Origin of the sequence: Corynebacterium sp. HMSC05E07, assembly GCF_001807225.1 — a bacterium.
Lineage (GTDB): Bacteria > Actinomycetota > Actinomycetes > Mycobacteriales > Mycobacteriaceae > Corynebacterium > Corynebacterium singulare.
This window is the reverse complement of the sequence record NZ_KV788202.1, coordinates 1-57487: the sequence shown is the minus strand read 5'-3', so window position 1 is coordinate 57487 and position 57487 is coordinate 1. Positions and strand designations below refer to the sequence as shown.

The 57487-nt window shown below is 58.3% G+C and carries 51 protein-coding genes (1 of these 51 cut by a window edge); 23 read left to right on the top strand and 28 right to left on the bottom strand.

Annotation, left to right across the window (positions count from 1 at the left end; all coding sequences use genetic code 11):
• A protein-coding gene (locus HMPREF3149_RS00465) for a hypothetical protein (RefSeq protein WP_070535648.1) crosses the window boundary here: on the bottom strand, window positions 1–317 show its start. Its footprint begins 472 nt before the window's first position; only the first 317 of its 789 coding nucleotides appear in the window; its start codon is at window positions 315–317; the stop codon falls past the left edge of the window.
• A 110-nt stretch (window positions 318–427) separates the two neighbouring features.
• On the opposite strand from HMPREF3149_RS00465, the gene hflX reads away from it, so the two are divergent.
• Together hflX and HMPREF3149_RS00455 are read left to right on the top strand one after the other, a co-directional pair.
• On the top strand, window positions 428–1906 hold the full coding sequence (gene hflX / locus HMPREF3149_RS00460; protein ID WP_070535645.1) for a GTPase HflX: 1479 nt from the start codon (window positions 428–430) through the stop codon (window positions 1904–1906).
• Between the two features lie 44 nt (window positions 1907–1950).
• Entirely contained in the window at window positions 1951–3231 is a 1281-nt protein-coding gene (locus tag HMPREF3149_RS00455; protein ID WP_070535642.1) for a uracil-xanthine permease family protein, read from the top strand.
• Between the two features lie 327 nt (window positions 3232–3558).
• Here HMPREF3149_RS00455 and HMPREF3149_RS00450 read toward each other — a convergent pair whose 3' ends face one another.
• From HMPREF3149_RS00450 to pfkB, 3 genes are all read right to left on the bottom strand, one after another.
• Window positions 3559–3828 carry an HPr family phosphocarrier protein gene (locus HMPREF3149_RS00450; protein ID WP_070535639.1) on the bottom strand — a complete coding sequence of 90 codons (270 nt, stop codon included), beginning with the start codon at window positions 3826–3828 and terminating at the stop codon, window positions 3559–3561.
• A gap of 73 nt (window positions 3829–3901) precedes the next feature.
• Window positions 3902–6022 carry a PTS fructose transporter subunit IIABC gene (locus HMPREF3149_RS00445; RefSeq protein WP_070535636.1) on the bottom strand — a complete coding sequence of 707 codons (2121 nt, stop codon included), beginning with the start codon at window positions 6020–6022 and terminating at the stop codon, window positions 3902–3904.
• Window positions 6023–6044: 22 nt separating this feature from the next.
• Window positions 6045–7016 carry a 1-phosphofructokinase gene (gene pfkB / locus HMPREF3149_RS00440; protein WP_070535633.1) on the bottom strand — a complete coding sequence of 324 codons (972 nt, stop codon included), beginning with the start codon at window positions 7014–7016 and terminating at the stop codon, window positions 6045–6047.
• A gap of 233 nt (window positions 7017–7249) precedes the next feature.
• On the opposite strand from pfkB, the gene ptsP reads away from it, so the two are divergent.
• On the top strand, window positions 7250–8935 hold the full coding sequence (ptsP, locus tag HMPREF3149_RS00435; RefSeq protein WP_070535630.1) for a phosphoenolpyruvate--protein phosphotransferase: 1686 nt from the start codon (window positions 7250–7252) through the stop codon (window positions 8933–8935).
• 103 nt (window positions 8936–9038) lie between these two features.
• Here the strand turns inward: ptsP and HMPREF3149_RS00430 are convergent, their stop codons facing one another.
• Both HMPREF3149_RS00430 and lexA read right to left on the bottom strand, forming a co-directional pair.
• Window positions 9039–9821, bottom strand: a complete 783-nt coding sequence (locus tag HMPREF3149_RS00430) for a DeoR/GlpR family DNA-binding transcription regulator (protein WP_042531214.1) — start codon at window positions 9819–9821, stop codon at window positions 9039–9041.
• Between the two features lie 377 nt (window positions 9822–10198).
• A complete protein-coding gene (lexA, locus tag HMPREF3149_RS00425; RefSeq protein WP_042531212.1) occupies window positions 10199–10921 on the bottom strand; it encodes a transcriptional repressor LexA in 723 nt (240 codons plus the stop codon).
• An 835-nt stretch (window positions 10922–11756) separates the two neighbouring features.
• Between lexA and nrdR the strand changes: the two genes are divergently transcribed.
• Complete coding sequence (gene nrdR / locus HMPREF3149_RS00420; protein ID WP_042531210.1) at window positions 11757–12215, top strand: transcriptional regulator NrdR; 459 nt, start codon at window positions 11757–11759, stop codon at window positions 12213–12215.
• On the opposite strand, the gene hrpA is transcribed toward nrdR, so the two are convergent.
• Entirely contained in the window at window positions 12212–16087 is a 3876-nt protein-coding gene (gene hrpA / locus HMPREF3149_RS00415) for an ATP-dependent RNA helicase HrpA (RefSeq protein ID WP_070535627.1), read from the bottom strand. The two genes, nrdR and hrpA, sit on opposite strands and share 4 nt — an antisense overlap.
• A gap of 94 nt (window positions 16088–16181) precedes the next feature.
• On the opposite strand from hrpA, the gene HMPREF3149_RS00410 reads away from it, so the two are divergent.
• Window positions 16182–17276, top strand: coding sequence for a hypothetical protein (locus HMPREF3149_RS00410; RefSeq protein WP_070535624.1), 1095 nt, complete (start codon window positions 16182–16184; stop codon window positions 17274–17276).
• An 88-nt stretch (window positions 17277–17364) separates the two neighbouring features.
• On the opposite strand, the gene HMPREF3149_RS00405 is transcribed toward HMPREF3149_RS00410, so the two are convergent.
• On the bottom strand, window positions 17365–18324 hold the full coding sequence (locus tag HMPREF3149_RS00405) for a hydrogen peroxide-inducible genes activator (protein ID WP_070535621.1): 960 nt from the start codon (window positions 18322–18324) through the stop codon (window positions 17365–17367).
• Between the two features lie 159 nt (window positions 18325–18483).
• Here HMPREF3149_RS00405 and HMPREF3149_RS00400 point away from each other — a divergent pair, with 159 nt between their 5' ends.
• A complete protein-coding gene (locus tag HMPREF3149_RS00400; RefSeq protein ID WP_042531202.1) occupies window positions 18484–19077 on the top strand; it encodes a peroxiredoxin in 594 nt (197 codons plus the stop codon).
• Between the two features lie 46 nt (window positions 19078–19123).
• On the top strand, window positions 19124–19654 hold the full coding sequence (locus tag HMPREF3149_RS00395; protein ID WP_070535618.1) for an alkylhydroperoxidase, AhpD family: 531 nt from the start codon (window positions 19124–19126) through the stop codon (window positions 19652–19654).
• A 93-nt stretch (window positions 19655–19747) separates the two neighbouring features.
• On the opposite strand, the gene HMPREF3149_RS00390 is transcribed toward HMPREF3149_RS00395, so the two are convergent.
• From HMPREF3149_RS00390 to HMPREF3149_RS00370, 5 genes are all read right to left on the bottom strand, one after another.
• On the bottom strand, window positions 19748–20458 hold the full coding sequence (locus HMPREF3149_RS00390) for a VIT1/CCC1 transporter family protein (protein WP_042531197.1): 711 nt from the start codon (window positions 20456–20458) through the stop codon (window positions 19748–19750).
• Window positions 20459–20605: 147 nt separating this feature from the next.
• Complete coding sequence (locus tag HMPREF3149_RS00385; protein WP_070536072.1) at window positions 20606–20983, bottom strand: hypothetical protein; 378 nt, start codon at window positions 20981–20983, stop codon at window positions 20606–20608.
• 20 nt (window positions 20984–21003) lie between these two features.
• Window positions 21004–22029: a PTS sugar transporter subunit IIC gene (locus HMPREF3149_RS00380; protein ID WP_371440933.1), complete on the bottom strand. Its 1026-nt coding sequence runs from the start codon at window positions 22027–22029 to the stop codon at window positions 21004–21006.
• Between the two features lie 182 nt (window positions 22030–22211).
• Window positions 22212–24773, bottom strand: a complete 2562-nt coding sequence (locus HMPREF3149_RS00375; protein ID WP_070535612.1) for a DEAD/DEAH box helicase — start codon at window positions 24771–24773, stop codon at window positions 22212–22214.
• Window positions 24774–24854: 81 nt separating this feature from the next.
• On the bottom strand, window positions 24855–25880 hold the full coding sequence (locus HMPREF3149_RS00370; RefSeq protein WP_042531190.1) for a PAC2 family protein: 1026 nt from the start codon (window positions 25878–25880) through the stop codon (window positions 24855–24857).
• Window positions 25881–26259: 379 nt separating this feature from the next.
• Here HMPREF3149_RS00370 and HMPREF3149_RS00365 point away from each other — a divergent pair, with 379 nt between their 5' ends.
• Window positions 26260–27435 carry a DUF4192 domain-containing protein gene (locus tag HMPREF3149_RS00365; protein ID WP_070535609.1) on the top strand — a complete coding sequence of 392 codons (1176 nt, stop codon included), beginning with the start codon at window positions 26260–26262 and terminating at the stop codon, window positions 27433–27435.
• Here the strand turns inward: HMPREF3149_RS00365 and galE are convergent.
• The 6 genes from galE to HMPREF3149_RS00335 all read right to left on the bottom strand — a co-directional run bounded on the left by galE (window position 27392) and on the right by HMPREF3149_RS00335 (window position 33172).
• Window positions 27392–28375 carry a UDP-glucose 4-epimerase GalE gene (gene galE, locus HMPREF3149_RS00360; protein ID WP_070535606.1) on the bottom strand — a complete coding sequence of 328 codons (984 nt, stop codon included), beginning with the start codon at window positions 28373–28375 and terminating at the stop codon, window positions 27392–27394. The two genes, HMPREF3149_RS00365 and galE, sit on opposite strands and share 44 nt — an antisense overlap.
• Before the next feature lie 2 nt (window positions 28376–28377).
• On the bottom strand, window positions 28378–29058 hold the full coding sequence (locus tag HMPREF3149_RS00355; protein WP_070535603.1) for a metal-dependent transcriptional regulator: 681 nt from the start codon (window positions 29056–29058) through the stop codon (window positions 28378–28380).
• Window positions 29059–29468: 410 nt separating this feature from the next.
• Window positions 29469–30473 (bottom strand): sigma-70 family RNA polymerase sigma factor, encoded by a 1005-nt coding sequence (locus HMPREF3149_RS00350; protein ID WP_042531184.1) that lies wholly within the window; start codon window positions 30471–30473, stop codon window positions 29469–29471.
• Window positions 30474–30593: 120 nt separating this feature from the next.
• Window positions 30594–31067, bottom strand: coding sequence for a D-aminoacyl-tRNA deacylase (gene dtd, locus HMPREF3149_RS00345; protein WP_070535601.1), 474 nt, complete (start codon window positions 31065–31067; stop codon window positions 30594–30596).
• A gap of 44 nt (window positions 31068–31111) precedes the next feature.
• On the bottom strand, window positions 31112–32653 hold the full coding sequence (locus HMPREF3149_RS00340; protein ID WP_210385389.1) for a DUF7782 domain-containing protein: 1542 nt from the start codon (window positions 32651–32653) through the stop codon (window positions 31112–31114).
• A 66-nt stretch (window positions 32654–32719) separates the two neighbouring features.
• A complete protein-coding gene (locus tag HMPREF3149_RS00335; protein WP_186302083.1) occupies window positions 32720–33172 on the bottom strand; it encodes a DUF3099 domain-containing protein in 453 nt (150 codons plus the stop codon).
• Between the two features lie 48 nt (window positions 33173–33220).
• Between HMPREF3149_RS00335 and HMPREF3149_RS00330 the strand changes: the two genes are divergently transcribed.
• From HMPREF3149_RS00330 to dhaM, 5 genes are all read left to right on the top strand, one after another.
• The gene (locus HMPREF3149_RS00330; RefSeq protein ID WP_042531177.1) at window positions 33221–33472 is read left to right on the top strand and encodes a DUF3039 domain-containing protein; all 252 of its coding nucleotides are present in this window, start codon (window positions 33221–33223) and stop codon (window positions 33470–33472) included.
• Between the two features lie 151 nt (window positions 33473–33623).
• Entirely contained in the window at window positions 33624–35429 is a 1806-nt protein-coding gene (locus HMPREF3149_RS00325; protein ID WP_070535595.1) for a DEAD/DEAH box helicase, read from the top strand.
• 141 nt (window positions 35430–35570) lie between these two features.
• Window positions 35571–36572 carry a dihydroxyacetone kinase subunit DhaK gene (dhaK, locus tag HMPREF3149_RS00320; protein ID WP_070535592.1) on the top strand — a complete coding sequence of 334 codons (1002 nt, stop codon included), beginning with the start codon at window positions 35571–35573 and terminating at the stop codon, window positions 36570–36572.
• A gap of 2 nt (window positions 36573–36574) precedes the next feature.
• Complete coding sequence (dhaL, locus tag HMPREF3149_RS00315; protein ID WP_070535590.1) at window positions 36575–37231, top strand: dihydroxyacetone kinase subunit DhaL; 657 nt, start codon at window positions 36575–36577, stop codon at window positions 37229–37231.
• Between the two features lie 2 nt (window positions 37232–37233).
• Window positions 37234–37944, top strand: coding sequence for a dihydroxyacetone kinase phosphoryl donor subunit DhaM (gene dhaM / locus HMPREF3149_RS00310; protein ID WP_070535588.1), 711 nt, complete (start codon window positions 37234–37236; stop codon window positions 37942–37944).
• Between the two features lie 552 nt (window positions 37945–38496).
• On the opposite strand, the gene HMPREF3149_RS00300 is transcribed toward dhaM, so the two are convergent.
• Together HMPREF3149_RS00300 and ppgK are read right to left on the bottom strand one after the other, a co-directional pair.
• On the bottom strand, window positions 38497–39987 hold the full coding sequence (locus HMPREF3149_RS00300) for an RNA polymerase sigma factor (RefSeq protein ID WP_070535581.1): 1491 nt from the start codon (window positions 39985–39987) through the stop codon (window positions 38497–38499).
• Window positions 39988–40188: 201 nt separating this feature from the next.
• Window positions 40189–40974: a polyphosphate--glucose phosphotransferase gene (gene ppgK / locus HMPREF3149_RS00295; protein ID WP_042531165.1), complete on the bottom strand. Its 786-nt coding sequence runs from the start codon at window positions 40972–40974 to the stop codon at window positions 40189–40191.
• 325 nt (window positions 40975–41299) lie between these two features.
• On the opposite strand from ppgK, the gene HMPREF3149_RS00290 reads away from it, so the two are divergent.
• Window positions 41300–41590, top strand: coding sequence for a DUF4193 domain-containing protein (locus HMPREF3149_RS00290; RefSeq protein ID WP_042531163.1), 291 nt, complete (start codon window positions 41300–41302; stop codon window positions 41588–41590).
• Between the two features lie 84 nt (window positions 41591–41674).
• Here the strand turns inward: HMPREF3149_RS00290 and HMPREF3149_RS00285 are convergent, their stop codons facing one another.
• A complete protein-coding gene (locus HMPREF3149_RS00285) occupies window positions 41675–42205 on the bottom strand; it encodes a DUF3093 domain-containing protein (protein WP_070535578.1) in 531 nt (176 codons plus the stop codon).
• Between the two features lie 147 nt (window positions 42206–42352).
• Between HMPREF3149_RS00285 and dut the strand changes: the two genes are divergently transcribed.
• From dut to dxs, 5 genes are all read left to right on the top strand, one after another.
• Window positions 42353–42829, top strand: coding sequence for a dUTP diphosphatase (gene dut / locus HMPREF3149_RS00280; protein WP_070535575.1), 477 nt, complete (start codon window positions 42353–42355; stop codon window positions 42827–42829).
• Between the two features lie 66 nt (window positions 42830–42895).
• The gene (locus HMPREF3149_RS00275) at window positions 42896–43834 is read left to right on the top strand and encodes a DUF3710 domain-containing protein (protein ID WP_042531157.1); all 939 of its coding nucleotides are present in this window, start codon (window positions 42896–42898) and stop codon (window positions 43832–43834) included.
• Between the two features lie 198 nt (window positions 43835–44032).
• Complete coding sequence (locus HMPREF3149_RS00270) at window positions 44033–44671, top strand: DUF3159 domain-containing protein (RefSeq protein WP_070536070.1); 639 nt, start codon at window positions 44033–44035, stop codon at window positions 44669–44671.
• Window positions 44664–45947: a class I SAM-dependent RNA methyltransferase gene (locus HMPREF3149_RS00265; protein ID WP_070535573.1), complete on the top strand. Its 1284-nt coding sequence runs from the start codon at window positions 44664–44666 to the stop codon at window positions 45945–45947. Before HMPREF3149_RS00270 ends, HMPREF3149_RS00265 begins: the two co-directional genes overlap by 8 nt.
• 100 nt (window positions 45948–46047) lie before the next feature.
• The gene (gene dxs, locus HMPREF3149_RS00260) at window positions 46048–48000 is read left to right on the top strand and encodes a 1-deoxy-D-xylulose-5-phosphate synthase (RefSeq protein WP_070535570.1); all 1953 of its coding nucleotides are present in this window, start codon (window positions 46048–46050) and stop codon (window positions 47998–48000) included.
• Between the two features lie 15 nt (window positions 48001–48015).
• On the opposite strand, the gene HMPREF3149_RS00255 is transcribed toward dxs, so the two are convergent.
• On the bottom strand, window positions 48016–49248 hold the full coding sequence (locus HMPREF3149_RS00255; RefSeq protein WP_070535567.1) for an HRDC domain-containing protein: 1233 nt from the start codon (window positions 49246–49248) through the stop codon (window positions 48016–48018).
• Between the two features lie 39 nt (window positions 49249–49287).
• On the bottom strand, window positions 49288–49902 hold the full coding sequence (locus HMPREF3149_RS00250) for a DUF3000 domain-containing protein (RefSeq protein ID WP_042533289.1): 615 nt from the start codon (window positions 49900–49902) through the stop codon (window positions 49288–49290).
• Between the two features lie 177 nt (window positions 49903–50079).
• Between HMPREF3149_RS00250 and hemQ the strand changes: the two genes are divergently transcribed.
• Window positions 50080–50781: a hydrogen peroxide-dependent heme synthase gene (gene hemQ / locus HMPREF3149_RS00245; RefSeq protein ID WP_070535564.1), complete on the top strand. Its 702-nt coding sequence runs from the start codon at window positions 50080–50082 to the stop codon at window positions 50779–50781.
• A gap of 37 nt (window positions 50782–50818) precedes the next feature.
• Here the strand turns inward: hemQ and msrB are convergent, their stop codons facing one another.
• Genes msrB through HMPREF3149_RS00230 form a run of 3 tightly spaced genes read right to left on the bottom strand, consistent with a single transcriptional unit; the run spans window position 50819 to window position 53087 of the window.
• Window positions 50819–51232 carry a peptide-methionine (R)-S-oxide reductase MsrB gene (gene msrB, locus HMPREF3149_RS00240; RefSeq protein ID WP_042531146.1) on the bottom strand — a complete coding sequence of 138 codons (414 nt, stop codon included), beginning with the start codon at window positions 51230–51232 and terminating at the stop codon, window positions 50819–50821.
• The gene (locus tag HMPREF3149_RS00235; RefSeq protein ID WP_083280726.1) at window positions 51229–52425 is read right to left on the bottom strand and encodes a glycosyltransferase family 87 protein; all 1197 of its coding nucleotides are present in this window, start codon (window positions 52423–52425) and stop codon (window positions 51229–51231) included. The genes msrB and HMPREF3149_RS00235 overlap by 4 nt, the downstream gene beginning before the upstream one ends.
• An 11-nt stretch (window positions 52426–52436) precedes the next feature.
• A complete protein-coding gene (locus tag HMPREF3149_RS00230; RefSeq protein WP_070535561.1) occupies window positions 52437–53087 on the bottom strand; it encodes a dihydrofolate reductase family protein in 651 nt (216 codons plus the stop codon).
• 248 nt (window positions 53088–53335) lie between these two features.
• On the opposite strand from HMPREF3149_RS00230, the gene HMPREF3149_RS00225 reads away from it, so the two are divergent.
• The 3 genes from HMPREF3149_RS00225 (at window position 53336) to HMPREF3149_RS13250 (ending at window position 56272) form a co-directional block, all read left to right on the top strand.
• Complete coding sequence (locus tag HMPREF3149_RS00225; protein ID WP_070535558.1) at window positions 53336–54565, top strand: tyrosine-type recombinase/integrase; 1230 nt, start codon at window positions 53336–53338, stop codon at window positions 54563–54565.
• Between the two features lie 90 nt (window positions 54566–54655).
• Entirely contained in the window at window positions 54656–55246 is a 591-nt protein-coding gene (locus HMPREF3149_RS00220) for a hypothetical protein (RefSeq protein WP_141741423.1), read from the top strand.
• A 240-nt stretch (window positions 55247–55486) separates the two neighbouring features.
• Window positions 55487–56272, top strand: a complete 786-nt coding sequence (locus HMPREF3149_RS13250; protein WP_141741422.1) for a hypothetical protein — start codon at window positions 55487–55489, stop codon at window positions 56270–56272.
• A gap of 692 nt (window positions 56273–56964) precedes the next feature.
• Here the strand turns inward: HMPREF3149_RS13250 and HMPREF3149_RS00215 are convergent.
• Window positions 56965–57487, bottom strand: a 523-nt coding sequence (locus HMPREF3149_RS00215) for a type I restriction-modification system subunit M N-terminal domain-containing protein (protein WP_246819904.1), incomplete at its 5' end; no start/stop codon positions are given.

Here is a 57487-nt window from a genome sequence, read left to right as displayed (position 1 = left end):
GCCTGCGCCACAACAGTGCCAAAGGGATCGATAATGTCGAGATAAGCTAGGACGTCATTGATCATGGATACGTGGGCGAAACCCTGGGTCACGGACTCAAAACCAATGAAGGTGGCAAAAGGCTCGACCGCCAAGATGTTGATCTGTGCGCCGGAGGCATCCGCAAACTGGATGAGCTGTCCACCCCGTACCTCACCGGTCACCGCCAATTGGTTGGTGGAAATCGCTGCCTCAACGGCGTCCTGCCAGCGTTCATAGTTGAGGCCGATGGCCCGCATTTCTGGATGGGTCTTGTGGTTGACGGTCATGGCCACCATTGTATCCCCAGTCAATGGGAGTCAAAAATGGCCCCAGGCACCTCCTGTCACCGGATCGAGAGGACCGCAATTCCCGCATTACGGCCCCGACGTGGAAGAATAGGGAACATATGACGAAACAGACCCATGATGAACTCCTCGCGCAGGCCTTCGGAGAGCCTGCTCCTTCTTCGCAGGACCCGACGACGGGTGATTTGGATCTTGCCGAGCGCAACGCCTTCCGCCGTGTGACGCGGGATACCACCATCCGTGCCGAGGACACCACTGACGGATACGAGGTGGAGTACCGAAAACTCCGATTGGAGCGAGTGATCCTCGTCGGCGTGTGGACCGAGGGAACCGTGGCCGAAGTAGAGGCCACGATGGCGGAGCTTGCCGCGCTGACGGAAACTGCTGGCGCCGAAGTCGTGGAGGCGTTGTACCAGAAGAGAGAGAAGCCAGACCCCGGTACCTACATTGGTTCAGGCAAGGCCGCGGAGCTCAAGGACATCGTCGCCGCCACAGGCGCGGATACCGTGGTGTGCGATGGTGAGCTCACCCCCGGCCAGCTCTCTGCCCTTGAACGTGCGCTCAACACCAAGGTCATTGACCGCACCATGCTCATTCTGGACATCTTTGCGCAGCACGCAAAGTCCAAGGAGGGTAAAGCCCAGGTTTCACTGGCACAGTTGGAGTACCTCTACACGCACACGCGTGGTTGGGGCGGCAACCTCTCGCGTCAGGCAGGTGGTCGTGCGGGTTCCAACGGCGGAGTCGGCCTGCGTGGTCCTGGTGAGACAAAGATTGAGACGGATCGTCGCCGCATCCGTACCCAGATGGCATTGTTGCGCAAGGAACTGAAGGCGATGAAGACCGCACGCGAGGTTAAGCGCTCGAAGCGTCAGCGCTCCACCGTGCCGCAGATTGCGATCGCCGGCTACACCAATGCCGGAAAATCCTCGCTCATCAACGCGATGACGGGCGCGGGTGTGCTCGTTGAGGATGCCTTGTTCGCCACGCTTGATCCGACCACTCGCCGCGCCGAGCTTGCCGACGGCCGCCAGGTCATCTTCACCGACACCGTCGGCTTCGTGCGTCACTTGCCCACTCAGCTGGTGGAAGCCTTCAAGTCCACCCTTGAGGAGGTGCTCGCGGCTGACCTTATGCTGCACGTGGTCGACGGTTCTGATCCGTTCCCGCTCAAGCAGATTGAAGCGGTGAACAACGTCATCTACGACATCGTGAAGGAGACGGGCGAGGAAGCCCCACCGGAAATCATCGTCATCAACAAGATCGATCAGGCCGATCCCCTCGTGCTGGCGGAGCTGCGCCATGTCCTCGACCGCGACAATGTTGTCTACGTCTCGGCGAAAACGGGCGAGGGAGTGGATGAGCTCACCGCACGCGTGGAGCTTTTCCTCAATTCCCGCGATGAGCACGTGCAGCTGCTCATTCCGTTTACCCGCGGGGACGTGGTGGCACGTCTCCACGCGGAAGGTACCGTGCGCAGCGAGGAGTACTCGGGGGAGGGCACGCTTGTCGACGTTCGCTTGCCCGCCTCCGTCGCCGCCGAACTAGATGAGTTCCGAGTGGAGGATTCACAGGCCTAGTCTCGCTTAGGTTTCCGTGCTCTGGTGGGCCATAATGAGAGCTCGTGAGTAACTTTGGCTGGGACGTCCACGGAGACGGAAAAACTATTAAGCCGGGTGCAGTTGTTGCACCCGAGGAACGATTGAGTTGGGGCCGCACCATCGGCATCGGCATGCAGCACGTGGTGGCCATGTTTGGCGCTACGCTGCTTGTGCCTACCCTGACCGGATTCCCGGTTAACACGACACTGCTCTTCTCTGGTCTGGGAACGATTCTGTTCCTCGTGATGACGCGCAACCGCCTGCCCTCCTATCTGGGCTCGTCCTTTGCATTCATCGCTCCACTAGCTGCCTCTCAGCAGTATGGCATTGGTGCACAGGCCGGCTCGGTTCTGGTGACGGGTCTGGTGCTGGTCGCTATCGGATTCGGAGTGAAGGCGGCGGGCCGTAAGGTTCTGGACGCGGTCATGCCGCCTGCAGTAACCGGCGCCATCGTGGCGCTTATCGGATTGAACCTGGCGCCGAACGCTGCCTCCAACTTCTCCAGCCAGCCGCTCGTGGCGACCGTAACCTTGGCGGTCATTATCCTGGCGACGGTAGCTGGGCGCGGCATGGTCTCGCGTCTGTCCATCCTCATTGGTGTCGTCGTGGGCTGGGCTTTTGCTGCGATAACGGGCAACCTCGGTGAGGGCGCTGTGGAGTCGATTCGCCAGGCAGCCTGGATTGGCTTCCCACAGTTCCATGCCCCAGAGTTCCACCTGTCTGCGATTCTGGCGGCGCTTCCGGTGCTGGTCGTCCTCATTGCGGAAAACGTCGGCCACGTGAAGGCAGTCTCCGAGATGACCAAGCGTGACCTCGATGACCTCGCCGGTGATGCTCTCATTGCTGACGGACTAGCGACCTCCCTGGCCGGTGGCTTTGGTGGCTCCGGTACCACGACGTATGCCGAAAACATCGGTGTGATGGCCGCGACCCGAGTCTATTCCACGGCTGCCTACTGGGTTGCCGCCATCACTGCTATTGCGCTGGCCTTCATCCCAAAGTTCGGTGCTCTCATCTTTACCATTCCTACGGGCGTGCTGGGTGGTGCGTGCCTGGTACTCTACGGCCTCATCGGCATGCTGGGCGTGCGCATCTGGATGGACAACAAGGTGAACTTCAACAACCCGGTCAACCTAACGGCCGCTGCCGTGGCTCTCATCGCCGGCATTGGCAACCTGACGCTGGACATCTTTGGCGTGACGCTCGAGGGAATCGCCTGGGGCTCGGTGGGCATCATCGTGCTCTACCCAGTTATGAAGAAGCTATACGAGTCCGTGGGTGAGGGCCACGGCGCCAAGTATTAGCCCCGTGCCGCGCGCCACTCTCGTGCGCATGGCGGCTACTGACGTGCCCATGGCTGCCAAGATCTGGGGATAAGGGCTCGGAGTGGAAGCGCTATGTGGAGCCGCTTGTGGGCAGAAGACCAGGTGAATTCGGAACGGAAACCGTATAAGCTGCGTGCGCTCAGGACCCTGGGATGTTTCGATGTCTCCCGCCGCCTTCTGCGCTGACGCGGCAGGTCATCGCATTATGACGTTGCGTAGGGAAGAGGAGAGGAGAAACGACAAAGCTCCCGCTTTCCTCAAGGTGGAGGGAAACGGGAGCGTATGTCGTAAAAAGCTGGCCGGTACTTAGGAGGCGTCCAGATCCTGCTCGATGAGGCCAGCAATCTTCTCAACAGCAGCCTCGTTCTCCGACGTGACGACGACCTCGTCGCCCTGCTCGGCGCCCAGCGCCATGATCATGAGCGAGGACGCGGCATCGGTCTCATCTTCGTCCTCATCGCCGACGAGGTTCAGGAAGATGTCCTCATCGAACTCCGCAGCAGCATCAGCGATGATGGAGGCAGGACGTGCGTGCAGTCCAACGGAGGAACCAACCTTGACGGTCTTAGAAGCCATAGTGATAGTCCTTTCGACTTAAAGAATTTTCGTAATGACAAGTGTACGCGGGTTCCGAACTGGACGTCCGGAATTACGCGGCAGCCGCAGCTGATTCAGCCTTGGCAGCAGCCTCTTCAGCTGTCTTATTGGGCCAGAACTGTTTCATAGCGATTACTGCGAGAGCTGAAATAACGACGCCGGCCAGAATCGCGACGAAGTATGCCCACGCCGGTTCGATGGCAAAGACCACGAAGATACCGCCGTGCGGGGCACGTGAGCCCACTCCCAGTGCCATAGACAATGCACCAGTGACAGCGCCGCCGACCATCATCGACGGGATGACGCGGAACGGATCGGCAGCGGCGAATGGGATGGCTCCCTCGGACACGAAGGACAGACCCAATAGCCATGCGGACTTGCCGTTCTCCTGCTCAGCCGGGGTAAAGAGGTTCTTGCGTACAAAAGTAGCCAAGGAAAGAGCAATCGGTGGCACCATGCCGGAAGCCATGACGGCAGCCATGATCTGCATGGAAGCCTCATCACCCGTGGACAAACCGGCAGTGGCGAAGAGATAGGCGGCCTTGTTGACCGGGCCGCCGAGGTCGAAGCACATCATAAGGCCAAGAATGATGCCCAAGAGCACGGCCGAGGAACCGGACATGGAGGACAACCAGTTCTGCAGGCCTTCCATGAGGTTGGCGAGTGGGACGCCCAGCACTAGGTACATGAGAAGGCCAGTGATGAGCGAAGCCAGAAGTGGGATGATGACCACGGGCATGAGGGAGCCAATCCAGCGCGGCACCTTCCAGTTTCCAATCCACATGGCAACGAAGCCCGCAATGAGACCGGTGACGAGGCCGCCGATGAAGCCTGCACCCACAGTGACAGCAATGGCACCGCCGGCGAAGCCCGGCGCGATGCCAGGGCGGCCTGCCAGTGCGAAGGAAATAAAGCCGGAGAGAGCTGCGACAATGAAGCCCATCGCCGCTTGGCCAATGGCGAAGAGTACCGCGCCGAGGTAGAGGCCAAGGCCTGAGTGCTTGAAGGTCATCGTTGCGCCGTCGACCACTACGTCATGGCCTGGCAGGTCCGTCAGTGAGTATTCGGTGGTAATAGCCTGCCAGCCGTTGGCTACGTCGTAGCCGCCAAGCAAGAATCCCAGCGCCAACAGAAGGCCGCCAGCTGCGACAAACGGCACCATGTAGGACACACCCGTCATGATGGCCTGCTGGATACGCTTGCCCCAGCTCAGACCTTCGCCTTCTTCTGCTGAGTCGGAGTGCTCGGTGCGTGCGGTACCCGCGACTTTTCGGGCATGCGGGTTGGTAGAGGCGGTGATGGCCTCATCAATCATGACGCCTGGTTCGTTGATGGCGCGCTTGACGCCAGATTCAATGACTGGCTTGCCTGCGAACCGCTCGCGGTCGCGGACACCAACGTCGGTGGCGAAGATGACGGCGTCGGCAGCCGCGATGGTGTCGGCGGAGACAGCAGTGTTATTGGAGGAGCCCTGAGTTTCGACGGTTAGCTCGACGTCATCGCGTTCCTCTGCGGTCTGTGTCAGGGCATCGGCAGCCATGTATGTGTGTGCGATGCCGGTTGGGCAGGCGGTGACGGCGACGATGCGTGTCTTTGTTGCATCTGAGGCACTCTGCGCGGGGCGAGATTCCGAGGCGGGAACAGCGGCGCCGGCAGAAGCTGCTCCTGCTGCAACCGCAGTAGTTGGAGCGGTGTCGGTGGTCTTTTTCTTAGGCTTTTCGGCGTTGACGACGTCCAGGACCAGTGTCACAATCTCGTCCGTGGTCTTTGCGGTGCGCAGCGACTCAAGAAAGTCCTTCTTAACGAGTGCTCGGGCGAGTTTGGACAGAATTTTAAGGTGTGCCTTGCCACCGCCTTCGGGAGCCGCGATGAGAAAGACCAGTTGTGCGTCGCCATCGGGCCCCGAGAAGTCCACGCCGTGGGAGAGTCGGGCGAAAGCTAAGGTGGGTTCGCTGACTGCCGCTGAACGGCAGTGCGGGATAGCTACGCCGCCGGGGACACCAGTACCAGCTTTTTCCTCACGGGCGATGGCGGGTGCTGCGAGTTCGTCGACAGAGCTTGCTCGTCCGGTCTTGTGGACCAGCGTGGCGAGGTTGGTGATGACGGATTCGATGCTGTCACCGAAGTCAGCGTCGAGAGCGACGAGGTCGGTGGTGATGAGATCGGATGCCATGTGGGTGCACTCCTAACAGGTGCTAGTGGGCGGGGACTGCACTGACTGCAGTGCCTTCGATATCAAGTTCTTCGGGGGTGGGGAGTTGTGTTCCGGGAAGGCCGGCGGCTGCGGAGCCGTAGGCCACAGCGCTACGCAAGGCGTCTGCGCTCGAGGCGCCGCGACGGCGAGCCAGGATGTATCCGGACAGGGAAGAATCACCTGCGCCTACGGTGGACTTCACGGTCACTGGCGGGGGAGTAGCGGCCCAGGCTTCATCTTCGGTGACCAAAACCGCGCCGGCGCTGCCTAGCGTGACTAGGACCTCGGAGATGCCGCGCTTGACGACGTCCCTCGCGGCCTTCACAACGTCTTCAAAGTCACCGTTCTCAGCGGATACCTCTAGGGCTTGGCCGTCGACACCAGCGAGCTGCCCCAGCTCAAGACCGTTGGGCTTGATGAGATCGGGGGCGGCAGTATCGAGGTTTTCACCGAGCGCGACCATAGGGGCGTCGGACGTATCGACGGCGATGTGGAGCTGGGGGTTGGCCTCGCGGGCGACGGTAATGAGGTGTGTGTACCAATCAGCAGAAACGCCTTTGGGCAAGGACCCAGCCATGACGAGCCACTCAGCACGAGGCGCGTACTCGGCGAGCGCTGCGGCGATAGCTTTCTGATCTCCTTCGCTGAGCGTGGGTCCGGGGCCGTTGAGTTTGGTCGTTCGGCCATCAGGCTCCGTCAACGTGGTGTTGGTTCGCACAGCACCGTCAATCTCCACCGCGTGGACGGGGATGGAGTCTGCCGCAGTGAGTGCGAGGAAGTGATCACCTGGAGCGGCCGGCAGGAGAGCTAGGCTGTCGGCGCCTGCTTTCGTCACCGCATGGGTGACGTTGACGCCTTTTCCACCGGCTACGTGGGTAACCGACGCGGCTCGGTGGACTGAGCCGGGCTGTACCGCTTCCTTGAGCGTAATGGTGGCGTCGATGCTGGGGTTCGGGGTCAAAGTAAGGATCATTCTGGAGAGTCGTCCCCTTTCGCGGCGTGCGCATATTGAGAGCCACCAGTCATCGTGGTGTACCTGCCACGTTGAGGTAGTCTCGGCCATTGGACAGTGAATGTTGTTTCATTTCTGATTGTTGCCCGATTGTGTCTGGTTGTCAATAGGATCACTCTGGTTTTCATTGAATTTTTGGGCAACATGTGGTGTTCTGGGTTAAGGAAAAATCGTCTCCGTTAAGGATTTGTGTCATGGAAAACGCATCCCCATCCACCATTAAAGGAACCGGAGTTGTTGCCGGTGTTGCTTATGCCGAAGCGGTGTGGGTTCGTCCCCGCCCGGAGCTACCTACTGCCGGAGAAACCATCGCGGAGGAAAACCGCGATGCAGAATACGACCGTTTCCTCGAAGCCGTCGATATCGTCGCCAGCCGCTTAGAACAGCGCGCTGCTGGTGCTGATGGCCAGGCTGCGGAGGTGTTGACAGCCACCGCTGGAATGGTGAAGGACCGTGGCTGGCATAAGGCCGTCCGTAAGGGTATTCGCGGTGGTAAAAATGCTGAGTACGCGACTGTTGGTGCAACGGACAAATTCGTCACCATGTTTGAGGCCGCTGGCGGAGTTATGGCAGAACGCACCACGGACCTGAAGGACGTGCGAGACCGAGTTATTGCGCAGCTTCGTGGGGAGCAGGAACCGGGTCTTCCCATGGTCGACGGTGAAGCGGTTCTGCTCGCTGATGACCTAGCCCCCGCAGATACCGCCACCCTTGACACCTCCCACATCAAGGCACTGGTGACTGAGCTCGGTGGCCCGACTAGCCACACTGCGATTATCGCCCGCCAACTGGACATCCCATGCATCGTGGCGGTTGGAGCGGAATTGCGCACGATTGACGCCGGTACGCAGGTCTTCGTTGATGGTTCCGTGGGCACGGTGTCCCTCGGTGCAGACCGTGAGAGCTCGCTCAAGGCCGTTGAGGAGTACCGTGAGAAGGCAGCCCGTGTTGCCGAGTGGCGTGGCCCAGCACAGACCAAGGACGGTCACCGCGTGCAGCTGCTGGCCAACGTGGCCGATGGCAACGCTGCGCGTATTGCTTCGGATTCCCAAGCGGAAGGCATTGGACTTTACCGTACGGAGTTGTCCTTCCTTTCTGCGAGCGAGGAACCTACCGTCGATGAACAGGCACGTATCTACGGCAAGGTGTTTAACTCGTTCCCCAGCGCCAAGGTGGTCGTTCGCACGCTCGATGCTGGATCGGATAAGCCGATTTCTTACGCCACCCTGGACTCCGAAGAGAACCCTGCGTTGGGCGTGCGAGGTTTGCGAGTCGCGCGCGACAATGAGGCACTGTTGACCCGCCAGCTCGATGCCATCGCGCAGGCGGCCGCTCAACGTGATGAGGATTCCACCACGTGGGTCATGGCCCCGATGTTGGCCACTGCGGTTGAGGCAAAATGGTTTGCGGGATTGTGCCGTGAGCGTGGCCTGACCGCCGGCGCCATGATTGAGGTTCCCGCTGCCGCACTGATGGCAGACACCATCATGCCGCACCTCGATTTCGTTTCTATTGGCACCAACGATCTCACTCAGTACACGATGGCTGCTGACCGCCTGTCCCCGCAGCTGGCCTACCTGACGGATCCATGGCAGCCTGCAGTTCTGCGCCTCATTCAGCACACCTGTGTGGTTGGCCGCGATAACAACGTTCCGGTCGGCGTGTGTGGTGAGGCAGCTGCTGATCCAATGCTGGCGTGCGTACTAACCGGCCTTGGGGTGACCTCGTTGTCCGCAGCTTCGACTGCAGTTGCTGGAGTGGGCGCACAACTGGCTGAACTTACTTTTGAGCAGTGTGAAAAGATGGCGGAAGCTGCTGTCAATGCAGAGAGCCCATCTGAGGCCCGTTCTGCAGTTATTGCGCTGCTTGAGGAGTTTTAAAGACCCCTTCATGCCTTAACGAAAACCACCCCTGACACCTCAATCCTATGAGGGGTCAGGGGTGATTGTTCTTTTAAGTAGAGCCAGAGACCTCAGCCGGGAACTAATGTTCGGGGGCGATGATGACGTCGATGCCATGCTCCTTGAGCGCCTCGACAAATGTCTCTGGAGCTGCAGAGTCGGTGATGACAACATCAATGTCGTCGAGAGAAGCGAAGCTGACTAGGTAATCGTTACCCAACTTCGACGAATCGCACAGAACGACTACGCGATGGGCATTGGTAACAAAAGCGGACTTGATGGCAGCTTCTTGCGAATCTGCAGTAGATAGACCGTGGTCAACGGTCAAGGCGTTGGTGCCGATGAAGGCGACGTCGGCGCGCATCAGCGCCATTGTTCGCAGTGCCGTATCGCCCACAACCGCTTGGGTAATAGCGCGAACGGTGCCACCCAACAACTGGACATCGGATACACCATTGTTGGCCAAAGACAGGGCGATTGGCAGACTATTCGACACGATGTTGAACTGGCCTGCTGAATAGCGCTGGCCGATTAGGTCGGCGAGGGCATTAGTCGTTGTACCAGCGTCGAGGAAGATACTTCCTCCGTCTGGAAGCTGATCCAGGGCGGCACGGGCAATAGCCATCTTCGCTCCAGTTGCAGAACGCTGACGCGTATCTAGGGTGAACTCGGCGGTTTGGAAAGATTGGGAGGCGACAGCGCCGCCATGAACTCTGTGGACAACTCCCTCACGGTCGAGGACGGCAAGATCACGGCGAATAGTTTCGGCAGTGACGTCGAAGCGTTCGGACAATTCAGTGACGTTAACCCGGCCTTCCACGGCGGTTAGCGAGGCAATCTGACGGCGACGTTCTTCTGCGTACATAGTTCCTCCCTTTGAGGGGCTCCATGGGGGACGGTCGCTGCGCCGGACTGTGGCTCGGAGAAAGTCTCGAAGCGGCGAACGAACGAAGCAACGAATGTTGTGGCAATGTCTCCATTCTCGCATTAAGTGCGGGCAAAGCGGAACTAAACAAATCAAAACACATAGAATGCCATAAGATTCATCTCCAAGTCCTGCGTTGGCCTGCACATTTGGGATTCTGTGATTTAGCACGCTGATTGGGTGCAGATCGGGCACATACACACACAAGGGGGTGGAAAAAGAAAAACTCCCCGCTCGATTCGCCCGCACCGTGTGGAGTGTGGAGGGGAGACTGAGCAGGGAAAGAGGCGCTAGATGCGACGTGGGGCGGGGACTGTCTAAAGCTTGCGGAAGACTGAGACGACCTTACCCATGATCTCGGCCTCGTCACCCTTGATCGGGGAGTAAGCCTCATTGTGCGGAAGCAGCCACACGCCGGAGGAATCGCGGTGGAACTCCTTGACCGTGGCTTCCTCTCCATCAAGGAGTGCTGCAACAAACTCGCCCTCCTCAGCGACTGATTGCGAACGAATGATGACCCAGTCGCCATTAAGGATGCCCGCGTCCTGCATGGAATCCCCGACTACTTGCAGCATGTAGAGCTCACCATTGCCAACGATGTCATCGGGCATAGGGAAGTAGGTGTCAATATTCTCTTCGGCGGTGATGGGGGAGCCCGCTGCGATGCGACCGACAACCGGAATATAAGTCGGTGCGGATGCTTCTTCCGGAATGTCACCCGTGACGGCTTCAACAGTTTCCTTGGCTGAGCTGGCTTTCCGGCCTGGTTTCTTAGAATCATCGGCACTAGGGAAGTGGCGAACGTCTACGGCGCGCGGCTTGTTAGGGTCACGGCGCAAAAAGCCCTTTTCCTCGAGCTGTTTTAGCTGGTATGCCACTGAAGAAGTGGACTGAAGTCCAGTGGCGTCACCAATTTCACGAATGCTTGGCGGGTATCCACGCAGCATTACGGCATCGTGGATGACCTCGAGAATGCGTCGTTGGCGTGGGGATAGAGATTCGAGAGTAGGCTGGTCGTTCTTTTTGGGTTTACGGGCCATGTCAACTCCTAGGAAGGCTTGGAGGGTGGTCGGGGAAATGCGATCTATTGGGTGATGTATCTGGGGCAGATTGTGTTGTCGCCTGGTTCCTTTGTATCACGTAAAGAAAAAATGTTCGAGAGTCGGCGCGCAGATGTGGACAAATTTTCGAGGAGGTGTTATAAATCGAACATACGCATCAATTCGAACTATTTAGCGATGGAAGTGTTCGATGGTGTCGGAGTGCTTTTCTACACTTCAGCTATCACCATCACCTAGTGACCAATCAACGAAAGGCAACAACATGGCTATCACCCTCAATACCTCCCGTAACCACAGCTTCTCGGATCGCGGCGAAAGCTTTTCGCGTCCTTCAGTAGTGCCACCGGCGTCGGTGTGGGAGCCCTCTGCGCTTGGTAATGACTCCGCGCGCCGAATCTCACCAACGGAACATGTTCGAACTTTATCACCGATAGATAGAACACAGAGGCGTGATGTACGACGGGTTGAAAGCGCCGCAGTTGCGCGATGCAGGGGTGAGAATCGTCTTCACGGTGGATCGAACGTAGGTAACTATGTCCTTGGCGCAGTATTCGGCGCTGCGGTGTTTATCGGCACGGTATGGGGCGGGTTGAGCATCGACGGACAAGCTCCGTCTGCACCCTCCGCTACTCAAGACGTGGCCGCGGCCTCCCAGTAGAATTCCGGTAACCTCTACTCCCGATACCGGGCGGGGCGATACAGTGAGTAAACTACGGGGCGATACTCCGCGTCCGAGTTTCTTGCAGTGCTAAACCCACCTTGGGGTGAGTAAGAAGGGCGCAGCTCAAGTCACCGTGAGGAAGGATACCGCGCCGTGTATTGCCCGTTCTGTCACAACGAACAATCACGAGTTATTGACTCCCGTGTGGTGGACAGCGGTACGTCGATACGTCGGCGCCGCGAATGCTCAGCCTGTAAAGGCCGATTTACCACTGTTGAAAAAGCGGTCCTCCTGGTAGTCAAACGCAATGGTCTTGCTGAGCCATTTAGTCGCGACAAGCTCATTCGCGGCGTGCAACGAGCATGCCAAGGCCGTGACGTGAGTGATGATGCACTGAAGAAGCTGGCGCAAGAGGTAGAGGAAACTGTGCGCAGCCATGGATCCTCCCAGGTGAATGCCAACGACATCGGCCTAGCCATTCTCGAGCCGTTGCGTGACCTCGATGAGGTGGCCTATCTACGATTTGCGTCCGTATACAAGTCTTTCGAAAGCGCGGATGACTTCGAATCTGAGATTCGCCTTATGCGTCGACGCGATCGAGACTACTTCTAGCGCACTTTGTCGGCGGCCTTCTGCACTCGGCGAAGGGAAACTGCGTGGGCGGTTCCCAGGCGTTGGGCAAAGAGTGAGACCCGCAGTTCCTCGATCATCCAGTAAATGTCCTTGACCTCACGCGTCTTTTCGCGGCCAGGGGGTAGAGCCCGCAAACGGTTAGCCAGATAAGCCTTGGCCTCGTCCACGTCTGCCTGACGGTCGGCATCACGGTCTGGATCGAGGTTCATGTCCTCGAGGCGAATCCGCGCGGCCTGTATATAGCGCGGAAGATGACGCAGGTGCTGGATACCATGGACCGTGAGCGCGTTCGGAGGCAAGAGGAACTCAAGCTGAGAACGAATATCGTCGATGGCTGGGCCCTCCCACTGCTTCAGCTCCGCGGAGAGGTTCGAATACTCAGCCAAACCGGGGGCAATCGCCACGACAGCTTGTCGGACTCGGCCAGGTACTTCTGGTTTCACCGCATTGAGTAACGCGGTGAATTCAGCGGGGCTGCGGACCGGGCCTCCTTTCTCCATCATGATGTCTCGAACCGCTGCGACTCGAGCGTCGTTGATGAGTCCCTTAGCTCCGCCATGCGGGTAAGCATCGACAGCCACTCGCTGCTGCAACGGCAGGCCCTTGACCATCTGCTGGGTATTGACGGAAATCTCCCGCAACAAAAGTGTGAGCGTGGTGGTGATCATGGAGGCATCGGCAGCTGCCTTCGTGGGGTGCACCTTGAGGGCCACACCCTCCTTGGTGGCCACAAGAGCAGGGTAGGCCGTGACTTCGTGGCCATCCACTACGGTGGTGACCTCTTCGTCGATGCTGCCAAGGGTATCGTCAGACCATTCCTTGACTACTTTGGATTCTGATTTGCGGCCGACTCGGGACACAGAGGAAGAGATGTGCCCGGCTTGACGCTGGACTAGAGCCTTGAGGTCGCGGTCGGAATCGATCACCTTGCCGCGCTTATCCACCGCTGCGAAGTTCATCCGCAAGTGTGGATCAAGTTGATCGGGGCGGAAATCAGTGGCGTTAATGCCTTGGCCACCCATCTCCTGCAGCACGGAAGCCAGCTGTTCGGTGAGGCGTCCCTCGTAGGGAAGAAGCTTAGGGAGCGCACGTTCCGCAAACTCAGGGGCCGGCACTACTGTGCGGCGCAGTGCCTTAGGAAGGGACCGAATAAGTTCCGTGACCAGCTCAAGCCGCAGGCCCGGCACTAGCCAGTCGAAACCTTCAGTGTCGAGGCCCGCGAGCAGCGGCACGGGAACCATGAGCGTGACGCCATCGAGCGGGTCGCCAGGTTCGAACTTGTAGGAGAGGTCGTAGTCGATGCTGCCCTTCAGCCAGCGGTCGGGGAAAGCCTCCTCGGTGACGTCATGGTCATCCTCAAGGAGCTTCTCTGGATCGAAATCGAGGGCATGCTTGTTCTTTTGCTTCTTCCACCATGAATCGAAGTGCCGAGCCGTGGTGACCGTCTCTGGAATGCGTTGGTCATAGAAGTCGAACAAGGTATCGTCGTCGACGACAAGTCCGCGGCGACGAGCCTTCTCCTCGAATTCGGAGGCCTCAGCAAGCTTGCGCTTGTTGTCGTGGAAGAAGTGGTGGTGGGTCGTCCAGTCGCCGTCGACAAGCGCATTGCGGATGAACATATCGCGGGCCGCTGCTTGGTCGACGCGGTGGTAAGGCACAGTACGGTCAGCCACTACGGTGACCCCGTAGAGGGTCGAGCGCTGGGTGACCACAGCGGAACCGCGTTTTCGTGACCATGTCGGGTCGGAATAGTTGTGCTTTAGAAGGTCCTTCGCCAACTTTTCCACCCACGCTGGATCGATAGCTGCGACGTCGCGTGCCCAAAGCCTGGAGGTCTCCACAAGTTCGGCAGCCATAAGAAACTCCGGTGGCTTCTTTGCCAGGGCAGAACCGGGGAAAACAAGGAACCGCGTGTTGCGGGCGCCGATGAATTCCTTCGAGTTTCCATCACGGGCGCCGATATTGGAGAGCAGTCCGGACAGCAGGGACATGTGGATGTCATCCGGGCGGCGTTCGGTACCTTCCTGGGCTTTCCATCCGAGTTGCTTGGCCACATCGCGCAGTTGGCGTACAAGATCGAACCACTCACGGATGCGCATATAGTGCAGGAAATCCGCCTTCATGCGCTTGCGGAAGGCGTTGCCGCTCATTTCTTCGCGGGTTTCCTGCACAAAGTCCCACAAGTTGAGCATGGACAGGAAGTCGGAGGTCCTGTCCTTGAACCTGGCATGCGACTGATCAGCCTGGGTTTGCTTGTCCATGGGACGTTCACGCACATCCTGAATCGTCATCGCAGCGACAATGATCATGACGTCCGTCAGACATCCAGAGCTGTTGGCCTCTACGAGCATGCGGGCCATACGTGGATCGACAGGAATTCGCGCGAGGTCGCGGCCTACGCGGGTGAGAACCGGAAGGCCGTCCTTTTCTTTGCCTTGGAGTGCGCCCAGTTCGTGGAGAAGAAGAAGGCCATCGCGAACGGCCTTGGGCTCGGGCGGCTGGACAAAGGGGAACTCGGAAATATCGCCGAGGCGCAGCGAGATCATCTGCAGGATGACGCTGGCAAGGTTGGTGCGCAGAATTTCCGGATCCGTGAATTCTGGGCGAGAAAGGAAATCCTGCTCGCTGTAGAGGCGAATAGCAATACCATCAGCGACACGGCCACAGCGGCCCGAACGCTGGTTGGCGCTGGCCTGAGAAATAGGTTCGATGGGCAGGCGCTGAACCTTGGTTCGGGTGGAATAGCGCGAGATACGTGCCGTACCGGTGTCAACAACATAGCGGATACCGGGCACGGTCAGTGATGTCTCGGCGATGTTGGTGGACAAAACGATACGTCGACCGCGGTGCGAGCTGAAGACGCGGTGCTGCTCCTGGTTGGAGAGCCGGCCGAAGAGGGGAGTGACCTCCACGCCGCGCCATCGTCGGCCCTCGATAGCTTCCATCGCATCACGAATATCGCGCTCGCCAGGAAAGAAACAGAGGATATCTCCTTCGCCTTCGGCCATGAGCTCCTCAATGGCTTCGCACAAGGCGTCCAAGGGGTCGAGGTCAATGGTCTTACCACCGGACTCCACCTCAAGGGGGCGGTAGCGGATTTCTACCGGGTAGGTGCGGCCAGAGACTTCGATGATGGGAGCAGGTTCTCCTTCCGCGTTGGAAAAATGCTCTGCGAAGCGTTCTGGGTCAATAGTTGCGGAGGTAATAATCACCTTGAGATCCGGGCGCTTGGGCAGCAGACGTTTGAGATATCCCAGCAGGAAGTCGATATTGAGGGAGCGCTCGTGAGCTTCATCGATGATGATGGTGTCGTACGCGTTAAGGAAGCGGTCTCGTTGCATCTCCGCAAGCAAAATGCCGTCCGTCATGAGCTTCACCGCAGTGGTGGCAGAGACTCGGTCATCAAAGCGGATGGCATAGCCTACCGATTCCCCGATCGACTGATTGAGCTCATCCGCAATGCGCTCGGCCACAGTGCGGGCAGCCAGACGGCGCGGCTGCGTGTGGCCAATGAGTCCACGGCGTCCGCGACCAAGCTCCAGACAGATCTTTGGGATCTGAGTGGTCTTACCGGAGCCGGTCTCACCGGCAATGATCACCACTTGGTTGTTCTCAATGGCATCAGCAATGTCGTCTCGCCGTGCGGTGACAGGAAGCTGCTCCGGGTAGTTAATGTCGGGGACCCCAGCGTCGATGGCCCTAATGCGCTCTTGGGCTGCAGCAATATCGGCTCTGATGGCCTCGAGGGCTTGGGGTGCGCGGGCTTTGCGGAGGCGGCGTCGGAAAGCGCGCTCATCACTCAAAGAGACATTGGTGAGAGCGCTATAGAGTTCATCGCGAGTTGCAGTCATAATCGCCCTAAAAGCTTACTCTTTCACCGATTAACGTGACGTTGTTGGTATTCTCGTGTTGACCGTGTGACCAAAGATGCAAAGGACACAAGTAATGACTAATCCCTTTGACCCTAATTCAGAGAACAATTCCTCCTCGAACGGCTTCGGTGGTGGTGTCAATAATAATGGTGACTTGCCACGTTATGAGCCGACCAACCACCCAGAAGACCAGGCAGGTTTCGGCCAGCCTGGTGGCTATGGCTCTAACGAGGGCTTCGGCGGAAGCGCCTACGGAGGCAGCTCATCTGGCAGCGACTCCTTTGGCGTTGGCCAGGACTACGGCGGCTACGGTGCCTATAACGCTGGCCAGGAAGGCTACGCAGGAGCAGGATACGGAGACGACAGCAGTTATAGTGGTCCTGGCCCGCAGGCTGGCCCAGCTTATACCGGTCCGGTGAGCGCTGTTGAAGCCATCAAGTGGGGATTCAACGCCACCCTGAAGAACCCGTTGCTGTGGATTCTAGGCGCTGTCGTCGTTGGTCTTATTCAGCTTGTTAGCCAGGCAGGGGTCAACGCAGCGCAGAATGCCGAAGGTGATGGAGTCAGCGTTGTCTTCGACCTCCTCTCCTTCGTGACGAGCATTCTTTCTCTCGTCATTGGACTTGTGGTCTACCGCTTGGCCTACCGTGAGATTGACACGCCAAAGCCGACGTGGGGGACCCTTTTCCAAGGGGTCCGTTGGATCCAGCCGTTTGTTGTAAGCCTTGTATTGGGCTTGTTGGCCGCTATAGTCATTGTCGCATTGGTAGTCATAGCTATCGTGGTGGGCTTTGGTGGTCTGTCAGCGTCCGAGTTGGACAGTCTGGAACAGCCTTCTGATGGCCAGGTGATGACCTTGGTGGGCTCCATACTCGGCCTGCTGCTAGTGTCTTTTCTTGTCGCGCTGTTCATCCAGCCTTTCTTCGTCCTCATGCCGTGGCTTGCCGCGGACACCTCCTCCATCGGTGAGGCATTCTCGAAGGGGCTGAAGCTGGGTAAGGACAACTACGGTCATATCCTGCTGTTCATTGTTCTTTCTGCTCTGCTATTTGCGGCCTCGCTCATAACGCTGGGCCTTGCGCTGGTGGTCATTGCCCCGGCTATGCAGTTGGCTACTGCGCATCTGTGCCGTCAGTGCCAGGGTCGATATGCTCCGGCGGTGCAGTAAGGCATAACACTCGCGCGTAACGAGTGATCTCGCCCCTTTCCTCTGTCCATCCACACAGGACGGACAGAGGAAAGGGGCACCTCTCGTTTTAGGGAACTGGGAAGAGCTCGCGGGAACGCGTCAGCGCAGCATGGTAGGCGGCAGTGACTAGAGCTCCGAAGGTTCGGAATTCCTCTGCGCGGGCTGCGGATGAGCGGAATGTGAGGCCCACTTGGCGCTCCGCGGTAACGGTGGGGGCAAACCGTGCCACGGCGAGTTGTGGGTGTGTGCACTCGGTAGCCAACGCTGATTCGGGGACCAGCGTGGTGCCGAGGCTGCCCATGACGAGTTGAAGAATGGTGGTGAGAGAGGACGCGCGAGTCACAGCATTGGTGGCCTCGGAGGGATTGATCTTGGCACGTCGGCACAGATCAAGGACTTGGTCGCGCAGACAGTGGCCGTCATCGAGAAGCAGAAGATCAAGGGCGTCAAGCTGCTCGAGCGTGAGGTCCTCGCGTCCCGCGAGGGGGTGGTCGGTGGGCGTGACGGCCGTGAAACTTTCGGTGTACAGAGGGACTTCCACCATTCCGGAGGCTTCGGTGGGAAGGGCTGTGATTGCCAGATCGATGGTGCCCTCGCGCAGCTTAGTGAGTAGGTGCTGAGTCTGCTCCTCGACGAATCGGGGCTCGAGATTGGGATAGACCTCCGTGATGGACTGGAGCAGTGCGGGAAGTATGTAGGGGGCGATCGTGGGGATTATGCCAATGGTCAGAGGCCCAGACAACGTACCGTTGGTGCCTCTGGCGCGAGCGAGGAAGGCATCCGCGGCCTCGAGGGCAGCCTTGGCGAAAGGAAGAAGTTCTTCGCCTGCGGACGTGACGATCACCTTGCGGGTAGAGCGCTCGATGAGCTGGATGCCCAGGCCTTGTTCGAGGGCCACGAGGGCTTGGGAAAGGGAGGGTTGGGAGATATCGAGCTTGGCGGCTGCGGTTCCGAAATGCTTGTTCTCCGCGATGGTAACGAAGGTGCGTAGCTGCGCCAGCGTCGGCCGATACTCCTTATTGTTCATGCCTATAACTCTAACACTTATAAATAAGTCAAACTATTGACTTGCGAAGGTGCTGTTGGCATACTTAGCAACTGAGTGGCTACATGCCAGCGTAATGGCGCACTGACATATAGCTACAGAGATTTGCATCACAATTTCTGCAAGGAGTTGACTCTTTCTATGCCTATCCTGACCGTCGGCGAACAGTTCCCAGAGTTCGAGCTAACTGCGCTGAAGGGTGGTGACCTCCACGACGTCAACGCGAACCAGCCGGAGGATTACTTCGAGCAGGTTTCACTGGATAAGTACCGCGGCATGTGGAAGGTTGTATTCTTCTACCCGAAGGATTTCACCTTCGTGTGTCCGACCGAGATTGCGGCCTTTGGCAAGCTGGATGAAGAGTTCCAGGATCGCGATACCCAGATTCTTGGCGGCTCTACCGATAACGAGTACGCCCACTTCAACTGGCGCGCTACCCACCCAGAGCTCAAGGAAGTTCCGTTCCCGATGTTCTCTGACATCCGCCACGACCTGATCCGTGCCCTCGGCGTGGAGAACGCTGACGGCGTCGCCGATCGCGCCACCTTCATCATCGACCCAGATGGTGTCATCCAGTTCGTCTCCGTCACTCCGGATGCCGTTGGCCGCAACGTTGATGAGGTTCTGCGCGTGCTCGATGCGCTGCAGTCGGAGGAGGTCTGCGCCTGCAACTGGGAGGCTAACGACCCGACGAAGAACATCAACAAACTGGACGTCGTTAAGTCTGCCCTTTAATTAAGGGCGGTGACTGACAAGGAAAGTCCGCGAAAGGAGACCGCCAGTGTCTATCGATAACCTAAAGTCCGCACTTCCGGCCTATGCCAAGGACCAGAAGCTCAACCTCGGCACGCTGTCCCGTACTACCGAGCTGAACGAGGAGCAGCTGTGGGGCAGCCTGGTTGCCGCCGCTGCAGCTACTCGCAATGACCTCGTGCTCAAGGAGATTCTCGAGGACGCCCGCGAGCACCTCAGCGAGGAAGCGCTTGACGCGGCTCTCGGCGCTGCCACGGTAATGGCCATGAACAATGTGGCTTATCGCGCCAAGAGCTGGTTGGGTGGTGACTTCGCCCAAGTTAAGTTCGGCCTGCGCATGAACATCATCTCCAAGCCGGGCGTGGACAAGGCCACGTTTGAGCTGTGGAGCACGGTTGTTTCTGCGATCAACGGCTGTGAACACTGCCTGTCTGCCCACGCCAACACTCTTCTGGAGGAAGGCGTGACCAAGGAGCAGATTTGGGAAGGCATTAAGGTCGCCGGCGTTGTCGAGGCTGTCGCCCAAGCACTCCAGGCAGAGTCCGTCCGAACTGCGTAACTGCTTGGCCTCATGCTCACACCGTACCGCCCCACGACTGCATCAGCGGCGTGGGGGCGGTGGTGTGTGCGGAGTAGCGCGCGCCGTTGGTGCTTATCCTATGACTCCACCGAAGGCAACGCCGATACCGTAGGTGATCGCCAGGCCCAAGGCGCCGCCGAAAACGAGACGCAGCATGGAATGGGTTGCATCAGTGTTTGCCAGACGTGCAGAAACGTAGCCTGTCACAGCCAACGCGACGAGCGTGATGATAGCAACGACGGCTGCTGCCATCTCCATTGGCGCGAAGAAAACCGAGATGAGCGGCAGGGCAGCACCCGCCAAGAAGGACACGGCTGACCAGAACGCTGCATGCCACGGGTTGGTGAGGTCCTCGCCATCAATGCCCATCTCTAAGCGCAAGTGAGCCTCGAGGAGTCTGTCTTTGGCAGCGATTTCCTGTGCGGCAGTTTCAGCCGTCGTTGTGTTCATCCCATAACTAGAGAGCATCGAGACCAGCTCTTCGTGCTCCGGTTCTGGGAGCTCGGCAAGCTCGCGGGTCTCTTTGGCAATCATCATTCTTTCGGAATCACGTTGTGCGGAAACGGATACGTATTCACCTAATGCCATTGATGCTGCGCCTGACACTGTGGCAGCGAGTCCAGCTGTGAGAATTGCGCTTGCCGACGCCCCCGAGCCCACCACGCCTAACACAAGCGCGGCGACGGAGACGATTCCGTCGTTAGCGCCAAGCACACCGGCACGTAGCGAATTCAGCCGCGCGTTGTGGGAAGCACCGTGAGGCTCATCGTCATGAAGAGTCATGGCCCGCTCCTTATACTAACCAGGTTCTCAATTGTCTAGAGAACTTCTAGTACTTAAGTATCATCGCTGGTCACGCGCTTGTAAAGCGTGTGTAGGCTAACTTGAGCGGGCGCAGTGCAGCCTTAGATTGGATGGGTTTAGGCAGCCTTAGATAACCGTTCCGGTCCACTCGCCGCAGGACGTGCCGTCCACGTAGAGCGCCATGGTGAAAACTTCGTCATGCAATTCAAAATGGGAGGAAGGGATGGTGACGGCAAGAGCTTCTGGAGTGTAGGCGTAGGCATAATTCACAGTGCGGTGAATGTCACGAGTGTCCTCGCCAAAGGACGCGATCTCCATGGCGCTCAGTTCGTCTTTGTCGAAACGGATGGTGAGTTCGAGGTCGCGGGTATGGAGAGTGTAGGTGACATCTCGGTAGTGCGGCAGCCCACCAAGGAGCCAGTGAACCGTGACGGCATCCTCATGGACGTCGAAATGCACGCCGGCGAGGCGGATAGTGGTGGCTGAAGATTCTGGTCGGGTCATAGCGGCACCCACTGTACGCCTTACTCAAAATTGAGTGCATAGTATTCCGATTTCGTCAGGTGAAGAACCTTGTCGAAGAGCCAGGAAAAGAGCAGGCCAAGGGCCAAAGGGAGGACAACGTAGACGAAAAGGATGATGAGGACGTTGCTTGTGGTCCAGCCCCAGCCTTCATAGTTCAATGCGGCCAGCGGCCCCATGAGTCCAGAGATGCCAAAACCAGCAGAGATTGGAGTACCTGAGATGCCGAAGGCTCCTCCTACGCCGCCAACAATGGCTGCAGTGCAGATGACGGGCAGAAAAGTGACGGGTTTCGAGAGCATGTTGGCCATCTGCACCTTCGGGGAACCGAGGACGTGCAGGATGGAGGTAGCAAAACCATTGGCACGCCAGCCAGCAGCAAGGAGAGTGAAGCTGGCGGCAACTACGCCCAGGTTGGCGGTGCCGGATGCTACTCCCTCCATGAATATGGCGGTGGCGATGCCCACGGTAGACACTGGAGACACGATCATCACGGCAAAGAGCACGGCGAGGACCACTCCCATGACGATGGGCTGGAGCGTGGTGGCGCCATTAACCAGGCCGCCCAGCCATGCAGTGAAGATTTTGACGATGGGGTAGGTGACGACCCAGCCGATGGTGCCGACGACGAGCGTGACGATGGTGGAGAGCAACAAGATGGAGTAGCTCTTTAGACGTCCACCAATGAGCAGTAGCAGGCCCACAGCCATGGCTGCAGTTAGGCCAGAGTTGATGACGAGCCCGGTTCCTTTGAGAAAGAAACCGCCATCAGGATTGACAGTGGCAACCCCCGATCCGCAGAAGGAGGCAATGCCAACTGCAGCGGTTTGGATGGGAGTCATCTTGAACTCAATGGCCACGAGGATGCCAATCATCACCGGAAGCAGGCTTGCAGCAAGCCCGGTAAGGGTGAGCACGGTGGCCGCGCCATCCCAGTATGGAAGCAGAGCTTTGGCAAGTTCACCAAGGAGCGCTTGTGGGACGAGGGAAACAACCACGGCAATGGAAATGCCGTTGAGAACCTTCATGGTGAAGGAACCAGGGGTGAGGTGCTCCACGGAGGACGTCTCGCTAGCGTCGGGAGAATCAGCGGGCTTCTGCTCTAGCTTCTCTGGGGGTTGCGTGCTCATCCCTCAAGCATAGGAATAATATTCGGAGAATGGAAAATATTAGTCGGAGGAATGAGCATTAATATTCCTGACAGCCTTCGTCAGTGCTCCACGCGAAGCTCAGAGAGTCGCACCTCACCAGCCTCATCGGAGGCATCTAAGTCCACGATTCCCACTATCTGGTAGGCATTGTCGTCCTCAGGATCCTTGAGAATCTGACGCACGGTCCACGAACGCGAGGAGGCCTGAGTGCCCTCCTTACCTTTGTCGAGCACGAAATACTCTGGCCCGCGCGCTGCCGGGCCGACATCGATATCGTCATAATCGTCGAAGTAGTCATCGAGGGTCTGACCAAAGTCGGGAACTTCGTCGAGGTAGTCCAAAAGCTCGGCCAAGCGGTCCTCCTTTTCCAAAGCGAAAAGCTGGGCAAGGCGGAAGAAGTAATTTCGCACCATGATGCCGAAGGCACGTTGGTTAGCGGTAAGAGCGGTGGGGTCCTCCACACCGAACGCCAACTCGCGGTCGAGATCCTTCTGGGAGATCGGAGAGTCTTCACCAGCCATTTCTGCCCACTCGTCAACAAGCGAGGAATCCACTTGGTGAATAAGCTCCCCAAGCCACACGATGATGTCCTCGAGTTCCTCGGTGAGGTACTCCTCCGGGATGGATTGTTTAAGCGTGCGCCAAGCATCGGTGAGATAACGCAGGATAACGCCCTCAGAGCGGGCCAGACCGTAGGTTGCCACGAGGTCGGAAAAGGTCATTGCGCTCTCCAACATGTCCCGCACAACCGACTTGGGACGCAGCTCAAACTCCTTAGCCCATGGGTTGGTCTGGCAGAACGTCTCATAGGATTGTTCGAGCAAGTCCTCAAGAGGTTTCGGCCATGTGATGTCTTCCACGATGGCCATGCGCTCGGTGTAGTCCACGCCCTCAGCTTTAAGAGCTGCAATCTCTTCGCCTCGGCGCTGTTTTTGTTGAGCTATGAGGACTTGGCGGGGATCATCGAGAACCGATTCAAAAACGGAGATGACATCCAGAGCATACGTTTCAGATTCCGGATCAAGCAGCGTCAAAGCCGCCAATGCAAAGGGGCCGAGCGGCTGGTTGAGCGCAAAATCGCGCGGCATCTCTCGGACCACGTGATAGGGGCGGCCGTAAATATCGAGTCCCTTGGTGGACTTTTGCACCACTCCCGAATTGAGGAGGCCACGGAAGAGACTCAACGCGGTCAAAATGTCCTCGTTCTGTCGCGTCCGAGTGTTGTGACTTGTGCGCAGCAAATGCTTCAAGTGCTCGTAACCGTTGCCATGGCGAGCCAGCACATTGAGCAACATCGAGTTAGACACCCGGAACTGGGAAGTGAGTTGCTCCGGTTCGGCGTCGATAAGCCGTGCGTAGGTCTTCTCCGACCACGAAACCTCACCTTCGCGCGCGGACTTCTTCTTAAGCTTCTTGAGGCGCGCCGGGTCATCCCCGAGACGGCGGCGTGCCTTAGCGTTCTCAATCTCATGTTCCGGGGCCTCGACCACGACCGTGCCCTCGGTGTCGTAGCCTGCGCGACCCGCACGGCCAGCAATTTGGTGGAATTCTCGCGACTTGAGGATGCGCTGCCGGGTGCCATCGTATTTGGCTAGGCCCGTCATGAGTACCGTGCGAATCGGGACATTAATACCGACTCCCAACGTGTCGGTACCGCAAATAATCTTCAGCAGCCCCTTCTGCGCCAGACGCTCGACCAGGCGCCGGTATTTGGGCAGCATGCCCGCGTGATGGACGCCGATACCCTTGCGCAGCAGCTTGGACAGATCCTTGCCAAAAGTCGTGGTGAAACGGAAGGAGCCGAGCTCGGCTGCGATTGCTTCCTTTTCTTCCGGAGTGATGATTTTTGACAGAGAGGTTAACGCCTGGGCACGCTCAGAGGCTTCGCGCTGCGAGAAATGCACAACATAGACGGGCGCCTTGCCGGATTCGAGGAGCTCCTCGATGGTCTCGTGCACCGCAGAAAAGACATACGAAAAGTCAAGGGGAACCGGGCGTGTTGTCCCGGCCACGAGTGTGGTGGTGCGGCCGGTGCGTTCAGTGAGGTCTTTTTCCAGCCAGGCGGTGTCACCGAGTGTGGCGGACATGAGTAGGAACTGTGCCTTGGGTAACTCGAGCAGCGGAACTTGCCAGGCCCAGCCGCGGTCAGGCTCGGAGTAGTAGTGGAACTCATCCATGACGACTTGATCGATCGCAGCTTCCGCGCCATCACGCAGCGCGATGTTTGCCACAATTTCAGCGGTGGCTGCGATGATGGGGGCAGAGCCATTGACGGTGGCATCGCCGGTCATCATGCCGACGTTCTCGGGACCAAAAATCTCACACAACGCGAAAAACTTTTCGCTCACGAGGGCCTTAATTGGCGCCGTGTAGAAACTGCGCTGCCCGCGGGCCAGTGCAATGAAGTGAGCTGCATTAGCCACCATGGACTTACCGGAACCAGTAGGGGTAGCCAAAATGACGTTATCGCCGGCCAAGATACCGAGCGAGGCTTCCTCCTGGGCGGGGTAAAGCGAAATACCGCGGCCGGCAGCCCATGATTGAAAAGTGTCCCAGATGGCCTCATCAACCATCGACTCAGGGACTTCGGCGAGATCGGGCAACATCTGAGAAAGGTTCACCCATCCCACCTTAGGCGAAAGCACGAGTGGCCATGCAGGTGGGCCGGTCACTCGTGCGGGCTGGACTTAGGTGATGAGTACCTAGACGTCATCTCCCATGTCAGTGTCTTCGTCTTTGCCTTCGTCCTTGCCGTAGTTGTCCTCACGGTCATCGATGTTCTCAGAGAGGATATCGGGGTCATCATCGAGCCCAGCGAGGAAGGCCTCGAAATCCGCTCCGATCTCTTCGCCCGTGGGCATATGTTCTTCGCCTGGCATGATGGCCTGTGGGTGACGCTTGCGATAGCGCTCCATGTAGGCGTCATATTGCTCTTCGAGCTGGTTGACCACACCGGCAATCTCATCTGAGTCGGCGACCTGTTCTTCCAACTGCTGATGCACTCGTGCCACATCGGCTTCGAGGCTTCCCAACGGGATATTGAGATCCGCAGCAGAGGCTACAGAATCCAGAAGCCGCAGAGTGGCCGAAGGATAGGACGAGGCAGCCAAGTAGTGGGGAACGTGCGCGGTGTAACCGGCCACACGGCGGCCCTTCTTATCCAGAGCTCGCTCAATGTAGAGCGCGGCGGCCCCTGGCACCATCATGGTCGACTCCATGCGCACCATGGAGTTCAACAGCTCCGGGGAATTGCCATGCGCTGTAACCACCGTCGGGCGGGTATGGGGCACTGGCATCGGGGCAGAATAGAGCATGATGGTGTTCTTGATGTCGAACTTCTCCACCAAATTCACCACCGCATTGGTAAACGCCTCCCACCGCAGGTCTGGCTCTGGGCCAGAAAGCAGCAGGAAGGGCTTACCAGAGTTATCGCGGAGGACCTTGATACCAAGGTCGCTGTTTTCGATCTCGACGGTGCGGTCATGATCAATGGTGACGGCAGGGCGGCGGGAACGATAATCAATCAACTCGTCGTTGTTGAAGGATGCCAACTGACGGTTGTCCAAAGCAGCTTTGAGATGATCCGCGCTGGCCTCGACCGCTTGTCCGGCATCAGCGTAGCCATTCATGGCCACAATCATCGTGGGCCCGCTGCCTTCTACGGAATCGTCCTTGACCACCGGAGCGGGGTATTCCAGCTCATACATGCGGCGCTGTTCTTCCTGCATGATGTAGTGACTCCTCCTTCGCGTCCGGCGCTTAGTGTAGAGCGTACGGACTAAATCAGCGTTCTGTTGCGTGCAACGCTGTGCACTTACTGCCTATTCCCAGCCCCTTTCGCCTAATCTCATTCTCCCTGCCGAGCTCATGGCAAGGGCGGGGAGCCGAAGGCTAGTGAAAACCGGTAATAATCGATCCAGCATGCCATAGAGGAGACGTTTCTGCCATGTGTGCGCGCAGCCGCTCTCCGGAATACATGACCCAGCATGTGGATAACTAGTGAACTTTCACAGTTAAGAAGGCGAGTCCGGACTCGTTATCCACAGATCTGTCGCTCACCTTAGTAAGGCTCTAGCGAACCGGTGGCTCCTGCCTCAGTCTAAAGACATGAGTTCTTACACAGCGCAGACAGAAAACACACCACCAATCACAACCCCTGGCCACCTTCTAGCGAACATTCCCGGCCTGTTGGGCTTTTACCCAACTGAATCCGTCATTTTCATGGCTATTGATACCACTCCGCGTGGCCCCGCGATGGGGCCTGTCGCTCGCGTTGACATTGAGGATGCCGAAGAAACTCTTCCTGAAATAGCCGCAATGTTGGCGGAAGAAGCCCGCGAAGGGATCTTTGCCTTCCTCGTATCCCACCGTCCTGTGTCGGATCTGAGCCAGGTTGCTTGTTGGCTATACACCCTTGACCGAGGGCGCGACGGTATCGATATTGACGCCGCATGGTACGTGGGAGAGATTGCCCGCGATGAGCCCTATACCTTGCTCCACGGGGCGGTGAGTATTGACGGCCGCGGTCCGATGAAAAACTGGGTTGAAGGGACAATCCCCGCGTTGACCGACGCACCGACGATGCGCTCATGCGTCGACCACGACGTCGTCCCAGAACTCAGTCGTGAGGAGTTCTTCGCCACCTTTGCCCGCAACAACCAACACTGTGATGCGCTTGAGGCCGAGGCTTTGGGACGTGAAGCGCGAGAAAGCGCCACGAGGTTCCGCGCCCGAGTAGCTTCGGAAAAAGGGGATAAGCGAAAGGAACTAGTCGATAACTTCATCGATGATGTCCGCTGGGCCCTTTCTACAGCAGGAAGCATCGAGGATGCGGAGGCCAACACTGAGCTACTGAAGACCTGCGCGGTGTGGATGTCCACCACCTGGACGCGCGATTTGGTAATCGCTAGCTGCACGGGCGCAGGTGAACAGGCCGCACAGCTCTTGCTGGCGACGGCACGAACCTACGATGGAGAAATTCGCGCTAACGCTCTAACAGTTTTTGCCTTGACACACCTAAAGATGGAGTGGGACATTCTTGCCGGGCCGGCGCTACAAACGGTGGCAGAAGAGTTCCCGAGCCACCGCTTGGGGTCGTTGTTATGCCAAGCCTATCGATACGGTCTCCATGACAAGATGCGTGAGACGATCGGCCGCGGTGCACGGGAGGCCTATAACTCTGCCATTGGAAGGGAAGAAGAATCGGCGACTGTGAGCATTGTCCCTAGAACTACGGCGTCTAGCGATGCGCCGAGTGAGCCCGCTCGCCGAGTTGCCGGGTGAAGTTCCATGCGTCGGTAACGATGGTGGCGAGATCAGTACGGCTCGGGTTCCAGCCGAGCTCAGACTTGATTTTGTCCGAGGAGGCCACGAGCGTTGCTGGGTCGCCGGCGCGCCGGGGCGCCAACTCAGCCGGGATGGGGTGCCCGGTGACGGCACGACAGGTCTCGATGACCTGCTTGACTGAATATCCATCGCCGGAACCGAGGTTATAAATTCGGTGTGTACCGTCCGTGTTGGTGGTCAGCGCAAGCACGTGGGCATCGGCGAGGTCACGGATGTGGATGTAGTCGCGCACCGCGGTGCCATCAGCCGTGTCATAGTCATCACCGAAAATAAAGATCTTCTCGCGGTGGCCCAACGCCACCTGTAGGACGAGTGGGATGAGGTGAGTTTCTACTTCACGGTTCTCACCGATGTTGCCGTAGGCGCCGGCCACGTTGAAGTAACGCAGAGAGGTCGCTCCCAAACCGTAGGCCTTGGCATAAGAGGTGATCATGTAATCAATAGCCAGCTTCGAGGCGCCGTAGGGGTTGGTGGGTTGCGTAGGCATTGCCTCCGTAATCGGAACCTGGTCCGGCTCGCCGTATGTGGCGGCAGTAGAAGAGAACACGAGGTTCTTCACGCCGCACTCCCGCATGGCGTTCAGCAGCGTCAAGGTGGTTACCACGTTGTGCTGCCAATAGTCCGCAGGTTCTTCTACGGACTCGCCTACAAGCGAACGTGCAGCGAAGTGGATAACACCTTCAAATCCACCCTCCGAGAGTACGGAGTGAGCCACGTCGGCCACGTCGCCCTCCACAAGGCGTGCTTGGGAAGGGAGAGCCTCGCGGTTGCCGGTGGAGAAATTATCGATGATGGTGACGTCGTGGCCATTTTCGACGAGGACAGCAGCGCAAACGCTACCCACATATCCGGCACCACCGGTAACGAGAAGCTTCATGTCTACTTCACCTCCACGCGGATAGCGTGTGCAAGATCGTCGACGAGCTCGATTGTCTCCCCGTCTCCAGTGCTCAGCGTGATAGAGCCATTGTTGTTCACCACTGTTACCGGCGACCCGACATGCAGGCCAGAGGCGTGTAGGGCACGGAACGTGGAGTTGTCAGCTTGAAGGACCTCATTGATTTGCACGATGGTGGCCTTGGTTTCCTCGCCTAAAGGGAGATCAATAGCGCGGATGCCGAGGTCGAGTTCTGCCGGAGACGCGCCAAGCTGCGCAAGGCCTGGAATGGGGTTTCCGAAAGGCGAGCGGGAGGCATCGTCGAGCACGGCGACAACGCGCTTTTCTACTTCTTCGCTCATAACGTGCTCCCAGCGGCAGGCCTCATCGTGGACCTGGTGGATGTCCAGCCCCAACACATCCGTCAACAGGCGTTCTGCAAGGCGGTGCTTACGCATGACGTTGGTTGCCAGTTCGCGGCCTTCGGGGGTGAGGTCAAGGCTGCGGTCAGTGCGCACGTGAAGGAGACCGTCACGCTCCATACGGGCTACGGTTTGAGACACGGTAGGTCCGGATTGTTCGAGGCGCTCCGCGATGCGGGCGCGCAATGGGGTAATGCCCTCTTCTTCGAGCTCGTAAATGGTTCGCAGATACATTTCCGTAGTGTCGACTAGGTCCCTCACGTGGGTATACCTTTCTGCGTCATAGCGGTCAGCGTGGACACGAGCAGCAATCTACGGGCGGGAGTGTGTTCGATGGAGCCACAAGGTATGAACCTGTCCGCAGGCTGACCGTGCCCACATAGGTTTAGGCGCGGTAATAACAGACTATTAAGAGAATAACTTAAATAATAGCGTATTCCGTAGCTCACAGAGTGGCGGTTCCCGGCAGCGAAGTCAGGAGTTTTCGCGGAATCACTAGATGGATGAATCACTCGATGGATGTGGAAACGACGAAAGCCACCGAGCGGTCAACCTCCATGGCCCTACAGTTCTGCTCTGCGGGGCAGGAGGGATGTCTCGATGGCTCACGCCACATCTCTGGTTATCGGCCAGAGCTAGCTCTGTGTCAGCTAACCCTTTGCCGTTGGTCTTTACAGTGCGTACTCGCGGAGGCGGTCGGCACGGTTGCCGTCACGGAGCTTGGCCATGACCTCTCGTTCAATCTGGCGCACGCGCTCACGGGACAGGCCAAACTTACGGCCGATCTGGTCTAGGGTGCGTGGCACGCCATCATCGAGGCCGTAGCGCAAACGGATGACATCCTGCTCGCGCTCTTCGAGGGAACCGATAACGGAGCGGATATCGGAATGGCGCATGGACGCAACCACGGCAGTTTCTGCGTCGGTAGCCTCGGCGTCCTCGATGAAGTCACCCAGTGGGGCCTCTTCATCGGTGCCGACCGGCATGTCGAGGGAAACTGGGTCACGGGACTGGCGCAACAGCATTTCAATCTTGGATTCCTCGATGCCAGATTCCTCTGCCAGTTCCTCATTCGTCGCCTCACGGCCGAGGGATTGGTACATCTCACGCTTAATGCGGGAGAGCTTGTTTACTTGCTCCACTAGGTGCACGGGGAGACGGATAGTGCGGGACTGGTCAGCCATGCCGCGGGTAATGGCCTGGCGAATCCACCACGTGGCGTAGGTGGAGAACTTGAAGCCCTTAGCGTAATCAAACTTCTCCATTGCGCGAATGAGGCCTAGGTTGCCTTCCTGAATGAGATCCAGCAGTGGCATGCCGCGGCCGGTGTAGCGCTTGGCAAGGGAGACCACGAGACGCAGGTTGGCCTCCAGCAGATGGGAGCGCGCCTTCTTGCCTTCACGGGCAAGGATCTTGAGGTCTCGCTTCTCCGCGCGGGTCAGCTTTTCGGCATTGGCCAGCTTGTATTCGGCGTAGAGGCCCACCTCAATTGCTTGGGCCAGCTCAACTTCGTCCTCTGCGCTCAGCAGCGCAGTCTTACCAATTCCGTTGAGGTAAACGCGGACAAGGTCCGCAGAGGGGTTGTCATTGGTTTGGTTACGGCGTGAGCCGCGGTCAACGTCCTGTCCGTCCTCGTCCTGGGCGGTAGCAGTGCTAGCAGCGGATGATGTGGCCATCTCATGCCTCCTAAGTTGCGGCCTGGTACACCCCCTACAACGACGCTTAAGCGCGGTTAGTTCCCGAGAGCGAAAATTTGTTAGGACACCCGCCGCACTAGGCCCATTTGGGGGTGTAAATCACACTTCAACCAGCACAGTAAAGGGACCTTCGTTGACTGAGGAGACTCGCATCAGTGCGCCGAAGCGTCCTTCTTCGACGTGAATGCCTCGATCGCGCAGACGCTGAGCCACTCCCTGAATGACAGGTTCAGCGGCATCGCCAGGTGCCGCATCGGACCAAGAGGGGCGACGGCCCTTGGCAGTGCGACCGTACAGCGTGAATTGGCTCACTAGAAGTACCGGAGCCTCCGCGTCGATGACGCTAGTTTCACCGTCGAGGATGCGCAGTTCCGCAATTTTGCGGGCCATGGTGTCCATACGCTCGGCCAAGGACGGGCCAGTGGAGTCGGTGTTCGAATCGGCTTCCACGTCCTCACGGGATACACCAACAAGAGCCAGAATTCCTCCGGTATCTGCACAGTTAATGGCGCCTACGATGTCATCGTCGACGGTGACGGAGGCTTCGGACACGCGGGTCAGTACAGCGCGCATACTTTAAGGTTCCTTTCTACCTTGGTGTTCACTCAGCCCGGGGCCTAATCGGTGTTGCTAAAAGCCAGCAGTTCTGTGGGGATGAGCAAGCCGTGACGAATGAGGTCGACGATGGCGGGAAGGGCGGCGTCGACAAGCGCAGCTTCGTCATAGCCTTGCGCCGCGGCGTAGAGCCCGATGGTTTCGCCGATGCTCAAGCCCTGCGGGTTCAAGCCTGCAACGATGGCGGCCAGGTGCTCATCGATGTCATGCTGCCAGCGTGGGCCATCGGTCCGGGTGAGGCGCAACGCGGCGCGCTCAAAACCCATGCCTATCTCGGTATCGGGTAGGGCGATGTCCTCACGGGCCACGCCAGGGCGTAGCTGCACGTGTTTGGTTTCCAATTCACCAGGCACCAGACCGCGCAGCCACTCCACACGGGCAAAGTATTCCTCAACCTCCGGGCCCAACGGATCGACGACGGGTTGGGACATGTCTTCAGCCAAAATGTCCGAAGGCTCATCATCCCCAATGCGCTGGATAGCCACGAAACCAAATCCGATACCAGTGACCTCATTGTCGTGGAAATGCTGCAGCCATTCGCGCGAGCGGGCTCGGCCCTCAGCGCTGCGGACATCGACGGACTCATCGGTGAGCCACGTGGAGACATACAGTGCGGGATCGGCAACGTCACGCTGAATGATCCACGCTGCCACTCCGGTGTCCGGCAGCCACGAGGCGACGCGCTGCTGCCAGGACTCCTCACCCTGGTGCACCCATGCGGCTAACAGGTGGGCCGTGCCACCCGGGTTGAGGTGCTCGGTAACCTGCGAAACGACAAGTTCACTTGCACCATCGAGGTTAAGCCCCGAATCGCGATAGACATGGCCGACCTCCGGCAGGCCCACAACAAAGGGTGGGTTAGCCACAATCCGGTCGAAACGCTCGCCAGCTACGGGCTCGAACCAGGAACCACCCCGCAGATCCACGCGTTGAGTCGCCCCGGCAGCCGTGACTGTGGCGCGTGCTAGGTCGAGGGCGCGTTCATGGACATCCGTGGCCACAATGCGTTCGGCAGAATCCAGCTGACCCAACAACTGCACTCCAGAACCGGTGCCCAGATCCAGCACAGAGCTCACAGGGGACGTCGGCGTTGAATGCAGCAGGGAGAGGCTGGCCGAGCCTACTCCCAGCACATGATCGGGCCCCGGAACATGATCAACAAGGGAGGCATCAACATCAGAGAACACCAGACGGTTGCGTCCCACGATGACATGCGGGCGGATGTCGTAGGCCACGAACACGGTTCCGTGTTCGTCGGTTTCGGCCACCCCCGAATCCAGAAGCTTGGCGGCCAAGCGGGCCCCAAGGACATCAGACAGAAGAGTCGCTGGCACGTGCTCGTGCAGTACGAAGATACGGATGAGGTGATCTAGGTCAGAATCACCGCTCGTGCCTAGTGCTACAGCTGCAGGCTCTCCGCGGTGTAAAGCTTCGGTGTACTCAGGACCTAGATGCCCAGCGATGCCGTCGGCCGTAAAACCCGCGCTGCTAAGCGCGTGGGCCAGCTCCGTGGCCACCTCCGCGACGGGGTGATCCGGATTCATGGCTGGGCCGAAGGGTGAGGAATCATGCGTGGTCAAGATCAATCCTTACATTCAGTAACGAGCTGGCTATTCATCATCATGGTCAATCGTGTCCGGTGTCGAGGCCTGCTGAGCGTCAGGCAGCGCTCCGCGTGCACGCTGCTCCAGTTGCTCCCGCTGAGCTTGCGCCATCTGGCGTGCCAGAGCAGGTTTGTACACCGACTTTTCACGCTTGTCTTTCTTCTGTCCGCGACTGTTGCCAATGACGACGGCAATCCATGGCAGGGGAAAAGTAACGGCTACGACAATCGCGGCCGGAATCCACCATTGCCAGGCGTAGGCCATAATTCCCGCAAGGATAAGGGAAGGAATACGCAAGAACTGCAGCACAAAATAGATAACCTCGCGGCGATGCCGATCCTGCCCAGGGGCGAGTTTGGCCGAGGTGATGAGGTGGGTTTCACGCCCAAACACTCGGCCACGTTTCCGCCCCGATTGTGGGGATAGGTCTGCGTTATCGCGCGAGTTCGTTGGGGTCATGCTCACTAGGGTAGCGGGAGGACTCGCCAACTTCGATACCGATACGGCATGATAGGGGGCGTGAGTACGACGACTAAGACTATTGAACGCCCAGATGTTCGTGAGGATACGTCCACGGGTGATGACACCCCGAAGTTCTTTCACTACGTCAAGAAGAACCAGATCCTCGATTCCGCGGTCAACGGAAAGTACGTCGTTGCCCTGTGCGGCGAGACCTTCCCGGTGACCAAGCAAGCCAAGCCTGGTTCACCCGTGTGCCCTGACTGCGAGCGCGAATACAAGAGCCTGCGCCGCCGCTAGAACGCCTCCGTTCCCTGCACGGAGCATCTGGTTGTCAGGTACGAGGGAACGCGCTTCGGGTTTAAGCAGTCCACACGAGGCTTACACCTGCGCAGAAAAATCAACACAGTTTCGGGATTCTGGGATAACTAGAGGGGGATAGTCGCTGACCGTGTCAACACAGTCATCAGCACAAAGATTTGCCAATAGCGGTTCTTTGCGTGTGTGGCAGCGCGCGGCACTGGAAAAGTTCCTTGCCACCAAGCCGAAGGATTTTATGGCGGTGGCAACACCGGGCGCAGGTAAGACCACCTTCGCCCTGCGCGTAGCCACCGAACTCATGGCGGACCGCACCGTCGAGCGCGTCATCGTGGTCGTACCAACGGAACACCTCAAGGTGCAGTGGTCCGAAGCTGCCTCCCGCGTGGGGCTGGCGCTAGACCCGAAATTCACCAACTCTTCTGGCGTGAATCCTGCCATGGATGGAGTCGTGGTGACCTACGCACAGGTGGGTATGCACCCCTACAAACACCGCGCGGTGGCCTCGGCGCGGCGCACGTTGGTGATCCTCGATGAGATTCACCATGCAGGTGACGCGAAGAGTTGGGGTGACGGTGTGCGCGAGGCTTATGACGACGTCGAACACCGCCTGGCCTTGACGGGTACTCCCTTCCGCTCAGATGATTCGCAGATTCCGTTTGTGCGTTATGAGGAAGATGGGGAAGGCCACCTTGTCTCCCGCTCCGATCACACGTATGGCTATGGTGATGCGCTTGCCGACGGCGTCGTGCGCCCCGTTGTCTTCCTCAGCTACTCGGGTGAGTCCCGGTGGCGTGATAGTGCCGGCGAGGAACACGCCGCGCGCCTAGGAGATATCCTCAACCCGGAGCAGACCGCCCGCGCTTGGCGCACGGCCCTCGACCCCAAGGGCGAATGGATCCCCACCGTCTTACACGCTGCGCACACCCGGCTGATGCAGATGCGCCGCAATATGCCGGATGCCGGTGGACTCGTCCTCGCTACCGACACAACGACGGCACGCGCCTACGCCAAGATCCTCAAACAGATCTCCAACACACCGGTCTCGGTGATTCTGTCTGATGACCCGGGCTCCTCGGCACGCATTGCTGAATTCTCTGAGTCCACCGATGAGTGGATGGTGGCTGTGCGCATGGTGTCTGAAGGTGTTGACGTTCCCCGCCTCGCCGTGGGCGTGTACGCCACCTCCGCCTCGACTCCGCTCTTTTTCGCCCAGGCCATCGGTCGCTTTGTGCGCTCCCGCATGCCGGGCGAAACCGCTTCCGTCTTCCTGCCCTCCGTGCCCGTTTTGTTGGGCTTGGCCGAGAACATGGAGAAACAACGCGATCACGTCCTGGGAGGGGAGAAGAACCCCGACAAGGAAGGCTGGGACGATGAGCTGCTTGCCGACGCCAACCAGAAGAAGTCCGAACCTGACGTGCTCGAACCCTCCTACGAATCCCTTGGCGCCGAAGCAGAATTCTCGGGTCTGCTCTACAACGGCTCCCAGTTCAACACAGGGGCCATCACCGATGAGGACGAGGACTTCCTCGGAATTCCGGGACTCCTTGACGCTGACCAGGTCAAGGATCTCCTTCGCAAGAAGCAGTCGGAAGAAATGGACCGCCGCGAGGCAGAGGAGAAGGCGCGCCGGGCTGCAGAGGCTGCCGCGGAGCAGCGTCGCAAGCTCTATGGCACTCCGCATGCCCCGAAGAATCGGGCAGCAGGGGGTGCTGGGGGGACGTCGCCAAGCACTGCGGGTTCCGACGCTGGCGTTGTTGACGAGATCTCGGCCCTACGTAAGGAGCTCAACACAGTCGTGTCGATCACTGCTCAGCGCACTGGCCGTCCCCACGGCGCGATTCACACGGAGGCGCGCAAGGCCTGCGGTGGGCCGCCCACCGCGTTGTGCGACGCAGACCAGTTACGCGAGCGAATTGACTATCTGCGGAAGTGGTGACGCCTATCTAAGGCACTGGAAGATGGTGCAGAGGTATCTCAGGCCCCACGAAATGAACGGTGTTACTTATTGTATCGCGTGTAAGCTCGGCATCATCCTGAACATGTGCCACAGGGCAAAGAAACTCCAAGGAGATGGATGATGAAAAAGCTCATCAACTCACCTGAGAACGTCGTTGCTGAATCGGTTGAGGGGTTTGCCCTCGCACACAGCGACATCGTCACGCGCGCGACGGATCCGCTTTTCGTTGCCCGTAAAGACAAGAAGAACGACGGCAAGGTCGCGATTGTATCGGGAGGTGGCTCTGGGCACGAGCCGCTCCACGCAGGATTTGTGGGGCACGGCATGCTGGATGCCGCTGTACCGGGGGCCATGTTCACCTCACCGACTCCTGATGCCATCCAAGCTGCTACCGAAGCGGTCAATGCAGGCGCGGGTGTGCTTTACATCGTGAAGAACTACACCGGCGATGTCCTCAATTTTGACACAGCTGCCGAACTCGCAGAGTTCGATGACATTGAGGTTAGCCAGGTCATTGTCGATGATGACGTGGCTGTTGAAGACTCCACGTTCACCGCCGGTCGCCGTGGCGTCGCTGGCACCCTCCTCGTGGAAAAGCTAGCCGGTGCCGCGGCGGAGCGCGGCGATGACCTCGCTGCGGTGACTGAGGTGGCAAAGAAGGTGGTGGAGAACACCGCTACCATGGGCGCAGCACTGACGGCCTGTACCGTCCCGCACGTGGGCAAGCCGTCCTTCGACTTGGGTGATGACGAGGTTGAACTTGGCGTTGGCATCCATGGCGAGCCCGGACGCAAGGAAATCCCGCTTGTTTCCGCTGATGATGTCACTGACCACCTCTTGGACCCGATTGTGGCGGACTTAGAACTCAAGGAAGGCGAGCGCACCATCGTCGTAGTGAATGGTATGGGCGGCACTCCAGCCTCCGAGCTCTACGTGGTCTATCGCCGCGTGTCTCAGCGCCTGACGGAGATCGGCGTGACAATTGAGCGCTCTCTCGTGGGCAACTTCGTCACTAGCCTTGACATGGCGGGCTGCTCTGTCAGCATCATGCGCGCTGACGACGACGACCTTGCCCTTTTCGACGCCCCCTGCCACACCGCTGCTCTACGCCAAGGAGTGTAACCATGACCAACCTTTCAACTAACTGGGCACAGGCGTGGATAAATAACTGTGCTGCCGCTGCCCACGAGCACCGCGAGGAGCTCATCGAACTTGACCGCGTGATTGGTGATAGTGACCATGGCGAAAACGTCGACCGTGGCTTCCGAGCCGTCGTTGGCGCAGTGACCGACGAGACCGCCGCGGACGGCTCCACCGTCGCTGAAGTGCTCAAACTCACCGCTAAAACCCTCATGTCCACGGTCGGCGGTGCATCCGGCCCGTTACTGGGCACAGCATTCCTGCGTGCTGCCAAAGCCGCTGGTACCGGTGACCTCGACGCTCCGACAACAGCAAGCATCATCGAAGCTGCGCTGGAGGGAATCACAACTCGCGGCAAGGCCACAGAAAGGGAAAAGACCATGGTGGACGCGTGGGCACCAGCCGCACGCGCCGCCCGTCACGCGGCCGACGCCGGCCACAACCCCGCGGAAGTTCTGCGCGCTGCAGCAGAGGCTGCAGCGGAGGGCGCGGAGGCCACTGTCCCGATGGTTGCCACCAAGGGGAGAGCATCCTACTTGGGCGAGCGCTCGGTTGGGCATAAGGATCCAGGTGCCGCATCCACGGCTCTCTTCATTGCCGCGGCGGCCGATGCTGCCGAGACCGCGGGACAGGAGACGTAGCCATGGCCCAGCCAATAGTAGGACTTGTTCTGGTGTCACACTCGGCAAAGCTCGCAGAAGGCTTGGCGGAGCTTTCGACCCAAATGGCGGCCGATGTCACAATCCGCGCTGCCGGCGGCCTCGAGGGCGGCGGAATCGGCACGTCGTATGACCTCATTGAAGGAGCCATTAACGAAGTCCTTGGACAAGACTTAGGTGTGGTTGTGCTCACTGACTTGGGATCGGCCACGATGACTGTGGAATCTGTACTTGAGTTCCTAGAGGATGACTCGGTTCGGTTTGTTGATGCCCCGTTGGTGGAAGCAGCCATCGCTGCTGCTACCGCCGCCCAGCAAGGTGACGATCTAGACGCTGTGTCCGCGGCCGCAGGAAGGGCAATCGAGGTTTTCGCTGCGCCACAGGACGCCAAATCTGCAGAAGCAGATAGTGAACGTGGAACGAACAGTGACGGTGAGTATTCCCGCGCAGTGACGGTGACCGATGAGGCAGGACTCCACGCCCGTCCCGCGTCGAAGGTTGCTGAGATCGCCGCGGAGGCTGAGGGCGACATCACCATTGCCTTCGGCGGTGAAGAAGCCGAGGCAGACTCGGCGATGATGCTGATGTCGCTCGGTGCCACTCAAGGTGCTTCCATCACGGTGAGCGGTGCTGTAGGGGACAAGGAAATCATCGATCAGATTGCCGATGCTATCGCAGCTGGTCTCGACGATTAGGCTCACGACGCGACATCGGATCTGCAGGGGAGAACCAGAGCAGTGGGCAACGTCCCCCGCAAAGAAGGAGACCTCCTGCATATTTACCTAAGGCGTGATGCGTAACCCAGCAGCGTTCTCTTGCAGGTGTTGAACCCAACGCGCCGCCGCAGGAGGATGCGTACTCAGCTCCGAATCCGTGGTCGTTGCAGGCGCTGGTGCTTGTGTTCACCTCCTTGTTGTTGGGATTTTTGTTGTTGGGATTTTGCTCTCAGTGCTAACAACTGGGCCAGGAGTGGGTGCTGCCGCGCTAGCTGTCGTGACCCTGCTCCCTGCCGAAGGCCGTCGCCCCGAGGACACGCCACTACTCATGGCGATGCTGGCATTGATCATTAGGCTGGGTTGGACCGCGATTGACCCCTTTGCCCATATGTTCATGATTGGGCTGTTGGGGTTACAGATGTGGGCCCTGGTGCCCATTGACCACCGAGCCTCGGTACTCGTGAGGGAATGCGAAAAGCGGCGAAGAAGCTGTCGCATCTTCGCCGCAAAATTTTTGAATGTCGTGCTTGTCTAGTCCAGGTAATCGCGCAGGACCTGGGAACGCGATGGGTGGCGTAGCTTCGACATGGTTTTTGATTCGATCTGGCGAATACGCTCGCGAGTAACGCCGTAGACTTGACCGATTTCGTCTAAAGTGCGCGGCATGCCATCGGTGAGGCCGAAGCGCAAACGGACAACGCCTGCCTCACGCTCGGAAAGCGTAGTGAGCACGTCCTGGAGCTGGTCCTGCAACAAGGTGAACGACACTGCGTCGACTGCAATCACAGCCTCAGAATCCTCGATGAAGTCACCCAGCTGGGAGTCGCCCTCATCACCAATGGTCTGGTCCAAGGAAATAGGCTCGCGAGCGTACTGCTGGATCTCCAACACCTTTTCCTCGGTGATGTCCATTTCCTTGGCCAGCTCCTGCGGAGTTGGCTCACGGCCCAAATCTTGCAGCAGCTCGCGCTGAATGCGGCCAAGCTTGTTAATGACTTCCACCATGTGAACCGGAATGCGGATGGTGCGGGCCTGATCCGCCATAGCGCGGGTAATGGCCTGACGGATCCACCAGGTGGCGTAGGTAGAGAACTTGTAGCCCTTGGTGTAGTCGAACTTCTCCACGGCACGGATGAGGCCCAAGTTGCCCTCCTGGATGAGATCCAGGAATGCCATACCGCGGCCGGTGTAGCGCTTGGCCAAAGAGACGACCAAGCGGAGGTTGGCCTCGAGGAGGTGGTTCTTCGCCTTGCGTCCATCACGAGCAATGGCGCGCATGTCACGCTTTTCCATAGGGGAGAGCTTGGCGCCCTTGTCGCCCTCAGCTCGCGCCTTTTCCATCTGCTCCATGCGGTACTGGGCATAAAGTCCAGCCTCGATACGCTTTGCCAGGGAGACCTCCTGCTCAGCGTTCAGCAGGGCAACCTTACCGATCTGCTTGAGGTAGGCACGAACCGAGTCTGCAGAAGCGGTTAACTCTGCGTCTTTGCGCGCCTGGCGCAGAGCAGCAGACTCGTCTTCATCCCAGACAGAGGATCCATCGTCCTCGTCCTCATCGGAGTCCTCACCGTCAAGGTCTTCACCTTCATCGCCGAACTCGTCATCATCATCGATGTCATCGCTGTCCGGGTCGAAGTCCATGTCGGCGTCATCGGCCGCATCAGTATCCAGTTCGTCGGTTTGATCCTCGAGGAGGTCATCCGAAGACTCGAGTGCCTCAGTGTCAGCGTTGTCCTCTGGCGAGGTTGCCTTCTTGGCCGCAGACTTACGGACAGTCTTCTTGGCTGTCTTCTTTGTCGCCTTCTGCGCAGACTTGCGAGTGGTTTTCTTAGCCGTCTTTTTCGCCGTCTTCTTGGCGGTCTTTTTGGCTGTCTTCTTCGCAGTCTTTTTAGCCGTTTTCTTTGCCGTCTTCTTAGCGGTCTTTTTTGCCGTCTTCTTGGCGGTCTTCTGTGCAGGTGCAGATGCCTCGGAGGTGCTCTCGCCTTCACCGAGTACCTGGTCTGAAGAATCAGTGGCTGCCACGTACGCCCTTTCGACTTGCTCTCTAGGTGGAAAATATGGGGAAGCGCAAAGTCATCGCAACTAGTCCCCGATGCTAGCCCGCCTCCACGATGAGCAGGAGAGGCGCGCCGCTGAATAATGGGTAATCGACAGCCCAGTATAGATCATTTCCGCTTATAGGCGGTGACTGGGGTCAACTGAGAAAGTTACAGGCAGTGCTTGTTATGGTCGGATTCCTTCCTTTGCTGCCATAGCGGCGCCAACAATACCGGCGCGATTGCGGAGCTGAGCTGCAACAACTGGGGTGTCGATGCTGAGGTACTCGCCCCACTTGTCAAATTTTCGGGAGATTCCACCGCCGATGATGAAGGCCGAAGGGTTGAACAACGCTTCGTAGTCGTGGAGGACGCGGTTAACGCGCTTGGCCCATTGTTTGGTTTTTAGTTCCTCACGATCCTTCACTGCGGACGATGCCTGTTGTTCTGCTTCTTTTTCTCCCACGATCAGGTGGCCAATTTCCGTGTTGGGGAAGAGTTGACCATCTAGGAGGAATGCCGAGCCGATGCCGGTACCGAGGGTGAGGAAGATGACCGGGCCGGTACGTGCGATGTCATCGCCGTAGGCAACTTCGGCGAGACCGGCTGCGTCAGCGTCATTAAGTACGGTGAAAGGAGCATCAAGGTATGCGCCAAATAGCTCTTGAGCGTCGATGCCGATCCACGACTTGTCAATGTTTGCGGCACTGCGAATAACCTGATTCTTGACCACAGACGGCATAGTGATGCCTACAGGGCCATCCCAGCCTTTTTCAGAGACGATGTGGGCGATAACTTCGGCCACAGCTTGCGGGGTAGCAGGTTTGGGCGTGGCAATTTTGAGGCGGTCGCCCACGAACTCACCTGTGGCGAGGTCGACCTCCGCCCCCTTAATGCCGGAGCCTCCGACGTCGATTCCGAAAGAGTGGCCTTCATGGTGAGGTACGTCGTGCTCTGAGTGTTGCGCAGTCATGGTTTCTAGTTTAGGCACGTGGACTCGCAGATGTGTGCAGATGGTATCCGCAGTGGTGGTATCGACGACAGTGAAAATCGATAGTGAAAGGCGACAGTGAACGTGGAACATCCTCCACTGTGAGGTGGATCAAGGGAAATATCCTGTGAACATTAAAGGCCACTTTTATAACCGATACGCTGGGGTAATGTTCTGTGTGAGCAGGGCGGGGGTGGAGAGATTGCCTCCCCCGCGGCGAGGCGAGTGTGACACAGGGGCGCTCGTGGTTTAGTATGCCGTCGATAAATACACATTCCTATCGATCTGACTCACAGGGGCAAACACTATGGCCACCGATTACGACGCACCGCGTCGCCGCGCTGAAGACGAGCTCGAGGCTGATTCTCTCGAGGGCCTGAAGGCAGCGGAAAATGACAACAACGGCATGGATGATGACGGCGAGATTGTCGAGGCTTTCGAGCCGCCGTCAGTAGACCTCACCGGTGAAGAACTTAACGTCACCGTCGTTCCTCGCAAGGAAAACGAGTTCACCTGCTCGGTGTGCTTCCTTGTCCAGTCCAACAAGCGCTTGGATCACGAAGAGGACGGCGAGCTTATCTGCATGGACTGCGCCTAAGCTTCGTTTAGTTCCCAGTCTCCGCGTCGTTCGTTGCTGAGGCGAAGCGGCTACGTTCCAGGCCCGTTGGAGGAGCGGCGAGAACTAGTTCGCTGCCGTGGGGCGTGCCTGCTCGGGAACAAACGCAGCAAGCAGTTGCTCTGGGTTCTTTGAATTGATGAGCCAATAAGGGGTGGGGTCTTCGGGGTCATCGAGCACGAGCATGACGTGTTCTGGTACCCAGCCGTGGGTGACAATGAATGCGGCTGGATCCAGCTGTGGTCCCAGTGCATTGCGACGCGCGGTAGCCGGAACCGTGGTGCTGCGTGACACCACGTCGTGCGGCAGTTGTGCATCTTTGACAGTCAACCAGCGCGTGCCGTCGGTATCCCGTTCCACTTGGACGACGGTATTTGACCATGTCAGCAGAACCCACACAGCGATGGCGGACAGCAGAATGGCGGGAATAATCACCCACAGAATGCCACGGTTTAAGCTAACCGTGGCGACGCTGATCACCACAACGAAGGCTGCCATCAGCCACCAATACCACGGCACCCACTGGCGCTCGCGGTAAAGAACGGTCGGGGAATCAGTAGACGAAGTCTGCTCGGCAGGCGAGGAACTGGAAGTCATGGCCACAGATTCTAGTCATTCTACGGTGGTGCGGCCTAACACCCCGGGCAGTACTGCATGGTGTAGCTCGAGAGAAGAGGAACAACAGAACACCGAGGCCCCTAGCACGTGGGGCCCAGGCACGTGGGACAAGGTAGGCTGGGCCGAGTGAATGAGCAACATCCTCTCGTAGATCCGGCAAGTCCCTTTGGTGATGTCAAGGTCAAGCGCCTGGACAAGGAACTGCCGTTGCCTAAGCGCGCACACCGCGGTGACGCAGGCGCTGACCTGTACGCAGCTCACGACGTCACCTTGCGTCCAGGTGAGCGCGCTCTCGTAAGCACCGGTATTGCCCTTGCTTTGCCACTAGGCACGGTAGGTTTGATCCATCCGCGCTCCGGTCTTGCTGCCAAGCATGGAATCTCCGTAGTGAACACTCCTGGCACGGTTGATGCTGATTACCGTGGCGAGATTAAGGTGTGCCTCATTAATCACGATCCCGCGGAGACCTTCGAGGTCGAGCGCGGCATGCGCATTGCGCAGCTTGTCATCCAGCGCGTGGAACTCGTGGGCTTCAGCGAGGTCGAGAAGCTTGATGACACCACGCGCGGCGACGGCGGCTACGGCTCCACCGGCGTGAACTAGAGATTTTCCTACACGCCCCACACGATCACAGTTCGAGACAACACGAAAAACAGAAAGGCGCAGAGAATGGCGATGTGGCCCTTTGGCAAGAAAAACAAGGACGACGACAAGGACGCTGGCATCCAGCAGAAGGAGGCTGCCCAAGAAGCAGCAGTCCCAGTAGCAGAGGAGGCCGACGTTGCAGCTTCCCAGGAATCTTCCGCGGCGACGGCCGGCACTGCTGCGACAAGCGCAGCAAGCTCCACTGGGTCGCTTGGTGACGATGATGATGCACAGGGCCCAACCGTCAAGGCTGTGGCTCACGACGCCGTCAATGGCGAGATGGGCCCCTACGATGGCGATACCGTCGATATCGCCGACTTTAACTTTGAGGATTTTTCGGTAGGTTTACTGGACCTTGGTTCAATGCGTATCCCGCTGCCGAAGGCATCTCAGGTTCAGGTGGAGATGGGGCAGGATGGCCCTCGCATGCTCCACATTCTCACCCCGCACGGCCGCATGACGCCAGTTGCCTTTGCTGCGCCCCGCACTCCGGGGCAGTGGGCAGAGTCCGCATCCGACATCATCAATGGCTTGGAATCTGATGGGTTCAAGGCGCAGCTGGACGATGGTCCATGGGGTTCTGAAATTGTGGGGACCAGCGACAAGGGTGGTATCCGCATCATTGGTGTGGAGGGACCACGCTGGATGTACCGCCTGACTCTGGCCGCACCGGCAGGCAAGGAAGAGGAGCTCGCGCAGCTAGGCCGCGAGGTTGTTGCGCGTACGTTCATCTACCGTGGCGAGGATCCTATTCTGGCCGGAAGCTCCTTGCCGGTGATGCTGCCGCAGCAACTGGCTGATCAGGTAAAGCAGGCGCTCCAGCAGCGCCAGCAAGAGGCGGACGCTGCTAGCACTAGTGACAGCGCAGCCCAGGAGGCTGCAGCACACGCTGAGAACGAAAGTCCGGCAGAAGCACAGGCTCGCGAGCAGCTGCGCGATCTCGACGGTACTGACAAGAACTAATTCCACCGATAAGGATTACTCACACACGTGACTACACCGAATCCTGGCTTGGGCGGGTCGCCGCCAGAGCGCGAGCCGAACGCACACCGTGAACCGGCAGAGTCTCACGAGGAAGCGACGTCATCGGTCGCCGCCCAAGGCTTAGAAGCAGATAACGCTACAGGGGAGACCGAGGAAGAACCCTCGCTGTTGGAGCAGATGGGAGGTCTCACTGGCCTCGTTTCAGCAACTCTTCCGGTTCTTGTTCTCATCCCCGTTAACAATGTGTGGGGGCTGGGGCCGGCACTTATTGCGGCGCTAGGCGTCGCTCTGCTCATCAGCGTGTGGCGCCTCGTGCGCAAGGAAACCCTGCAGCCGGCGCTTTCTGGCTTGCTGGGGGTGGGTATTTGTGCCGCAATCGCTTGGTTTACCGGGGATGCTAAGGGGTACTTCCTGTACGGCATTTGGATGTCGCTTGTGTTGTTCATCATTGCGGTCATCTCCATTGTTGCGCGCTGGCCGCTCGTTGGCGTTGTGTGGAAAGGCCTCAACGGCGATGACATGAGCTGGCGGACGGTCCGCAAGGCCCGTCATGCTTACGCGTGGGCCACGGCTGGCTGGGCCGTGGTGTTTATCGCCCGCTTTGTAGTGCAGCGCGCGCTCTACGCCGCCGACGCAACGACCACCTTAGGCATAGTCAGAATCCTCATGGGCTGGCCATTGACCGGTGTAGTGACCCTTCTCACCATCTGGATGGTGCGCCGCGCTAACGCTGCTGTTGAAGATGCAGAAGGCGCAACGACTGAAGACCAACGTAAGGACAGCGACAGTAACGGCAAGGAGACCGTCGATGAGTGAAACTGAGGCTGCCGTGAACGTAAGCACGGGAGAGTCCTTTGACATCTCCATTGAGCGCATGGCACACGGCGGGGTGGGAATTGGCTCAGCCCCAGACGGTCGAGTGTGTTTCGTCGCGGGAGGATTTCCTGGAGACCTCCTCACTGTCACTGCCCGCAAAGTGAAGAAATCTTTTGTGGAGGCTGACCTCACCGCCGTCGTGAAGCCCGGGCCTCATCGTGTTGAGTCATCCTGCCCTGCAGCAGAGCGTGGAGCCGGTTGCTGCGATTTTGCCGAATTGGATCCGGCCGTAGAGCCTGAAATCAAGGTTGAGGTCTTGCTCGACCAGTTGCGCCGTGTTGCACGCATCGAAACCACCCCGGAGGTTGACAGCATCGACTTGGAGCCCCAGAGGGGATGGCGTACGCGGGTAAGGCTGGGCGTCGACAAGCACGGGCGAGCCGGAACCCGCAAGCGCGGTTCCACTGAACTCATCACGGATGTGGCGTGTACGCAGTTGGTGCCAGGGCTTGTCGACGGCCTCGTGGGCCCCAATGCACGTACCTTCACCCCAGGCGCGGAAGTTATTGCTGTCATCGATAGCGATGGCAACCGCCACGTTGTCGAATCACGAAAGGCATCGCGCGGACGCCGAGTGGAAACTGTCCGAGAAGTCATCGAAGCTCCCACCACAGACGTGGTGCAGCGTGCTGACGGCCACGAGTTTCGCTTTCCGCCGACGGCCTTTTGGCAAGCACATGTTGCCGCCCCTGATACGTACACGCGCATTGCGCGTGAATGGCTAGCTGCGGAGGATGCAGACACAGTAGACACTGGGAACGCTGGGGACGCTGCACACTGCACCGCATGGGACCTCTACGGCGGAGTTGGCCTGTTTGTGCCGGCGCTAGCGGAGGTCACGGCGCCGAAAGGTGGACAGACAACGGTCTACTCGGTGGACTATTCGCCGGCTGCCGCTGGGACGCAGCCGGGGCTTGACGGCATCGATGTTGAGTTCCGCACCGCCAAGGTTGAGCAGGTCGCAGCCCAGCTTCCACAGCCGTCCACGGTGATCTTGGACCCACCGCGCACGGGCGCAGGCGCAGACGTTATTACAGCTGTGGCCTCCGCTGCGCCGCGCAAGGTCGTGCATGTGGGATGCGACCCGGCAACCTTCGCCCGTGATCTCGCTTACTGGTCCGAGTGCGGCTACCACCTGCACCGCCTGGCCTTGATCAATGCTTTTCCTGGGACGCATCACTTTGAGACCTTGGCGCTGCTGGTTCCCCAAGCCTAACCGGGGCGCGGAGGAACGTCGGACAATTGCCGTCATGCTCGTGTAAGCGGGTACGGTGGTAAAGAAAAGAACAAACGATGAAGGGGTTGACGGCAGCTCTATGAGCATTCTGGATTCCATTGAATCGCCAGCCGATCTCAAGGCTCTGAGCAAGACGCAGTTGGCTGAGCTTGCGGCGGATATCCGCCAGCGCCTAATTGAGAAGGTCTCCGCTACCGGCGGCCACCTTGGCCCGAACTTGGGCGTGGTCGAGCTCACCGTGGCAATTCACCGTGTATTCGATTCCCCGCGGGATCCCATCGTTTTCGATACGTCACACCAGTCCTATGTTCACAAGATGCTGACTGGCCGAACCGCACAGTTCGACACTCTGCGCCAGAAAGGCGGGCTGTCCGGCTACACCGACCGAGCGGAGTCTGAACACGACTGGACGGAATCGTCGCACGCGTCGGCTGCGCTGTCCACGGTCGACGGCCTCTCCAAGGCCTTTAAGATTCGTGGGGAATCCCACCGCAACGCCGTGGCAGTTGTTGGCGATGGTGCTTTGACCGGCGGCATGTGCTGGGAAGCATTGAACAATATCTCTGCGGATAAGGACCGCAACGTTGTCATCGTGGTCAACGATAACGGCCGTTCTTATTCGCCCACCATTGGTGGTCTGTCTGAGAACCTTGGCCGCATCCGCGCCCAGCATGGCTATGACGAATTCATGGAGTTGGGCAAAAAGCGCCTGAAGTCTATGGGCTGGGTAGGTGAGCGTACTTTTGATGCTCTTCACGCTATGAAAGAGGGCGTGAAGTCTACTGTTATGCCCACTGAGATGTTCCCCGAGCTGGGCATTAAATATGTCGGCCCAATCAACGGTCATGATATTGATGCCGTCGTGCGTGCGCTGAGCTACGCCCGTGATTACGAGGGCCCCATTATCGTCCATACCGTGACGGAGAAGGGGCACGGCTTTGCCCCCGCGGTTAATGAGCCCAAGGACCAGATGCACTCTACGGGAGCGATCGACCCGGTCACAGGCGTGTCTAAGGGACAAAAGCAGCCGGGCTGGACCGCAGCCTTCTCTGAAGAACTCATCAAGGCCGGCCACGCACGCAAGGACATCGTGGCTATCACTGCCGCCATGGCTGGACCTACAGGTTTGGCACCATTCCAGGATGAGTTCCCGGAACGATTCTTCGATGTTGGCATCGCGGAACAGCACGCTATGGCTTCCGCGTCTGGTCTCGCACTGGCCGGTATGCACCCGGTGGTGGCGGTGTACTCTACCTTCCTCAACCGAGCGGTGGACCAAGTGATCATGGACATCGCGCTGCTCAAGTTGCCGGTTACCATTGTGCTGGATCGCGCGGGTGTGACTGGTTCTGATGGCGCATCGCACAACGGCGTATGGGACATGGCACTCATGAGTATTGTTCCTGGTATGCGCATTGCCGCACCGCGCGATGGTGCCCGCCTGCGTGAGCTGTTCAACGAGGCCATTGCTATTGATGATGGCCCCACCGTCGTGCGTTTCCCCAAAGGCAATTTGTTGGATGATACCGACGAGCTGAAGCGTCTGGATGACGGCGTGGATATCCTGCGCTATTCCGACGCGACGGACAGCATTGAGGAGTCTGGCGATGCCTCCCATGAAACCACGGCAACTGACGTCCTCATCGTCTCCATCGGCGCGATGAGCACGCGCTCCTTGGGCGCTGCCGAGCTGCTGGAGGCGCAGGGCTTCAACGTGACCGTTGTAGACCCTCGCTGGCCAGTGCCGGTACCGCAGTCCATCGTGGCGCTGGCTGCCGACCATGACCTTGTTGTCACCGTCGAGGACGGCCTGCTCCGCGGTGGGGTTGGCTCGATGGTGGCCGAGGCACTTGATGCCGCAGACGTGGATACTCCGCTCCACCGCCTCGGCGTTCCGGGAGTGTTCCCAGTGCACGCTAGCCGTGGAGAATTACTCGAGGAATTTGGTCTCACCCCGCAGGGCATCGCGACGTCCATCAGCGAGTGGGTTGAAGTACGCAGCGAGGAAGAAGAAACGTCGAACGAAGCCTAGCCTCGTGCGTTCGCGCTAGCCGCGGAAGGAGTCGAGCCCGTCAGCGATGAGCGGCGTGGCTAAGTCCACTTGCCAGTTGCGCGCACCTTGGGCGTGCAGGAATCCGGGGATATCGTCCAGATCGCGTATCTCGCCGGCAATACCGCCCTCAGGGCCCAAAGCTGCCCACACTGCCGCGCGCACGATGCTGGGTTTGAGAATGAGTTCATAACTCATGGTGAGCTCCTCACCCAGCTCCTCAAAGTCGCTGCGAATACCTTGGTAGAGGTCCCAGAGCTCTGGAAATTCGCGGGTGAAGACAGACTTGGACGGCACTGGGCGGGGGCTGCGCAACGGGGAGGGCCAGTTTTCTTTGGGGCTCGACGTGGCCGTGGTGACGGCATCCAGCCACTGCACGGTGGCGCCACCGCGGCGGCGCGGGAAGCCTTTGATCTTGTTGATGTCATTGGGCGTGCGAGGAACCCGGCGAGCGATCTCAACGAGAACACGGTGGGGAAGGAGGCGGTTGGGCGCAATGTCCTGGGAGCGTGCGATGGATTCGCGGCGCTGCCACAGCTCACGTGCCACAGCGAGTTGCTCGCGTGACTTGAGGGATGACACGCCTTTTAAATCTCGCCACGAACGCGGCTCTGGGGCGGTGATGTCGGCGTGTTCTGCTGCGATGTGGTCGAACTCCTCGTAGGCCCAATCCAGCTTTTCTTCCTCGGCGAGGATATCGCGCAGCGTCACAGCAAGCTCGTTAAGGAGCTCTACGTCCAACGCTGCATAGTTGCGCCACTGCCGCGGAATGGGGGTTTCGGACCAGTCAGAATCGCCGTAGCCCTTTTCCAGTTCGACGTCGAAAAGCTCCAGCACCATGGCTCCCAAGTTGGGGTGCGGGAAGCCAGCGAAGCGAGCGGCGAGCTCTGTGTCGAAGAGCGTCCCCGGGTAAAGGCCTAGCCATGCCAAGGAGGGAAGATCAGATGGCGCGGCGTGAATGACCCACTCTTGTCCATTGAGGACTGGGGCGAGCGCTGCCGTGAAATCAGGGCGGCGATGTTCAGGGGCGAGCAGGACAGTACCTGCGCCTTCTCGTCGAATCTGGACGAGGAAGGCACGGTCATCAAAGCGATATGCTGATGCGCGTTCGGTGTCGATGGCGAAGGGCCCACTGCCGGCCTCCAAGCGGGCCGCGGCGGCCTGGAAATCGCGCGGGGACGTCAACACCTTCGGCGTGCCGTCGCGAGGAACGCGGCGCAGTTCGGTCATCCCTGGACCTCCTTGGTGAGCTTTCTCGAAGCGCAGTGCTTAGCGGCCGAGCTCGGCCACGCCTTCGGGTGGAAGGCCGGCAACAAGAGCCAGGACCTGTGCGAAGGCCTCCACGTGAGGGGCCAGGTCGAGACCCTCAGCGGTCCACGAGGCGCGCATCTCGAGTTGGTAGGCGTGCGGCGGACCACCAATTTCGCCGAAGCGCACAGAGGCGGTCGAGGTCACCGTGCCACCCAAGTTGGTGTGGCTAGCCTCACGCAGCTCAAGGGATTCGGTGAGCCATTCCCAGGCGACGTCGGGAAGAAGCGGATCCCCGGCAACCGCATCGTCCAAGTCGGCTTGGATGTAGGCCACGAGGCGCATCGCGCCTTCCCAGGCCTCCTCAGCACCTGGATCGTGGAGAAGAATAAGGCGGCCGAAGGCGTCACCCTCAGAGTCCGTAGGAACGATGTCTGCGTCCTGACCCGCGCGCGAGACCTCAAGACCAATGGCGTGGCTAAACGGCGCAAGGCGCTGCGGTGGACGAATGGTACCCAGGGTGATTTCAGGGCGAAGCTGCGCGGCATGAAGGGACTCAACGGCTTCAGTGAAAGCAGCCGGAGTCGTGGGCTCTGTAGTCTGAGAACCTGGGGCGGAGGTGGCACGATCATGCAGGTTGGTCGGTGCCCCTGCCCGGGTGCGCGAAGAAACGTCAGAATTGCTCACGGGGAACAAGGTATTAGCTCTACGCCCGTGGAGGGGGAAGGCGCGCCGTAGGCTAGTGGCGCAAGGCTGGGTCTACAACTTATGATGGATAAGAAATTCAGTCGCTTCCGAGCAAGGAGATTACGCATGTCGAAGGTCAACTTCAACGAGCTCAACAAGGTCCAGCGGTATTCGCAGCACGCGGTATTTCAGGTCATTCCGGGTGCGTTGGGCTCGGAGCGTCACGACGCTATCGCACAGGCGCAGAAGTTCTTTTCTGATCTGGCAGAGACCGGTGTGGTTACCGTGCGTGGTATCTATGACCTGTCCGGCATGCGTGAGTCCGCTGACTTTATGATTTGGTGGCATGCGGAGGAGTTTGCTGATATTCAGAAGGCCTTTGCTGACTTCCGCCGTGAGACCGTCCTGGGGCAGGTTTCCGAAGTGACGTGGGTTGGTAACGCGCTGCACCGCCCAGCTGAGTTCAACAAGTCGCATCTGCCGTCCTTCATCATGGGCGAGGAGCCGGGCGAGTGGATTTCAGTGTACCCATTCGTGCGCTCTTACGATTGGTACACCATGGATGAGGAGAAGCGCCGCCGGATCCTCATGGAGCACGGTATGCAGGCGCGCGACTACCCGGATGTGCGCGCTAACACCGTGCCAGCTTTCGCCTTGGGGGATTATGAATGGATTCTCGCTTTTGAAGCCCCGGAGCTGCACCGCATCGTGGATCTGATGTATCTCATGCGCTACACCGAGGCCCGTCACCACGTGCGCGAGGAGATTCCGTTCCACACCGGCCGCCGTGTCAAGGATGTCGCCGAGCTGATGGAAATCTTGCCTTAAGGCGTGCGAAGGCTACCGTGCGAAGCCGGTGGGAGGTTTAGTCTTCCACCGGCTTTTCTTCAAGGTCGAGGCAGATCGAGTTGATGCAGTAGCGAAGATCGGTCGGAGTATCGTACCCCTCGCCTTCAAAGACATGGCCCAAGTGTGACTCGCAATTCGCGCAGAGCACCTCGATACGGCGCATGCCGAGTGAGTTGTCCTCGCGCTCAATGACTGTGTCGCCGGCAAGCGGGGAGAAGAACGACGGCCAGCCGCAGTGCGACTCGAATTTTTCGGTCGAGCGGAAAAGTTCTGCGCCGCACGCTTTGCAGGAGTACACGCCCTCGGTGGTGGTGTTGGTGTATTCGCCAACGTGTGGCGGTTCGGTGCCGGCTTCGCGCAGGACGTAATACTCTTCGGGTGAAAGCCGCTTGCGCCATTCGGTATCTGCAATGAGCTTAAAATTGGTCATGCTCGGATTTTATCGTCCGCTCTAGGCTGCGGGCCAGTACTGCGCTCTGCTGTCCACCAGCCGGCGACGGACGACGTGGTAACGATAATGAGCAATCCCCAGCCGATAGTGGCGATGAAGACGCTCATCCACTGTGCTGCGGTGGGCATGCTTGACGACGTCCACTCGAACGGCCCCAAGAATAAAATTGCTGCTAGCCATGCACCCCACGAGTGAAATACCGAACGCGTTAGCAGCACCGTGAACATCATGGGGAAGAGCCACATGGAATAGTACTGCTGGCCCAAGGAGGAGAGAAAGAAAATACCGACCATGATGATTCCGGTGGTGCTCAGTGCCCAGAATTCGGGCTCGGAGTCTCGCCAGCGTAGAAGCCCAAGGATGGCTGCAGCGCAGAGCAGGGCGAAGAGCAGCCAGATTGGGTAATAAAGCGTACCTGGCAGATCAAAGTAAGCTCGTACTCCCGGCCAAGACGCGTTCGCGTAGTCGCGGGTGGTGGCTAGGTAAGGGAGAAGGTGCGCGCGGAAGCCTTCCGTGCCGGGAACAAGTGGCCAAGCAATCAGGTTGGTAACTACAGGAACGGTTATGCCGAGGCCCAGTGCCCACCAGCGCTTGTGAATGAGCGCGAGGAAAAGTAGGGGTGCGAATTGGGGCTTAACCAGGATGGCCAGCCCGATGCAGAGACCTGCGGCCCAGCTGTGCCGATCTAGCAGCACGAGGAACGCGGCCATGGCGAGTAATAACAGGCCGTTGATGTTAGTGAAAACAAGGGTGTTGGCAACAGATTCTGTGGCGAAGGCCGCTGCGATGCTGACCGGCCATACGGGCCCGCGCAGACTGCGCCCCACGTAGCGCGTCAGGAGCGCTAAGGCTGCGATGATGGCTGCTGCGTTGGCGAGGATGAAGGCGTAGCGCGCGTGTTCCTCGGACACTGCCCCCATGGGGGAGAGGAGGAGCGTTGCTCCAGGGTTGTAGAGATACAGCGGCTCCACGGAGGAGTAGTCCTGGTCATACACAGGAATGCCCTCCCAGAATCGGCGAATAGCGCGGTAAACCGTGCCGAAATCATCCGTAACCGTGCCGGTAAACGCGAGCACGAAGACTCGGTGAAGCACCAGTATGACGGCGGCCGGCCACGCGGCGGCTGTCCACAGGCGGGCAGTGGTCGGGGAAGGTGGGGCCAGAGAAGTCACGACATGAGAGTTTACGGTGTGGATATGCGCCGGTAGCGCAGAAACACCGTGCTGTCGACGGGTGTGGCGTTCTCCAGCTCCAGTCGTAGTGCCGGGGAGGTGGCAGTGCCGTCTACAACGGGCTTCTCCACGGATGGCGAGATATGTGGATCTATGGTCAGGTAGAGCTTATCCAGTAGCCCAGATTCGATGAACGCGGAGTAGATGGATGGCCCGCCCTCACAGGAGATGCGCGTTGCGCCGCGTTCGCGCAGTGCAGCGATGACTTCGGTGACGCTTCCGGTTCCGGTGCTCACGAGCTCCGCGCCGGCAGCTTCTAATTGCTGTGCTTCGGCGGACGTCATGCGCTCCTCGGGGGTCAGGATAATGGGGCCGCCGGCGACGAACTCTTCGAATCCTGCAAAGTCGAGTGACTGGCTCAATACGGCTAGGCGCGTGCTTGTCGCCGCCTCATATCCCTCCGCCTTCACCGTTCCCGACCCCACCACAGCAACATCTGCCCACTCGCGTAGCGCGGCAAAAAGCTCTCCATCGGCCTCGTTGCCCATGGGGTCGGATGTGCCATCAATAGTGGCTGAGCCGTGCAGCGTACTGACGGCTATGAGGCGAACTCCCTCGCTGTCGGGGCCAAGCAGCGTGTCAATCAATGTGGTGTCACTCATGATGTCCCAGCCTACGTGTTTGGGCGGAACCTTTTGTGTGGTGTCATGTTCGGTGGGTATGAAAACGAGAAAACCGCAGCTAGGCTGCGGTTTAAGCTGTGGTCCTAGCTGGGATTGAACCAGTTATGATGCTAAGGTAGGGGTAGTGATTATGCAGGTCAGAGAGTTTTAACTAGACTCAACTAGCCTAAACTAGACACAATTAGCCAACTTCATATCCACGCAGTATCCACGAAGGGACACCCCCAATGAGCAAGCGCAGTTTCGGCACCATCGAAAAACTTGCCTCCGGTCGCTATCGAGCCAGATTTTTACAACCTGGTACCGCCGCAAGCGATCGCAGATACATCAAAGCACCAACGACTTTCTCAACTATGGGGCAAGCCGACAAGTGGCTAGGTGATGCTCGCCGTGCACTTGAGGATAAAAAGTTAGAGAGTTTCCTTAGCGGTGAGGCTAAGGCGGCTGCGCCCATCAATGAGATACCGACCTTCTTTGAGTACGCAACCGAGTGGATTGAGCAGCGTACAACCCGGCGTGGCAGAGCGCTATCACCTACGACACTGGGGGAGTACTCGCGCTATATCACTACCGGGAAACTCGTCTTTTTTGCTGACATGCGCCTTGACGAGATTAAACCAGCAACAGTGCGCCGTTGGTATGCCAAGGAGTCGAAAGTTCATAAGACATCGACTGCACATCAGTACACATTTTTAAAATCCGTGCTCAAGACCGCCATGGAAGATGAACTTATTGAGAAAAATCCCTGCTTGATTCACGGCGCTTCTGCTGCTCGTACGGGTGTGGAGACAATAATTCCAACAGATGTTCAGCTCGATGCCATTATCGAGCACATGGATCCGCGCTATAAGGGCATGGCCGTTGTCGCTGCTGCCGGGGGTCTTCGCATGGGAGAAATCCGCGCGCTGCGCAAAGAAGACATCACTATCCTTTATGTTCAGGATGATGACAAGAACGACACTGACGAGATTGACGGTGTACTTGTCAGCATTAAAAAATCCTTGGTGGAAGCCAAAAAGCCCCTTGAGCAGCGCAAAAAAGACCAGCTAAAGAAGGGCAAAAACACCGCAATCGCTTCTGTCGAAAAAGACCCGAAGACAGCAACTAGTGTGCGCGTCGTTGAAATTTTTGGACGTGACGGACTCACTCTAGCCGAGCACGTCTTGGGCCTTGATGACGGTAGTTACGTCTGGACAGCAGCAAGGGATCCTTCAAAGCCTGCTAATTACGCAACCGTCAGTGGTCTATGGCAATCAGCGTGCAAAAAAGCTGGATGCCCAAATATCAAGTTTCACGCCTTGAGGCACTATGCCGGAACCCGATTTGCGCAGCGTACAGGAGCGACACTTAAGGAAATTATGGCTCGCCTAGGTCACACTTCTGTTTCTGCCGCGATGCGCTATCAACATGCAGGTGACCGTATGACAGATCTCGCCCGCAAGGCTGCACGGGAATAAACATCTCACGCGTGTGTGTAGGTGGCCAGGGCCCTGGCCACCGACAAGGACGGTGATATCAACACTCTCAATCTTGACATGGAGACCATAATGAATACTCCTGCTGCACGAGATACCTACTCTACCGAAGGCCCCACGCGTGACATCCCGCAAATCTGGGTCGGCTGCATGCGCCACCGCACCCCACTAGGAGCCTGGTTCGACTGCATTGACAGCGGTATTGTTGCTTCAATCACGAGCGATACCGTGCACGACATTTTTCCAGCCTCAAAGTTCCCCGAAGGGTGCAAGAACGTGCTGGTGATGGACACCTACAACATTCCCAACAGCGGTGAGCCCTTTACCCTTGCTCAAGCAGTTCGCTGGGCTGAAGCCTACGAAGAAGTAGGCCATGAAGATTGGCATCCGTACTATGTGTGGTCAAGCTTCTCGCAGTGCATCGTCGATGCTTTTGGCATTCCATGTGTCAGCGACTTCCAAGATGTCTACCAGGGCTTTTATGAGAACTGGCGGGAGTTTATGGGTGAAAAACTGCGCTACATGGATGAGGACGAGATTCCGCGCAAAGACGATGGCAGTATCGACTTCAAGGCGCTATCGCTTAAGCTCAAAGAAACCTACTACCCGCGTGAAGTGGTCTATGAGGATGAGCTTGGCGTGTTCGTCTATCAGATCTACTAGATTAAACCCCTGCTAGCAGCCTTTTTAAGCTGTCTGGCAGGGGTTTATTTTTTCTTTGCAGTTGCAGGGCGTTGTGTCCCGTGTCATACTGCCGCTGTCACTACGTGCGGCCTGCACCCCCGAGGGCCCCGATGACTTCGAAGCACTCACATCAGCTATACTGACCAAAGCAGCATAGCTAACCCCCGACGTGTCCACTGTCCGGGGCCAGGCCCATCACTTCATAAAAAGGAAAACTCCATGAGAAAAGCCATATTCAGAGCTGTAGTAACACTGTGTGTTTCAGCATCAGTCCTCGGGACTAGCTCTTCAGTTGCCCTCGCTGAGGAACGTACCGAATATGTAGTGTCAAACAAATCAGAGAACAGTCTGGGCACGCCACACCTTGAAAGCATTTCCATCCAGCCGCTCTCTGAGGACGGAATCGAGAGGGAAATCGAAACCCCCAACGGAAGCCAATTTGAGTGGTCTATCCAAACTCCCGAATCGAGCCACCAGAGCTCTTTCAAAGTAAAAGCTTCTGGAGATGTGCAACTAGCAGTTGACGAAACCAGCGGAGCGCTCACTGTCAACGTAGACGGTGAGACCCAGGCACTGATTGACGCTCCGTGGGCGCATGGAGCAAATGGGGAAGACCTCGCTACCCACTATGAAGTTGATGGTGACACCTTTACTCAATATGTAGAACCCGCACCAAGCAAATCTGCATACCCTATTACTGCTGATCCCCGTGTAAATTGGGGAAAGATTAGCGGGCACATCTATTTCAGTAAAGAAGAAACTCGCCGAATGGGCGCTAGTACAGCTGCGGCCTTCGCAGTTACGCCTTTTTGGGTGCTCGTTCCGCCTCCAGTAGGAGAAGTCCTCGGAGTATGGTGGGGAGCACATGCTTCCGAAATCTCAGCTTGGTCTGCAGCAGCAATCGCTCAGAATAAATGTCTCGCGCTCAAGGTGGGCGTAACTGGAGGCTGGAATCCTCCTTCCATTGGCGTCTCACCTGAGCACTACACCAATGGGTGTGCCTAGCTCTGAGGAAGTAAAATGCTAACTAAACGAGAAAAAACCCTTAACGTTTTCTGGCTTGTGGTCTTAGCGCTTCCTAGCGTCGCAAATATCTATTCCTGTATTTCTGCAAGCAAAGGCATGCTCTCCATAGCACTAGGGTTCACCTCTTCACTAATTCTTTTTGGTTCCCTCATCTTTTTCATTCAGCAGCATTCGACAGAAAAACCACTGCTTTTCATGAACCGGTCGTTTTTCCCTCTTTTACTCAGTTACGTACCTAGCATTATCGGATATTGGAATCATGGGCTTACTTTGACCACTTTGCTAATTCCGCTTATTGCATATGCGTTCTTTCCTGCCAATGAACGAATCCAGAAATGGGCTAATTCCGGAGCAAACGAAACACCTAAGTGCTAGAGAGCTGTCGCAATCCCCAAAGTTCATCAAGCTAGTTGCGCACCTATAAAGGTGGACTAAGTAGCCAAAATCAGAAAAATCTAAATCTCGGGTAGGCTCCGCAGCCTGGGTGCGCTTCGAAGCGAAGCGTGACCCAACTGCGGCATCTCACGCCCGCGATAAAGCAGCATTCCACCGACGCGCGACAGAACTTCCGCAAAGAAATGAAAAAGGCTGTCCAGGAGCTAAAAACAGTGTGGCCTAGCAACGACATCGAAGCCAACACGGACGGAGTAACCGTCACCAGAACCACCCCATCAGTTCAACAGAAACCACCACGCCCCGAACTCAACTAAGCAGAACACGGAAGACTCGCGCCCTACGGGGCGCTTTCTTTTTACCCAATTGATGTACTGCTTGAGGCCTGCTGCGAGCGCATCATCTGATGCCGCCAGGCGCTTAAGTGAGAGTGGCGAGGTGTTCCAGAAGCGCAGACCGAAGCGCTGTTGAATTTTAAGACTAATTAACGTCGCTTCTGTAGCCTTTGAAGTCTCTTCCTGGACTAGGGCTAGCAGAGCATCCTTTGAGGACTCTAGACGGCCTTCTAGACGGCGCAAAACGGTAAATGGCAGGATGTAGTCGCCATAGTTCTCGCCGGGAAGGATAAGACGCAAATAATCATCGGCTGTCTGCCAGATAGCCGCGTTGAGACTATTGGCAGTCGCTGAGGTCTGCGCGGTCAAGGGCTTTGCAACGTCTGGGGTTGTCATGTGAGTTGAATTTTCTCTTTCGCTCATCGGAGATTCTTTTCTGCCGTTTCGGCGTAGTTGGTAGGGGCAA

What these genes read in the sequence shown, in the direction of transcription:
- hflX (WP_070535645.1), top strand. Translation starts at nt 428, where the DNA reads ATGACGAAACAGACCCATGATGAACTCCTCGCGCAGGCCTTCGGAGAG.
- HMPREF3149_RS00450 (WP_070535639.1), bottom strand. Translation starts at nt 3,828, where the DNA reads ATGGCTTCTAAGACCGTCAAGGTTGGTTCCTCCGTTGGACTGCACGCA.
- HMPREF3149_RS00445 (WP_070535636.1), bottom strand. Translation starts at nt 6,022, where the DNA reads ATGGCATCCGATCTCATCACCACCGACCTCGTCGCTCTCGACGCTGAC.
- pfkB (WP_070535633.1), bottom strand. Translation starts at nt 7,016, where the DNA reads ATGATCCTTACTTTGACCCCGAACCCCAGCATCGACGCCACCATTACG.
- ptsP (WP_070535630.1), top strand. Translation starts at nt 7,250, where the DNA reads ATGGAAAACGCATCCCCATCCACCATTAAAGGAACCGGAGTTGTTGCC.
- HMPREF3149_RS00430 (WP_042531214.1), bottom strand. Translation starts at nt 9,821, where the DNA reads ATGTACGCAGAAGAACGTCGCCGTCAGATTGCCTCGCTAACCGCCGTG.
- lexA (WP_042531212.1), bottom strand. Translation starts at nt 10,921, where the DNA reads ATGGCCCGTAAACCCAAAAAGAACGACCAGCCTACTCTCGAATCTCTA.
- hrpA (WP_070535627.1), bottom strand. Translation starts at nt 16,087, where the DNA reads ATGACTGCAACTCGCGATGAACTCTATAGCGCTCTCACCAATGTCTCT.
- HMPREF3149_RS00410 (WP_070535624.1), top strand. Translation starts at nt 16,182, where the DNA reads ATGACTAATCCCTTTGACCCTAATTCAGAGAACAATTCCTCCTCGAAC.
- HMPREF3149_RS00405 (WP_070535621.1), bottom strand. Translation starts at nt 18,324, where the DNA reads ATGAACAATAAGGAGTATCGGCCGACGCTGGCGCAGCTACGCACCTTC.
- HMPREF3149_RS00400 (WP_042531202.1), top strand. Translation starts at nt 18,484, where the DNA reads ATGCCTATCCTGACCGTCGGCGAACAGTTCCCAGAGTTCGAGCTAACT.
- HMPREF3149_RS00390 (WP_042531197.1), bottom strand. Translation starts at nt 20,458, where the DNA reads ATGACTCTTCATGACGATGAGCCTCACGGTGCTTCCCACAACGCGCGG.
- HMPREF3149_RS00385 (WP_070536072.1), bottom strand. Translation starts at nt 20,983, where the DNA reads ATGACCCGACCAGAATCTTCAGCCACCACTATCCGCCTCGCCGGCGTG.
- HMPREF3149_RS00380 (WP_371440933.1), bottom strand. Translation starts at nt 22,029, where the DNA reads ATGAAGGTTCTCAACGGCATTTCCATTGCCGTGGTTGTTTCCCTCGTC.
- HMPREF3149_RS00370 (WP_042531190.1), bottom strand. Translation starts at nt 25,880, where the DNA reads ATGCAGGAAGAACAGCGCCGCATGTATGAGCTGGAATACCCCGCTCCG.
- HMPREF3149_RS00365 (WP_070535609.1), top strand. Translation starts at nt 26,260, where the DNA reads ATGAGTTCTTACACAGCGCAGACAGAAAACACACCACCAATCACAACC.
- galE (WP_070535606.1), bottom strand. Translation starts at nt 28,375, where the DNA reads ATGAAGCTTCTCGTTACCGGTGGTGCCGGATATGTGGGTAGCGTTTGC.
- HMPREF3149_RS00350 (WP_042531184.1), bottom strand. Translation starts at nt 30,473, where the DNA reads ATGGCCACATCATCCGCTGCTAGCACTGCTACCGCCCAGGACGAGGAC.
- dtd (WP_070535601.1), bottom strand. Translation starts at nt 31,067, where the DNA reads ATGCGCGCTGTACTGACCCGCGTGTCCGAAGCCTCCGTCACCGTCGAC.
- HMPREF3149_RS00340 (WP_210385389.1), bottom strand. Translation starts at nt 32,653, where the DNA reads ATGAATCCGGATCACCCCGTCGCGGAGGTGGCCACGGAGCTGGCCCAC.
- HMPREF3149_RS00335 (WP_186302083.1), bottom strand. Translation starts at nt 33,172, where the DNA reads ATGACCCCAACGAACTCGCGCGATAACGCAGACCTATCCCCACAATCG.
- HMPREF3149_RS00330 (WP_042531177.1), top strand. Translation starts at nt 33,221, where the DNA reads ATGATAGGGGGCGTGAGTACGACGACTAAGACTATTGAACGCCCAGAT.
- dhaK (WP_070535592.1), top strand. Translation starts at nt 35,571, where the DNA reads ATGAAAAAGCTCATCAACTCACCTGAGAACGTCGTTGCTGAATCGGTT.
- dhaL (WP_070535590.1), top strand. Translation starts at nt 36,575, where the DNA reads ATGACCAACCTTTCAACTAACTGGGCACAGGCGTGGATAAATAACTGT.
- dhaM (WP_070535588.1), top strand. Translation starts at nt 37,234, where the DNA reads ATGGCCCAGCCAATAGTAGGACTTGTTCTGGTGTCACACTCGGCAAAG.
- ppgK (WP_042531165.1), bottom strand. Translation starts at nt 40,974, where the DNA reads ATGACTGCGCAACACTCAGAGCACGACGTACCTCACCATGAAGGCCAC.
- HMPREF3149_RS00290 (WP_042531163.1), top strand. Translation starts at nt 41,300, where the DNA reads ATGGCCACCGATTACGACGCACCGCGTCGCCGCGCTGAAGACGAGCTC.
- HMPREF3149_RS00285 (WP_070535578.1), bottom strand. Translation starts at nt 42,205, where the DNA reads ATGACTTCCAGTTCCTCGCCTGCCGAGCAGACTTCGTCTACTGATTCC.
- HMPREF3149_RS00275 (WP_042531157.1), top strand. Translation starts at nt 42,896, where the DNA reads ATGGCGATGTGGCCCTTTGGCAAGAAAAACAAGGACGACGACAAGGAC.
- HMPREF3149_RS00270 (WP_070536070.1), top strand. Translation starts at nt 44,033, where the DNA reads ATGGGAGGTCTCACTGGCCTCGTTTCAGCAACTCTTCCGGTTCTTGTT.
- HMPREF3149_RS00265 (WP_070535573.1), top strand. Translation starts at nt 44,664, where the DNA reads ATGAGTGAAACTGAGGCTGCCGTGAACGTAAGCACGGGAGAGTCCTTT.
- dxs (WP_070535570.1), top strand. Translation starts at nt 46,048, where the DNA reads ATGAGCATTCTGGATTCCATTGAATCGCCAGCCGATCTCAAGGCTCTG.
- HMPREF3149_RS00255 (WP_070535567.1), bottom strand. Translation starts at nt 49,248, where the DNA reads ATGACCGAACTGCGCCGCGTTCCTCGCGACGGCACGCCGAAGGTGTTG.
- hemQ (WP_070535564.1), top strand. Translation starts at nt 50,080, where the DNA reads ATGTCGAAGGTCAACTTCAACGAGCTCAACAAGGTCCAGCGGTATTCG.
- msrB (WP_042531146.1), bottom strand. Translation starts at nt 51,232, where the DNA reads ATGACCAATTTTAAGCTCATTGCAGATACCGAATGGCGCAAGCGGCTT.
- HMPREF3149_RS00230 (WP_070535561.1), bottom strand. Translation starts at nt 53,087, where the DNA reads ATGAGTGACACCACATTGATTGACACGCTGCTTGGCCCCGACAGCGAG.
- HMPREF3149_RS00225 (WP_070535558.1), top strand. Translation starts at nt 53,336, where the DNA reads ATGAGCAAGCGCAGTTTCGGCACCATCGAAAAACTTGCCTCCGGTCGC.
- HMPREF3149_RS00220 (WP_141741423.1), top strand. Translation starts at nt 54,656, where the DNA reads ATGAATACTCCTGCTGCACGAGATACCTACTCTACCGAAGGCCCCACG.
- HMPREF3149_RS13250 (WP_141741422.1), top strand. Translation starts at nt 55,487, where the DNA reads ATGAGAAAAGCCATATTCAGAGCTGTAGTAACACTGTGTGTTTCAGCA.